This is a genomic window from Pseudomonas sp. 37 R 15 (assembly GCF_900004865.1).
GTDB lineage: Bacteria > Pseudomonadota > Gammaproteobacteria > Pseudomonadales > Pseudomonadaceae > Aquipseudomonas > Aquipseudomonas fluorescens_AM.
In genome coordinates this window covers 398-56,867 of the sequence record NZ_CVTV01000051.1, presented here as the reverse complement: position 1 = coordinate 56,867, position 56,470 = coordinate 398, and the positions used below count along the sequence as shown (strand labels likewise).

Genomic DNA, 56,470 nt, shown 5'->3' with positions numbered 1-56,470 from the left:
GGCCCTGGAGTACAAATCCAAGCTGCGCAAATTGCGCGCCGCAGTGCCAGGCATCTGCATCAGCTCGGACTTTATCGTCGGTTTCCCTGGCGAAACCGAGAAAGACTTCGAGCAGACCATGAAGCTGATCGAGGACGTCGGCTTCGACTTCTCCTACTCGTTCGTCTACAGCCAGCGCCCGGGCACCCCAGCGGCCGACCTGCCAGACGACACCCCGGAAGCCTTGAAAAAAGAACGCTTGAATGCGCTGCAACATCGGCTGAATCAGCAGGGTTTCGAGATCAGCCGACAAATGGTCGGTTCGATCCAGCGCATCCTGGTGACCGATTACTCGAAAAAGGACCCCGGCGAATTGCAGGGTCGCACCGAGAACAACCGCATCGTCAACTTCCGCTGCGACAACCCGACCTTGATCGGCCAGTTTGCCGATGTACACATCGATGCGGCGCAACCGCACTCGTTGCGCGGTTCGCTGATCAACTGACGACCCCGGCTGCCAAGGCAAGTGCAGAACTGGTGTGGGAGGGGCTTGCCCCCGATTGGGGTGTCTGAGTACCAAATGTGCCGGCTGACACTCCGCCATCGGGGGCAAGCCCCCTCCCACATTGAATCCATGCAACATTCCGATGACGTAAGTGCTTTCGTACCCGCGCCACTGGCGTTATTCTCTGTTTCACCTCAACAGCCAAAGGGCGGCTAAAAGCGACCTTGAACGCACCTACAGTAGAACCCCATCGTTTTCTCCTCGAGCCGTTTGAGGCTCGCCGTTTCGCCAACCTGTGCGGACAGTTCGACGAGCACCTGCGCCTGATCGAACAACGCCTGAGCATCGAGATCCGCAACCGCGGCAATCAGTTCGAGCTTATTGGTGAACCCCAACACACCACGTCTGCGGAAAACCTGCTGCGTCGCCTCTACCGCGAAACCAAGGGCAGTGAGCTGTCGCCGGAAACGGTGCACCTGTACCTGCAGGAATCCGCCGTGCAAGACCTGGCCAACAACCCGGTGGCCGAAGCCAGCGTGGCCTTGCGTACCAAAAAAGGCATGATTCGCCCGCGCGGCTTGAATCAGCAGAAGTACGTCAAGGAAATCCTCGGCAACGACATCAACTTCGGCATCGGCCCGGCCGGTACCGGCAAGACCTACCTGGCCGTGGCCTGCGCGGTGGATGCCCTGGAGCGCGAACAGGTTCGCCGCATCCTGCTGGTGCGCCCGGCGGTCGAAGCGGGTGAAAAACTCGGCTTCCTGCCCGGCGACCTGGCCCAGAAGATCGACCCGTACCTGCGCCCGCTCTACGACGCGCTGTACGAGATGCTCGGCTTTGAATACGTGGCCAAGCTGATCGAGCGTCAGGTGATCGAAATCGCCCCGTTGGCCTACATGCGCGGTCGCACCTTGAACAACAGCTTCATCATCCTCGACGAAAGCCAGAACACCACGGTCGAGCAGATGAAGATGTTCCTCACCCGTATCGGTTTCGGCTCCACGGCCGTGATTACCGGTGACGTCACCCAGGTCGACCTGCCCAAGGGCACCAAGTCGGGGCTGGCGCAGGTGATCGAGGTGCTCAAGGATGTACCGGGCATCAGCTTCACGCACTTCATGCCCAAGGACGTGGTGCGCCATCCACTGGTGCAGCGCATCGTAGAAGCCTACGAGCGTTTCGACCACAAGGACGACGTACCGACCCAGGACACGCGCCGCGATGCTTGAGCTTGACCTGCAACTGGCCAGCGAAGCGCCCGCCCCCAACGAAGCACAGTTTCGTCAATGGTGCGCCCTGGCCCTGCGCCAGCGCACTGCCGACTCGGAACTGACCATCCGTCTGGTGGATGAGCCGGAAGGTCGAGCACTGAACCACACCTGGCGTCAAAAGGACTACGCGACCAACGTGTTGTCCTTCCCCGCCGACGTACCCGACGAATTCCTGGATATCCCGCTGCTGGGCGACCTGGTGATCTGCGTCGACGTGGTGGAACGCGAAGCGCGCGAACAAGGCAAGGAACTTGAGGCCCACTGGGCCCATCTAGTCATCCACGGCTGCTTGCATCTCTTGGGTTACGACCATATAGACGATGACGAAGCCGAGGAAATGGAAGCACTGGAACGAACGTTGCTTGCGGAACTGGGGCATCGCGACCCGTACGCAGACGACGAAAACTGATCAACACTCAACTGTCATATCAAAGGATTTAGAGTAATCGCTATGAGCGAAGACCGATCGAGCAACGGGCAAAAGTCATGGCTGGGTAAACTGACCCAGGCTTTTGCCCACGAGCCGAAAAACCGCCAGGAGCTGCTGGAGCTGCTGCGCGAGGCCCACCAGAACAAGTTGCTGGACAGCGAAGCGCTGGCCATCGTCGAAGGCGCCATCCAGGTGGCTGACCTGCAAGTACGCGACATCATGGTGCCGCGCTCGCAGATGATCAGCATCAAGGCGACCCAGACCCCACGGGAATTCCTCCCAGCCGTGATCGACTCGGCGCACTCGCGCTACCCGGTGATCGGCGAAAGCCATGACGACGTCATGGGCGTCCTGTTGGCCAAGGACCTGTTGCCGCTGATCCTCAAGGAGAACGGCGACAACTTCAACATCAAGGACCTGCTGCGCCCGGCCACCTTCGTGCCTGAATCCAAGCGCCTGAATGTGCTGCTGCGTGAATTTCGCGCCAACCACAATCACATGGCCATTGTGATCGACGAATACGGCGGCGTGGCCGGCCTGGTGACCATCGAAGACGTACTGGAGCAGATCGTCGGCGACATCGAAGACGAGCACGACGTCGAAGAAGACAGCTACATCAAGCCACTGCCCAGCGGCGACTTCCTGATCAAGGCATTGACGCCCATCGAGAACTTCAATGAGTTCTTCGACAGCGAATTTTCCGACGATGAGTTCGACACCGTCGGCGGCCTGGTGATGAGTGCGTTCGGGCATCTGCCCAAGCGTAACGAGACCACTGAGATCGGCGCCTATCGCTTCCGCATTTTGAATGCCGATAGCCGCCGGATTCACTTGATTCGCCTGACACCTGTTTCCCGCTAAGGATTGATATGCGCCGTCTGACCCGCCCCGGCTGGCCCGGTAATTTGCTGGCCGTGGTGGCCGGCGCCATCACTACCCTGGCGCTGGCGCCGTTCGATATATGGCCGCTGGCGCTGGTAGCGGTCGGTCTGTTCTATATCGGCCTGCGTGAGCTCACACCCCGGCAGGCCCTGGGCCGCGGCTGGTGTTTCGGTTTCGGCCTGTTTGGCGCCGGCACCAGCTGGATCTACTACAGCATCCACCACTTCGGCGGCGCTTCGGTGCTGCTGGCGGGGTTCCTGATGCTGCTGTTCACCGCCGCCATCGCCTGGTTCTTCGCCCTGCCCGCCTGGTTGTGGGCGCGCTGGCTGCGCCGCAATGAAGCGCCATTGGCCGATGCACTGACGTTCGCGGCCTTGTGGGTCGGCCAGGAAGCCTTTCGCGGTTGGTTCCTCACCGGTTTCCCGTGGCTGTATTCGGGCTACAGTCAACTCGATGGCCCGCTGACCGGCCTCGCGCCATTGGGCGGAATGTGGCTGATTTCGTTCGCACTGGCGTTGACCGCCGCCCTGCTGTGCAACCTGCCGCGCCTGCTGGCGGGCCAGCGCAACAGCTTTATCGCGGCCGGCCTGGTGCTGCTCGTCGCGCCGTGGGCCATCGGCCTGGCGCTCAAGCATCACGCCTGGACCTCGCCCTCCGGCCCGCCCCTGAGCGTGGCCGCCATTCAGGGCAACGTCGAACAAAGCATGAAGTGGGACCCCGAGCAGCTCAACGCGCAACTGGCGCTGTACCGCGACATGAGTTTGAGCTCCAAACGCGTCGATCTGCTGGTGTGGCCGGAAACCGCCGTACCGGTACTCAAGGAGTCGGTCGAAGGCTACCTGGGCATGATGGGCAAGTTTGCCTCCGAGCGTAATACCGCACTGATCACCGGGGTACCGATTCGCGAGGAGGTGCGCCACGAGAAGCGCTACTTCAACGGCATCACGGTGGTCGGCGAAGGTGACGGCACCTACCTCAAGCAGAAGCTGGTGCCTTTCGGTGAGTACGTGCCGCTGCAGGATATGCTGCGCGGGTTGATCGCCTTCTTCGACCTGCCGATGTCGGACTTCGCCCGCGGCCCATCCGACCAACCCATGCTCCAGGCCAAGGGTTATCAGATTGCGCCGTTCATCTGCTATGAAGTGGTGTACCCGGAGTTCGCTGCCGGCCTGTCGGCCCAGAGCGACCTGCTGCTGACGATCAGCAACGATACCTGGTTCGGCCGCTCGATCGGCCCGCTGCAGCATCTGCAAATGGCGCAGATGCGTGCACTTGAAGCCGGACGCTGGATGATCCGCGCCACCAACAACGGCGTGACCGGCCTGATCAACCCGTTTGGGCAGATCACCGCCCAGATCCCGCAATTCGAGCGCGGCATTCTTTATGGGGAAGTGGTGCCGATGCACAACCTGACGCCTTACCTGCAATGGCGCTCGTGGCCGTTGATCATTGTGTGCCTGCTGCTGTTTGGCTGGGCGCTGCTGGCCGCCCGCATGGCCAAAACCGTCTGACGGCCAACACATAACCAATGTGGGAGGGGGCTTGCCCCGATTGCGGTGTATCAGTATCAAATGTACTGACTGACACACTGCTATCGGGGGCAAGCCCCCTCCCACATTTGTCCTGCGGTGTTATCTGTAGAACAACCTATACCCCACCTGCCCCACCGCCTCATTGATCAACTGCCCGCTCTGCCACACCGACTTGACCTCCGGCATCCACCCGCCAAGCGGTCGACCGTGATCCACGCCTAGAAACCCCACCGGCCCGGGCACCACGGTGAAGCCGGCCTTCTCAAAGCTCCACACCGAACGCGGCATGTGCCACGCCTGGGTCACCACCACCACGCGCTTGATGCCTTGAGGCAACAGAATCTCGGCGCTCATCTGCGCATTTTCCCAGGTGGTGCGGCTGCGCTCTTCCTTCCAGCGCACCGTGACGCCGAAGTCATCCTGCATCGACACCGCCATCAGCTCCGCCTCGCTGGGCGGTGTGCCGTAGTGCAGGCCGCCGGTGGTCAACACCGGCAACCCGGACGCCTTGGCCAGACGCGCCGCGTAACGCTCACGCTCCAGGCCGATACCGGTGGGCTGGTCAGAGCCCCACGCAAGGTCGCCGCGCTCACGACCGGAGCCCAGCACCACAATCGCATCGGCGCGCTGGGCCAGGTTTGCCCAGTCTTCGCGGGCCAACGGCGGCGCTGTCTCCAGGGCATGTGCGCCCCACTGCACCATCACCGGCAGGCTGATCAACCACATCCCGCCCAATCCCAAGGCAAAGCAACACCCGGCCAGGCGCGGGCGACTGCGGCGAAACCACCAGGCAAGCGCCAGCAACAGCAGGAAAATACCGGGCGGCAACAACAATTGTTTAATGAAATAACGAAAAGGCATCGGGCATCTCCAAAGATGCCCGAAGCCTAGATGCAACGGGGTTCAGCAACAATCCTTACGAGCATATTTTGTAAACATCAACGGATAACGCGGGGTCACTTGCACCGTATCGACCGGACATTTTCCGGGCTGCGACCGGCCGCCAGATCCTTCAGCCACACTACCTTGGCCGAACGAGGCGACTCGTGGGCCGGCGGGGATGCCGGCCCATGAGCGGCGCGCTGGTGGTGCAATTCCAGATAGCGCTTGATCAGTTCAAGCTCTGCCTGGCTCAAGCCTCGCAACTCCAGTTCCAGAGGCCGTTCATCACGCAATCGGCCTGCGGTTCTTGCGGCATCCAATGCCCGACCCAAACGGTCGATCAGTCCTTCATATAACTGCGGTTTCGTCAAAGTTCGCTGCGATTCAGCCATCCCCTCACCTCATTGAAGAAATACTTGCTCCCCAATAAACAGCGTAGCCCCCGTGGCTGCACCTGCCCGGTGCCGCGACAGACGGCCTGGCCTGCGCAATCAGGGTTTCCCTCGATAGAGTGGGGTCATGTATGCTACGGCGCTTCCTGTAACTCCACTTCCCGCAGGGTTTGGGCATGGACGCGCCGCTTTTGGTGTCGATCAACCCGAACGTTGCACCGAAGAGGATTAGGCCACCCCTATCCAGTTCAAAAGTAGCCATGCACGAACAATATCAGCCCCGCGAAATAGAAAATGCCGCACAAACCTTCTGGGACGAGCAAAAGTCCTTTGAAGTCAGCGAACAGCCAGGCAAGGAGACGTTCTATTGCCTATCGATGTTCCCTTACCCCAGCGGCAAGCTACACATGGGGCACGTGCGTAACTACACCATCGGCGACGTGATTTCCCGCTACCAGCGCATGCTCGGCAAGAACGTTCTGCAACCCATGGGTTGGGACGCTTTCGGCATGCCGGCGGAAAACGCCGCGATGAAAAACAACGTGGCGCCCGCCAAGTGGACCTACGAAAACATCGCCTACATGAAGACCCAGCTGCGCAGCCTGGGCCTGGCGGTGGACTGGTCCCGCGAAGTGACCACCTGTAAGCCGGACTACTACCGCTGGGAACAATGGCTGTTCACTCGCCTGTTCGAAAAAGGCGTGATCTACAAAAAAAGCGGCACCGTGAACTGGGACCCGATCGACCAGACCGTACTGGCCAACGAACAGGTCATCGACGGTCGCGGCTGGCGCTCCGGCGCGTTGATCGAAAAACGCGAAATCCCGATGTACTACTTCAAGATCACCGCTTACGCGGATGAACTCTTGTCGAGTCTGGACGACTTGCCGGGCTGGCCTGAACAGGTCAAGACCATGCAGCGCAACTGGATCGGCAAATCCAAGGGCATGGAAGTGCAGTTCCCGTACAACGTCGACTCGATCGGCGAAGCGGGCGCACTCAAGGTCTTCACGACCCGTCCGGACACCCTGATGGGCGCGACCTACGTTGCCGTGGCCGCCGAACACCCGCTGGCTACCCAGGCCGCACAGAACAACCCCGAGCTGCAGGCGTTCATCGCCGAATGCAAGGGCGGCAGCGTGGCCGAAGCCGACGTCGCCACCCAGGAGAAAAAAGGCCTGCCGACCGGGCTGTTCGTCGAGCACCCGCTGACGGGCGAGAAATTGCCGGTCTGGGTCGCCAACTACGTGCTCATGCATTACGGCGATGGCGCTGTAATGGCAGTCCCCGCTCACGACGAGCGCGACTTCGAATTCGCCACCAAGTACAGCCTGCCGATCAAGTCGGTGGTACGCACCAGCGCGGGCGACACCAGCCCGGCCCCGTGGCAGGACGCCTATGGCGAGCACGGTGAGCTGATCAACTCCGGCGAATTCGACGGCCTGGACTTCCAGGGCGCTTTCGACGCCATCGAAGTCGCCCTGATCAAGAAAAATCTCGGTGCCTCGCGCACCCAGTTCCGCCTGCGCGACTGGGGCATCAGCCGTCAACGGTACTGGGGCTGCCCGATCCCGATCATCCACTGCGAAAGCTGTGGCGACGTGCCAGTACCGGAAGACCAATTGCCGGTCGTCCTGCCCGAAGACGTCGTACCGGACGGCGCCGGTTCGCCATTGGCGCGCATGCCCGAGTTCTACGAATGCAGCTGCCCGAAATGCGGCCAGCCTGCCAAGCGTGAAACCGACACCATGGACACCTTCGTGGAGTCCTCGTGGTACTACGCCCGCTACGCCTCGCCGCACTATGAAGGTGGCCTGGTCGAGAAATCCGCAGCCGACCACTGGTTGCCGGTGGACCAGTACATCGGCGGTATCGAACACGCCATCCTGCACCTGCTGTACGCACGTTTCTTCCACAAGCTGATGCGTGACGAAGGCCTGGTCAGCTCCGACGAGCCGTTCAAGAACCTGCTGACCCAAGGCATGGTGATCGCCGAGACCTACTACCGCCGCGAAGCCAATGGCGCCTACACCTGGTTCAACCCGGCGGACGTCGAGCTCGAGCGTGACAGCAAAGCCAAGGTCATCAGCGCCAAGCTCAAATCCGACGGCCTGCCGGTGGAAATCGGCGGCACCGAAAAGATGGCCAAGTCGAAAAACAACGGCGTCGACCCGCAATCGATGATCGATCAGTTCGGCGCCGACACTTGCCGCCTGTTCATGATGTTCGCCTCGCCGCCCGACATGAGCGCCGAATGGTCCGACTCCGGCGTCGAGGGCTCGCACCGCTTCCTCAAGCGCGTCTGGCGTCTGGCCCATGCCCACGTCAGCCAGGGCTTGCCGGGCAAGCTGGACGTCGCGACCTTGAATGATGAACAGAAAGCCATTCGTCGCAGCACCCACCTGGCTATCCGCCAGGCCAGTCAGGACGTAGGGCAGAACCACAAGTTCAACACCGCCATCGCCCAAGTGATGACGCTGATGAACGTGCTGGAAAAAGCCCCGCAGGCCACGGCACAGGATCGCGCATTGATCCAGGAAGGCCTGGAAACGGTTACCCTGCTGCTGGCGCCGATCACGCCGCACATCAGCCACGAACTGTGGAGCCGCCTGGGCCACAGCGGTGCCGTCATCGACGCCCGCTGGCCGGTGCAGGATGACAGCGCGCTGGTACAGGACACGCTGCAGTTGGTGATCCAGGTCAATGGCAAACTGCGCGGCCAGATCGACATGCCGGCCAGCGCCAGCCGTGAAGAAGTCGAAGCGGCTGCACGCTGCAACGAGAACGTGCTGCGCTTTACCGAAGGCCTGACGATCCGCAAAGTGATCGTAGTGCCCGGAAAACTGGTCAATATCGTCGCCAGCTAAATCGGATCGGGCGCAGGGCTTGAGCCCTGCGCCGAACTAAACCTTCAGGGCCTCGATAAGGCCCGCCTGGTTTCAAGGGGAGCAACAACATGATCAAACGCAATCTGCTGGTAATGGGCCTGGCCGTTCTGTTGAGCGCTTGCGGCTTCCAGCTGCGCGGCACCGGCACCAATGAATTGTCGCTCAAGGAACTCGACGTCAGCGCACGTAACGCCTATGGCGAAACCGTGACTCAGCTGCGCCAGAGCCTGGAAAACGCCGGCGTGCACGTCTATACCGGCGCTACCTACAAGCTGAACCTGGTCGATGAGCGCGAAACCCAGCGCAACATCAGCTACGCCAGTGCCGGCCGCGCGTCCGACATCGAGTTGGCCACCACCGTCAGCTTCGAAGTACAGGGCCGCGATAACTTGCCGCTGATGGGCGACAAGATCCAGGTGCAGAAAGTCGTGAGCCACGACGGCAACAACCTGGTGGGTTCGGATTCCGAGACACTCCAGGTCCGCAAGGAAATGCGTCGTGAGCTGGTTCAGCGCATGATGACTCGCCTGCAACTGCTCACCCCGGAAAAACTGGCGGAGTTGCAGCAGATCGCCGACAACAAGGCCAAGGCTGACGCCGATGCCCTGAAGGCTGCGCAAGAGTATGAAGACAACACGCCGAAACAGTCGCCTGTTGAAGTACCTGTCGAGTAAGCCAAACGGGGCGCTCCTGGCGCCCCGTTCGCCCTGCCTATGAAGCTCGCCCCCGCCCAACTCGCCAAACACCTGCAAGGTAGTCTCGCGCCTGTCTATATCGTCAGCGGCGATGACCCGTTGCTGTGTCAGGAAGCAGCCGACGCCATTCGCTCGGCGGCGCGCCAGCAAGGTTTCGATGAACGCCAGGTGTTCAGTGCCGACGCCAGTTTCGACTGGGGAACGCTGCTGCAAGCCGGCGCGAGCATGTCGCTGTTTGCCGAAAAACGCCTGCTGGAACTGCGCCTGCCCTCGGGCAAGCCGGGCGATAAAGGCGCGGCAGCGTTGATCGAATATTGCTCGCGCCCTGCTGAAGATACGGTGTTGCTGATCAGCCTGCCCAAGCTGGATGGCAGTGCGCAGAAAACCAAATGGGGCAAGGCGCTGGTGGAAGGCCCGCAGACCCAGTTCGTTCAGATCTGGCCGGTGGACAGCAGCCAGCTGCCGCAGTGGATTCGCCAACGCTTGTCACAGGCGGGGATGGCGGCCACGCAAGAGGCCGTCGAGCTGATCGCCGCCAGGGTCGAAGGCAACCTGCTTGCCGCCGCCCAGGAGATCGAAAAGCTCAAGCTGATGGCCGAAGAGGGGCAGATCACCGTCGAAACCGTGCAGGGCGCGGTGGCTGACAGTGCGCGCTTTGATGTTTTCGGGCTGGTGGACGCGATACTCAACGGTGAACCCGCTCACGCCCTGCGCATGCTCGAGGGGCTGCGTGGCGAGGGTGTGGAACCTCCGGTGATTCTCTGGGCCCTGGCCCGGGAACTGCGGGTACTGGCCAACATTGCCTTGCAATACAGCCAGGGCACGCCGCTGGACAAATGCTTCAGCCAGGCGCGGCCGCCGGTGTGGGACAAGCGCAAGCCCCTGATGAGCAAGGCCCTGCAACGGCACTCGGCGCAACGCTGGGCGCAACTGTTGCTGGAAGCGCAGCGCATCGATGCACAGATCAAGGGCCAGGCGGCCGGTTCGCCCTGGATGAGCTTGAGCCGCTTGTCGCTGCTGATGGCCGGCCAGCGCCTGGCGTTGCCTGCCGAGTAACCTGTCCATCAGCAACACCGCGCAACAATGTGGGAGGGGGCTTGCCCCCGATAGCGGTGGACCAGTCAATTCATCAGGTGACTGACACACCGCAATCGGGGGCAAGCCCCCTCCCACATTTTGATTGCGTTTACAATTTTCGGGCTTTACAGCATCGCTACTTAGGCAGATTATTTTCCCCGCTCCATCCATCCAGCGAGAGACCGACCATGAGCAAAAAGCCATCCAAGCATGGCCCGAACAAGGCCAAATCCATCATCGCCCAGCCACTGTTCCGCAGCCGTCAGGAACGCGCCGGCAAGGGCAAAGGCAGCTACCGCCGCGAAGCCTTCCAGTCTGACAGCTGGGAGGCTTCTTACTTTGTGGCTGCCTGAAGGCAAGCGCCCCTCTGGCATGATAAGGTCTGCACTGGATTTGTAACCCCCTGGACCTGTGCATGCCCTCTAGTCTTTCCCGTCGCTGGCACCTTCGCCAGTTGATTGCTGCCTCCAGCCTCATTCTGCTTGTCGCCTGCGCGGAAAAACCCACCGCCGCGGACGCTCAACCCCTGCCCGCGCTCAAGACCGCACCGACCGTCGCGCCTGCCGTCGTGGCGCCGCTGGCGGTGGACAACCTGAACATCCAACCGACCCAGACCTTCGCCGAATGGCAGGCCGGGTTCCGTGCACAGGCCCTGCAAGCCGGGATCACGGCGCAAGTCTTCGATAACGCCTTCGCCGGCGTCAGCCCGGACATGGCCGTGATTCGCGCCGACCGCAGCCAGCCGGAGTTTTCCCGTCCGGTGTGGGAATACATCGATGGCGCGCTGTCGCCGCTGCGCGTGCGCAACGGCCAGGCGTTGCTGGTCAAGTACGCCGATATCCTGCAGCGCATCGAGGAGCGTTACGGCGTTGATCGCCAGGCACTGGTCTCGGTGTGGGGCATGGAAAGCAACTTCGGTCAGTTCCAGGGCAATAACTCGGTGATCCGCTCCCTCGCGACCCTGGCCTATGAAGGCCGCCGCCCGGCGTTTGCACAGGCGCAACTGCTGGCGGCGTTGCAGATCATCCAGCACGGCGATATCCCGGCCGACCAGATGAAAGGTTCCTGGGCCGGTGCGATGGGCCAGACCCAATTCATCCCCACCACCTACAACACCCACGCGGTGGATTTCGACGGTGACGGTCGCCGCGATATCTGGAACAGCCCGGGTGACGCCCTCGCCTCCACCGCCCATTACCTGCAAAGCTCCGGGTGGCAGAAAGGCCAGCCGTGGGGCGTCGAGGTGCAGCAACTGCCCTCGGGCTTCGACTATTCCCTGGCCGATGGTGGCATTCGCAAGACCGTCGCCGAATGGCTCAAACTGGGCATCCAACTGCCGCCCGGCGTGAGCCTGCCGGCCAACGTCGAGCAGCTGTCCGCCGCCCTGCTGCTGCCGGCCGGCTACCGTGGCCCGGCATTCCTGGTGCTGGATAACTTCCGTGCGATCCTCAAGTACAACAACTCGTCGTCCTATGCGCTGGCCGTTGGCCTGCTGTCGGAGCGCTTTGGTGGCGGTGGGGTGATTCGCGGGAGCTGGCCAAAGGATGAGCTGCCGCTGAGCCGCTCGCAACGTATCGACCTGCAGACGGCGCTCAGCGCCAAAGGCTATGACGCGGGCAATGCCGACGGGATCATCGGCGCCAACACACGCAAGGCGATTCGGGCGGCGCAGCAAGCGTTGGGCTGGCCGGCGGATGGGTATCCGACGGTGAAGTTGCTGGAGGCGGTGCAGGGCCTATAGATTGGCGTATGGCGACTACCGTCATCGGGGGCAAGCCCCCTCCCACATTTGACTGCATTCCAAAGGGTGTACAGGGTCCAATTGTGGGAGGGGGCTTGCCCCCGATTGCGGTTTAGCAGTCGACGATTATTTCAAGGGTTGAACACCACATCCTGCTCCAACACCACCCACTGTTCCCCCGCATCCAACCGCACCAGCGCGCCCATCGGCAGCGTCAGGTTCGGGTCGCAATGCCCGCTGCGCCAACCAGCCAGCACCGGAACGCACAGCGGTTCTAAGGTCTGTTTCAACAGTCGTTCAAGCGCCACCTGATCCACACCGGCCACATCCCCCACCAACACTCCCGCAATCTGATCCAGTTTGCCCGCCAGGCGCAGATGCGTCAGCAAGCGGTCGATGCGATAGAGCGGCTCGTTGACGTCCTCGATAAACAGGATGATGCCTTCAGCGTCAATTTCATAAGCGGTGCCCATCACCGCCGCAATCATCGATAAGTTACCGCCCAGCAAGCGCCCGCAGGCGATGCCTGGCTCGATCGTGGTCAAAGGGTAGGCCACCGGGTGCGCGAGCACACTGCCGGCGCCCAACTGGCCGCGCAACAGGCTGAACAGCGAGGACTCGGTAGGGGGTTGCTTGTCACCGAGCAGGTCTGCATTGAGCATCGGCCCGTGGAATGTGACGAAGCCGGCATAGCGGTTGATGGCCAGGTGCAAGGCGGTGATATCGCTGTAGCCGACGAAAGGCTTGGGGTTGGCGCGCAGCAGGTCGAAGTCCAGTGCATCAAGTAAACGTGGCGAACCGTAGCCGCCGCGCAGGCAGAAGATGGCATCGATTTCGGGGTCGGCGAAGGCGGCGTGAAGGTCGTTCAGACGCACTTGATCGCTGCCGGCCAGGTAGCCGTCGCGTTCATACACACCGGGGAAAATTCGCAGTTCATAGCCACGGGTGCGCATCCATTGCCCGGCTTTTTCGACGTCCAGCGCAGCAGGACCGGCGGGGGCGATCAGGCCAATGGTGCCTTCGAGGCGCAATGCAGGTACGGCAGCAGTCATGCACAATTCTCCCTAATATGACGCATAACGAAATGTGGGAGGGGGCTTGCCCCCGATGGCGATGTATCAGTCACTCATGTATTGACTGTCACACCGCAATCGGGGGCAAGCCCCCTCCCACATCGGACCTGCGGTGTTGCACAGGCCTGTGTTACGAAACCAGGCTCGCCTTGACCAGCTTGGCCTGCTCATCGGCGTGATACGAAGACCGTACCAGCGGGCCCGATGCGACGTTCTTGAAGCCCATCTTGTAACCTTCCTCGGCGAACCAGGCGAAGGTGTCCGGGTGCACGAAACGTTGCACCGGCAAGTGGCTGCGGGACGGTTGCAGGTATTGGCCCAGGGTCAGCATGTCAATGTCATGCTCGCGCATGCGCTTCATGACTTCGATGACTTCTTCGTCGGTTTCGCCCAGGCCCAGCATCAGGCCGGACTTGGTCGGAATGTGCGGCATCATCTGCTTGAACTTCTGCAGCAGGGTCAGCGACCACTGGTAATCCGAACCCGGACGCGCAGCCTTGTACAGGCGCGGCACGGTTTCCAGGTTGTGGTTGAACACATCTGGCGGCTCGGCGGCGGTGATTTCCAGCGCCACGTCCATGCGACCGCGGTAGTCGGGCACCAGGGTTTCGAGCATCACGTTGGGCGACAGCTTGCGGATTTCGCGAATGCAGTCGGCAAAGTGCTGGGCGCCGCCGTCACGCAAGTCGTCACGGTCGACCGAGGTGATCACCACGTATTTGAGTTTCAGGTCGGCGATGGCGATGGCCAGGCTTTGCGGCTCGTTGACGTCCAGCGGCTTCGGCCGGCCGTGGCCCACGTCGCAGAACGGGCAACGACGGGTGCAGATGTCACCCATGATCATGAAGGTGGCAGTACCGCCGGAGAAGCATTCACCCAGGTTCGGGCACGACGCTTCTTCGCACACGCTGTGCAGCTTGTGTTTGCGCAGCAGCGCCTTGATACGGTCGACTTCCGGCGAGACCGGGATACGCACGCGAATCCAGTCAGGCTTTTTCGGCAGTTCGGTGGTCGGAATGATCTTCACCGGGATGCGTGCAACCTTCTCGGCGCCGCGCAGCTTGACGCCGGCTTCCACCTTGGCACGCGGGGCCGGGGCTGGACGCTCGGTGATGTCCAGCGTCGGGATCATGGTTTGCACAACATCAGTAGTCATATCAATCGATTCCGCCCGTCAGGGTCGTCTGCTCAGCATAGTCGAGGTGTTTGACGAGCTGCGCGCGCAGCCGGGCACTTACCTCGGCAAATTCTATGGGTGTTGCATGGTCGCTCAACTGGGTCATCGCCAGCCCCGCATAACCGCACGGGTTGATCCGTCGGAACGGGGCCAGGTCCATGTCCACATTCAGGGCCAGGCCATGAAAGGAACAACCGTGCCGGATACGCAATCCGAGGGAGGCGATTTTCGCGCCATCCACATACACACCTGGTGCATCGGGCTTGGCCGCGGCGGTCACGCCGTAACTGGCCAGCAGCTCGATCAGGCAAGCCTCCATGCGGCTGACCAGATCACGTACACCAAACCCCAACTTGCGCACATCCAGCAACAGGTAGGCAACCAGTTGGCCAGGCCCATGGTAAGTCACTTGACCCCCTCGGTCGACCTGCACCACCGGAATATCACCCGGCAGCAGCAGATGCTCAGCCTTGCCGGCCTGGCCCTGGGTGAACACCGGCGGGTGCTCGACCAGCCAGATTTCATCCGCTGCCGCGCTGCCGCGCTCGTTGGTGAAGCGCTGCATGGCGTGCCAGACGGGCTCGTAGTCCATCCGGCCGAGTTCGCGAACGCCCAGGACGTGCGACATCACAGCACCATGTGCACGAAGCCGGTAGCCCGCAGTTCGCTGTTGATGTTGTAGAGCTGGTCCTGATCCGTCGCAACGATGTGCAACTGGATCGTCGTGTACTTACCCGTGGAGCTGGAACGTTCGTCCACACGGTTGTCGTTGATCGTCGCGTGTTTGCGCACAATCTCAAGAATTGTGTCTTTGCGACCTACGCCGGTATCGCTGATCACCTTGATGGGATAATCCGTCACCGGGAATTCGATCTTTGGCGCCTTTACTTCTTTATCGGTCATGGCAGAACGGCCTCGTAAGCGGTAAGCCGTGGCGACGGCAAAGCCCCGCGTCGGATCAACGCGGGGCTTTGCAGGTGCACACAATCAGTTGAACAAGCCGTAGAAGAATAGACGGATGCTATCCCACACGCGGCGGAAGATACCACCTTCGTCGACGGCGTCCAGTGCGATCAGGTCGGCGCTGTGCACCACCTTGTCGTCCAGCTTGACTTCAACCTTACCGATCACATCACCCTTGGCGATTGGCGCAACCAGTTGCGGGTTCAGGGTCATGCTGGCAGCGAGCTTTTTCAGCTGGCCTTTAGGCATGGTCAGGGTCAGGTCATCGGCCAGGCCGGCCTTGACCTGGGAGGTCGCGCCCTTCCATACCGGTGCGGTCGCAAGCTCGGTGCCCTTCTGGTAGAAGGTCTGGGTTTCGAAGAAGCGGAAGCCGTAGGTCAGCAGTTTTTGCGTCTCGGCCGCACGGGCCTGCTCGCTGTTGGTGCCGAAGACCACGGCGATCAGGCGCTGGCCATCACGTACGGCGGACGACACCATGCAGTAGCCGGCTTCGTCGGTGTGACCGGTTTTCAGGCCGTCGACGGTCTTGTCGCGCCACAGCAACAGGTTGCGGTTAGGCTGCTTGATGTTGTTCCAGAAGAACTCCTTCTGGGAGTAGATCGCGTAGTGCACCGGGTCGACACGGATGATCGCGCGGGCCAGGATTGCCATGTCGTGAGCCGACGAATAATGCTCCGGGTTCGGCAGGCCGGTCGGGTTCATGAAGTGGCTGTTGGTCATGCCCAGGTCGCCGGCCGTCTTGTTCATCATGTCGGCGAACGCATCTTCGCTGCCGGCGATGTGTTCGGCCAGGGCTACGCTGGCGTCGTTGCCGGACTGGATGATGATGCCGTGCAGCAGGTCGCTGACCGTGACTTGCGAGCCGACCTTGATGAACATCCGCGAACCACCGGTACGCCAGGCGTTTTCGCTGACGGTCACCGGATCGTTCTCGCCGATCTGGCCGCGACGGATTTCCAGGGTCGCGATGTAGGCGGTCATCAGCTTGGTCAGGCTGGCAGGCGGCAGACGCACGTCACCACCGTTTTCGACCAGCACGTTGCCACTGGCGGCATCCATGAGGACCCAGGCCTTGGCGGCCAGTTGCGGGGAAGCCGGCACCATCTCAACCGCCCAGGCGGCCGGGGTGATGATCAGCGAGATAAGCAGGCACGTACGTTTGGCTAAGGTGGTGATGTTCATCCGTCTCTCGAAATTGCTTATGGAAACTTGCCCTCGCGGGCAAAACTATTCAGACAGCCCGCTTCCAGACTGTCACGTGTTCGGTTGCCCGCTCACCCCTTGCCCCTGGGTTTTTATTGTTCAACGAGCCAACAACCAGGGCCCGGGCACGCGCACGCGCCTGAACCTTCAATCCTGTATTGCCTTATTCCGCGGTCACTACGCTGGGTTGCCCCAGGTTAGCCAGGCGCACGCTGTTCTGCACTTGCGCAACTTCGCTCGGCGAGCCGATCGGCCCCATGCGCACACGGTGCAGGGTCTGCTGGTTACGCACGATGGAGCTGATGAACACCGGCGCGCTGACCATGCCGCTGAGCTTGGACCTTAACAGTTCTGCCGCATCCGGGTTGGCGAAAGCGCCCACCTGCAGGTACTGCCCGCCCACCTTGGAGGCACCGGGCGCCGCATGGGGCACGACCACGGTGTCCGGAGCATGCTGCGCCGGCGGCGGTGTCCATTGTTCGATCTTGCCGGTCGACGCCGTCACTTGCGGTTGCGGGGTTTGCGGCTCGTTGAGCATCAACGGCGCCGGCTTGCCACGCTGGGCCCAGTACTGCGCCGGGTCGATGCCTTCGACTTTCACCCGTGCGGTACCGATTTCGGCGTAACCGAGTTTCTTCGCAGCGGCATAGGAGAGGTCGATGATCCGGTCCGAATAGAACGGCCCACGGTCGTTGACCCGCAGGATCACGGTGCGGTTGTTGTCCAGGTTGGTCACGCGCACGTAGCTGGGCAGCGGCAGGGTCTTGTGCGCCGCACTCATGCCGTACAGGTCATACACTTCGCCGTTGGCGGTGTTCTGGCCGTGGAACTTGGTGCCGTACCAGGACGCCGTGCCCGACTGCACGTAGGTCCTGGATTCCTGCAGCGGGAAGTAATTCTTGCCCAGCACGGTATAGGGGTTGGCCTTGTAGGGGCCGGAGTGCAGGGTGGGCGTGGCATCCGGGATCTTGGACACATCCACATCCCACCACGGCGCGCCGTCTTTGTGCGCACGGTTGATGTCCAGGCCCGGCTGGGCGCGAACCACCGCGCCGCCGGCCTTCTTGGCTGGCGCTCGATTCGGCGTCGTGGAGCAACTGGCGACCAGCAGGGACAACGCGGCGAACGCCACCAGCTTGAGCGGTTTTTTGAACGGCGATACCCGCATTACTTGTTGCCCCGTGCTTGAACCAGCTCGTCTGACAGCTGATGCACGGCCATGGCGTACATCACACTGCGGTTATAACGCGTGATTGCGTAGAAATTCTTCAGGCCCATCCAGTATTCCGGGCCATTTTCACCTTCGAGGCGGAACGCCGTCACCGGCATATCATCGCGTGGCGCATTCTGACTCGACCAGCCCAGCGCTCGCAACTCCCCGACGGTCTTCACCGGGTCGATACCCTGGGTCAGGCCTTCATCGGCGCGCTCGCCCGTCACATCGGCGCGGACCACCACCGGTTCTCCGCCCACCCAGCCGTGACGCTTGAAGTAGCTGGCCACGCTGCCGATGGCATCGTCGGGGTTGCTCCAGATATTGATATGCCCGTCGCCGTCGAAATCCACCGCATAGGCGCGAAAGCTGCTCGGCATGAACTGCGGCAAGCCCATCGCTCCGGCGTACGAGCCCTTGAGGGTCATCGGGTCGACCTGTTCTTCGCGGGCCAGCAGCAGGAATTCGCGCAGCTCCTTGCGGAAGAACTCGGCGCGCGGCGGGTAATCGAAGCCCAGGGTCGACAACGCGTCGATCACACGGTAACTGCCGGTGTTGCGCCCGTAGAAGGTTTCAATGCCGATGATCGCGACGATGACCTGGGCCGGCACGCCGTATTCCTGCTCGGCGCGGGCCAATACCGCCTCGTGCTGGCGCCAGAAGTCCACGCCCCGGGCCACGCGGGCGTCGGTGAGGAACATCGGGCGATATTCCTTCCACTGCTTGACCCGCTCGGCAGGGCGCGAGATGGCGTCGAGGATCGCCTGCTTCTTGCGGGCTTCGCGAAACACGCCCATCAGCTGTTCACCGGCGAAACCGTAGTCGCGGGTCATCTCACCGACGAATTCGGCGACCTGAGGTGAGCCATCGTAGTCACCGGCCTGGGCCTCCTGCGTGGCGCCCAGCAGCCCAATCAGGCCCATCCAGGACGCATGCCGAGTGGCCCAGCCGCGCATTACTTGCATTGACATCTTCACCTTATTCAAACCTGAGCGATCCATTTGCGATGCGTATGAATCGACATCAAAACCCCAAACGCTGACAGCAATGTCACCAGCGAAGTTCCGCCGTAGCTAATGAATGGCAACGGCACCCCAACCACCGGCAGCAGGCCACTGACCATACCGATGTTGACGAAAACATAAACAAAAAACGTCATGGTCAGACTGCCGGCCAGCAACTTGCCGAACAGCGTCTGCGCCTGTGCGGTAATCACCAGCCCGCGCCCGATCAACAGCAAATAGATCAGCAGCAGCGCACAAATGCCTACCAGGCCGAACTCTTCGCCCATCACCGCGATAATGAAGTCGGTGTGGCTTTCGGGCAAAAAGTCCAGGTGCGATTGGGTACCCAGCAGCCAGCCCTTGCCGAACACGCCGCCGGAGCCGATGGCGGCCTTGGACTGGATGATGTTCCAGCCCGTACCCAGCGGGTCGCTTTCGGGGTCGAGGAACGTCAGGATCCGCTGCTTCTGGTAGTCGTGCATAAAGAAGAACCACATGGCCACCGCCACCGGCACGGCAGCGGCCAGCACGCTGAGAATCCAGCGCCAGCGCAGGCCGCCCATGAACAGCACGAACGCGCCGCCCGCCAGGATCAGCAACGAAGTGCCGAGGTCCGGCTGGCGCACGATAAGAATGAACGGCACGCCGATCAGGACCAGGCTGATCCCCACATGCTTGAGCTGTGGCGGCAAGGTGCGCTTGGACAGGTACCAGGCGATGGTGGCCGGCATCAGGATCTTCATGAATTCCGACGGCTGGAAGCGAATCACCCCCGGAATGTTGATCCAGCGGGTCGCGCCCATGGCGTTGTGACCCATCACGTCCACCACCACCAGCAGCAGCACTCCGGCGACATAACCCAGCGGCACCCAGCGCGCCATGAAACGCGGCTCGAGCTGGGCGATCACCACCATCGACAACAGGCCCAGGCCGAATGACGACGCTTGCTTGATCAGCAGGTCCCAGTTCTTGCCGCTGGCCGAATACAGCACGAACAGACTGCCAGCCGCCAGTATCAGCAGCAGCACCAGCAACGGGCCATCAATGTGCATGCGTTGCAGCAACGTCGCACGGCGACGCATCACATCTTCACTGGAGAGGATGCGGTCAAAATTACTCTTCACGGGCCGTAACCTCGGGGCTTGAAGGGGGGCCGCCATATTCGGGCTTGAGCTTGCCGTCGGGGGCCAGCAGCCAGGCATCCATGATCTGGCGCACCACAGGCGCGGCCACACCGGAGCCGGACTCGCCGTTCTCCACCATCACCGCCACCACGATTTTCGGGTCATCGGCAGGGGCAAAGCCGACAAACAAGGCGTGGTCGCGGTGGCGCTCCTGCACCTTGGAGCGGTCATATTTTTCACCCTGCTTGATCGCGACCACCTGAGCGGTACCGCTCTTGCCGGCGATGCGGTATTGCGCGCCGAGCGCCGCCTTGCGTGCGGTGCCGCGAGCGCCATGCATCACCTGCTGCATGCCGTGATTGACCTTGGCCCAGTCGGACGGGTCGCGCAGCACGATGTCGGGGATCGGGTTCTCATCCACCGGTTTCTCACCTTCGATGGTCCTGGCCAGGTGCGGCCGGTTCCACACGCCCTTGTTCGCCACCAGCGCCGTTGCCTGGGCCAGTTGCAGCGGGGTGGCCTGCATATAGCCCTGGCCGATGCCGAGGATCAGGGTTTCGCCGGGGAACCACGCCTGGCGGCGCGTCGCGCGCTTCCATTCGCGCGACGGCATCAGGCCGGGAGACTCTTCGAACATGTCCAGGGAGACCTTCTGACCGAGGCCGAACTTGCCCATGTAGGCCGCCAGGCGATCGATCCCCAGCTTGTGGGCCAGGTCATAAAAGTAGGTGTCGTTGGAGCGCATGATGGCGGTATCCAGGTCGACATAGCCGTCACCGGAGCGGTTCCAGTTACGGTATTTGTGATCGTAGTTGGGCAGCATGTAATAGCCGGGGTCATAGACCCGGCTCGACGCGGTGACCACCCCTGAATCCAGGCCGGCAATCGCCACCGCCGGCTTGATGGTCGACCCCGGTGGATACAGGCCGCGCAGCACCCGGTTGAACAGCGGCCGGTCGATGGAGTCGCGCAACTCGGCGTAGGCCTTGAAGCTGATACCGGTCACGAACAGGTTGGGGTCGAAACTCGGCTGGCTGACCATGGCCAGGACTTCGCCAGTCTTCGGGTCCAGCGCCACCACCGCACCGCGACGACCGCCCAGCGCCATTTCGGCGGCTTCCTGCAACTTGATGTCCAGGCTCAGCACGATGTCCTTGCCCGGCAATGGGTCAGTGCGCTTGAGCACGCGCAGCACGCGGCCACGGGCGTTGGTCTCGACCTCTTCGTAACCCACCTGGCCGTGCAGTTCGGGCTCGTAGAAACGCTCGATGCCGGTTTTGCCGATGTGATGGGTGCCGCTGTAATTGACCGGATCGAGGCTTTTCAGCTCTTTCTCGTTGATGCGCCCCATATAGCCGACCGAGTGGGCAAAGTGCGGCCCCTGCGGGTAATGCCGCACCAACTGCGCCACCACTTCCACGCCGGGCAGGCGGAACTGGTTCACTGCGATCCGCGCGATCTGCTCTTCGTTGAGCTCGAACAGGATCGGCACCGGCTCGAAAGGCCGGCGCCCCTGCTTCATGCGCTTCTCGAAAATCCCCCGGTCTTCCGGCGTCAGCTGCAGCACTTCGACAATCACATCAAGCACTTGCTGCCAGTCGCCGGAACGCTCGCGGGTCATGCTCAGGCTGAAGCTGGGCCGGTTATCCGCCACCACCACGCCATTGCGGTCGAAAATCAGCCCACGGGTCGGCGGGATCGGCTGCACATGCACCCGATTGTTTTCCGACAAGGTGGAGTGATACTCGTACTGTATCACCTGCAGGTAATACAGACGGGCGATCAGCACACCAATCAATGCCACCACCATGATCGCGCCAAACACCACGCGCGCGCGTACAAGACGTGCGTCCTTCTCGTGGTCCTTGATGCGGATTGGCTGGGTCATCGACAATGGCGCAGATTATTTGTGATAAGGGTGCCCGGACAGAACTGTCCAGGCGCGATACAGCTGTTCACCGATCAGGATCCTTACCAACGGGTGCGGCAGCGTGAGCGCCGACAGCGACCAGCGCTGATCGGCCCGCGCACAGACTTCCGGCGCCAGCCCCTCGGGACCGCCGACCATGAAGTTGACGGTGCGCGAATCCAGGCGCCAGCGGTCCAGTTCCACCGCCAACTGCTCGGTGCTCCAGGGCTTGCCGTGCACTTCAAGAGTGACGATGCGCTCGTTGGGGCCGACCTTGGCCAACATGGCTTCGCCTTCCTGACGGATAAAGCGCGCCACGTCGGCGTTCTTGCCCCGGGTATTGAGCGGTATTTCCACCAGCTCAAGCGAAAGCTCGGCAGGCAGGCGCTTGGCATACTCGTGCCAGCCCTCTTCCACCCACTTGGGCATGCGTGAACCGACAGCGATCAGACGCAGGCGCACAGCCGTTCCTTATTCCTGGTCTTTGTTGAGCTTGTCGAAGTGCGCATGGCCCACTTCCGGGCTGTGGTGCTTGCCATCGGCGGCACGGCTCTGCTCGGCGCCTTTCCACAGACGCTCCAGGTCGTAGAACTGACGGGCGTTGGAGGTCATCATGTGCACGATCACGTCGTCCATGTCCAGCAGCACCCAGTCGCTGTCGCCCTTGCCTTCTTCACCCAGCGGCTTCACGCCCTGGGCTTTGACGGCTTCGCGCACCTTGTCCAGCATCGCGCCGATCTGGCGGTTGGAGGTACCGGTGGCGATGATCATGTAGTCGGTGATGCTCTGCTTGTCGCGTACGTCCAGCACCTGGATGTCCTGGGCTTTCACGTCTTCCAGGGCCGCCACGGCGACTTTTACCAGCTCTTCGCCAGCCAGTTCCGGGCCAACGTGGGCTTCTACCGGCAGCGGTGCGCTTTTGAAGGTGCCTTTGCGCTTAACTTTGCTTACGTCTTTGTTCGTCATATAAAACTCGTTTTGCTCGTATGTTCGGGCGCTCGCTGCACGATGGTGCGTAGCGACAAGCGCGCCTTTTCAGTTCGACGCACGGTAAAGCCCGTGCGCATCGATGTAGGCCAGGACCGCGTCAGGCACCAGGAAACGTACCGACTTACCGCTGGCCAGCAGTTGACGGATCTGGGTGGCGGACACCGCAAGCGGGGTCTGCCAGACGAATGCAATATTCCCGTTCGGCCCGGTCAGGGCCAAGGGGTCACTTACCGACCGCGCAGCCAGCAGGTTGCGCAAGGCATCCGGCGGTTCGCTGTCGGCATCCGGGCGTTGCAGAACCAGGATGTGGCAATGCTGGAGGAGTTCCTCCCAGCGGTGCCAAGAGGGCAGGCCGCAAAATGCGTCCCAGCCCAAAAGCAGAAACAACTGGTCATCGGCGGCCAACTCGGCGCGCATCAGCTCCAGGGTATCGACAGTGTAGGACGGTTTATCGCGCTTGAGCTCGCGATCATCCATCACCAGTGGTGCTATGCCCTCCACCGCAACGCGCACCATTTCCAGGCGCTGCTGCGCGGACACCTGCGGCGTATCGCGGTGGGGCGGCCGGAAATTGGGCATCAGGCGCAATTCATCCAACGCCAGGGCATCCGCGACTTCCAGGGCACTGCGCAAATGGCCGATGTGCACGGGGTCGAAAGTACCGCCGAGCAGCCCGATGCGTTTAGCCATCAAGTGCGCACGTGACCGTCGCCGAACACCACGTACTTCTCGCTGGTCAGGCCTTCCAGGCCGACCGGGCCGCGTGCGTGGAGCTTGTCGGTGGAAATGCCGATTTCCGCCCCCAGGCCGTACTCGAAACCATCGGCAAAGCGCGTCGAGGCATTGATCATCACCGAAGCGGAATCCACTTCATTGAGGAAACGCCGGGCATCGCTGAAATGCTCGGAGACGATGGCGTCGGTGTGCTTGGAGCCGTAGGTATTGATGTGTTCGATGGCCTGGTCCAGGTCGTCGACAATGCGGATCGACAGGATCGGCGCCGTGTATTCGGTGTACCAGTCCTGCTCGGTTGCCTCGATCACGTCCGCGCCCAGCAGCGCACGGGTACGCTCGCAACCGCGCAACTCCACGCCCTTGTCGCGGTAGATGGCGGCCAGCGGCGGCAGCACGCGCTCGGCAATGCCGGCGTGCACCAGCAGGGTTTCCATGGTGTTGCACGGCGCGTAGCGATGGGTCTTGGCGTTGTCGGCGATGCGGATCGCCTTGTCGAGGTCGGCGGCGATGTCGATAAAGACGTGGCACACGCCGTCCAGGTGCTTGATCACCGGCACCTTGGCGTCGCGGCTGACGCGCTCGATCAGGCTCTTGCCACCACGGGGCACGATCACGTCAACGAACTCGGGCATGGTAATCAGCGCGCCAACCGCTGCGCGGTCGGTGGTTTCCACCACTTGCACCACCTCGGCGGGCAACTCGGCCACGGCCAGGCCCTGCTGGATGCAGGCCGCGATGGCACGGTTGGAATGGATCGCCTCGGAACCGCCGCGCAGGATGGTGGCGTTGCCCGACTTCAGACACAGGCTCGCGGCGTCGATGGTCACGTTCGGACGCGACTCGTAGATGATGCCGATCACGCCCAGGGGGACGCGCATCTTGCCGACCTGAATGCCGGACGGCAGGTAACGCATATCGCGAATTTCACCGATGGGGTCAGGCAACTTGGCCACCTGACGCAAGCCTTCGATCATGTCGTCGATACGCGCCGGGGTCAGTGCCAGACGATCCAGCAGGGCCGGTTCCAGGCCATTGGCGCGGCCGTTGGCCAGGTCCTGGTCGTTGGCGGCGGCCAACTCGGAGCGCGCAGCATCCAGAGCATCGGCGGCGGCCAGCAGGGCACGGTTCTTCTGCGCAGTGCTCGCACGGGCGATCAACCGCGAGGCCTGACGGGCAGCGCGACCCAGGCGGGTCATGTAGTCAAGAACGGACTCAGTCATGGGTCAGGAAGTCTTGGCAAAGAGGAAAGCGGCAGATTATAGCTGTGACGCCGCCTGACTGACAGCGGTGAGGGGCGGATGGTCGAAATGAACTGTAAAAACCTGGGGTTCAGCGGTAATTAAGGTGAGAGTTGTTATGATTCCGTCACATTTAGCCGTAATAACCCTGAACGTTATGCCCACAATGACGCCCGAACGCCCCACCCGCGCCCTCCCCGACAGCTTCTTCGACCGTGACGCCCAGTTGCTCGCGCAAGAACTGCTGGGAAAAGTCATTCGCCATCGTGTCGGCGAAACCTGGCTTTGCGCGCGCATTATCGAAACCGAAGCCTATTACGTGGCCGAAAAAGGCAGTCACGCTTCACTCGGCTACACAGAAAAGCGTAAGGCTTTGTTTCTGGATGGTGGGCATATCTACATGTACTACGCCCGTGGCGGTGATTCGCTGAACTTCAGCGCCCATGGCCCGGGCAATGCCGTGCTGATCAAATCGGCCTATCCCTGGGTCGATGAGGTGTCCGGGCCGGCGAGCCTGGCGCAAATGCTGTTGAACAACCCCAACCCCGACGGTAGCCCGCGCTCCTCGCAGAAACTCTGTGCGGGCCAGACGCTGCTGTGCAAGGCGCTGGGCCTGAAGGTGCCGATGTGGGATGCCAAGCGCTTCGATCAGGAACAGTTGTATGTCGAGGACGTGGGCCAGGTGCCCACGCAGATTATCCAGACCACACGGCTGGGCATTCCCAGTGGACGCGATGAGCATTTGATGTACCGCTTCGTCGATGCTGGCTATGCGCCTTATTGCACACGGAACCCGCTGCGGCGCGGGCAGGTCGAAGGCCGCGATTATTTTTTGATCTGAACAGACTGAACCGGCTGGAATCGATACCTGTCGTACAGAGATTTTAATGTGGGAGGGGGCAAGCGCCCCCTCCCACACTTGATGGAGTGGATTGTATGGGCCAATGGCTCGATAGCATTACCGGCTGGCTGACCCTCAACCCACAATGGCTGGCGGCGGCGGTGTTTATCGTCGCGTGCGTGGAATGCCTGGCCATCGCCGGGCTGATCGTGCCGGGCACGGTGCTGCTGTTTGCGATTGCCGCGCTCGCCGGCAGCGGCGCGCTGTCGTTGAGTGACACCCTGCTGCTGGGCTTCCTTGGCGGTTTATTGGGCGACGGGGTTTCCTACTACCTGGGCCGACATTTCCATCAGAATATCCGGCGTCTGCCCGGCCTGCGTCACCATCCGGAGTGGATGGATGGCGCGCAAACCTACTTCCATAAGTACGGCATCGCCAGCCTGCTGGTCGGGCGTTTCATCGGCCCGTTGCGCCCCATGCTGCCAATGGTCGCCGGCATGTGCGACATGCCGTTCCCGCGCTTCGCGATCGTGAGCGTTATCGCGGCGGCGGGTTGGTCAGTGGCTTATCTGTTGCCGGGCTGGGCTGCCGGTGCTGCGTTCCGCCTGCCCCTGCCCGAAGGTTTCTGGCCGGAAGCGGCGATTGTCGCGGCCTGCCTGGCAGCACTGCTGGGGCTGAGCTTGAACAGCAGCTTGCGCGGCCATCGTCGAGCCACCCTGTGGACCGGCTGCGCCAGCCTGACGTTGCTGGTCGCGCTGTTTATCGGCTACCCGCATCTCAACGATTTCGACCAGGGCCTGAGCGCATTGGTGCAGGAGCATCGCAGCCCGTGGCTCGACGAGGTGATGGTGCGGATCACCCAGTTGGGCGAATTCAAGAAAATGTTCGTCGCCAGCGCGGTGTTTACCGGCCTGTTGTTGCTGGCGCGACAGTGGCGTCATGCCATATTCGTCGGCGCCACGCTGGCGGGCGCCGCCGTGATCAATACCGGCACCAAGCTCTTCTTCGCACGCGGGCGCCCGGAGATCCTGACCGACCCCCTTACCAGTTTCAGCATGCCCAGCGGCCATGCCTCCGGCGCGTTTGCGTTATTCCTGGCCCTGGCGGTACTGGCCGGCCGAGGCCAACCCACGCGACTGCGCCTGACCTGGCTGCTGCTGGGCTGCATACCTGCCGCGTTCATCGCGTTGTCGCGGGTCTACCTGGGCGCTCACTGGCCTACGGATATCCTGGCCGGTACGCTCTTGGCCATGAGCGTGTGCGCATTGAGCCTCACCCTTATTCAATACCGCAGCCCGTTGCCGCCGATGACGCAAAAAGCCTGGTGGCTGGTCTTGCCCGTGGTGGTGGCGGTGCTCGGCTTTATCGCGTTTACCGGCACGTCCCACGCGCTGCTCAGGTACGCCTACTGACCTTTGGCCGGGCCAATCCAGTCCACCGACGCGCTGCGACGTTCAACACAACGCTCGCGTCGTTCCAGCAGCATTTCATCGGCAATGTCGGCGGCGTGCTCGGCGATGTATTGCGCGCCCCGCGTGGGATCGTGCTGGAGCAGGTGGGTGGTCACGCTGACAAAATACGCGTCCCAGGCGACTTGTTCCGAGGGTGTCAGCTGAAGCATGGTCATCTCCGATCATTGGGGTGTGATCGGAAAATAGTGCGGGTCGGGGGCCCAGGAAGCGACCAAACAAAGTCTGAAAACCCGCCAGGAAAGTCCGAAGTTCAGGTGAACAATTCACCTTGCAATTCATCCAGCAACATCTGGATCGCATCCAGCCGCTGCTGCGGATCGTCGAGTTGCAACAGGTCGACTTTATCCGCCTCGGTGAACGGCAGCAGATACGCCAACTGATGACTCAGGGCCTGCTGGCCCTCGGCATGGGCGTCCATATCCAGCGCAGCGACCATCGGGTGCTCGGCCAATGCCTGCAGCAGCGCCAGCAGGTCGGCATCTTCTTCTTCCAGCGGCTGGTCCGGCAGCTCTTCCAGCCATTGCACCTCGGCCACCAGCAACTGGTCCTTCTGCACCTGGGCATCGCGCACGCGAAAACGCCGCCCGCCCTCGACGCGAATCCCCAGCAGGCCGTTATCCTGTTGTTTAAAGTCGCGGATCAGCGCTTCGCAGCCGATCAGCGCATAGCCATCCGGGGCCAGGCCGACTTCCTTGCCATCGAGAATGCACACCACACCGAAGCTTTCGCCCTTTTTCATGCAGCGACTGATCATGTCCAGGTAACGCGCCTCGAACAGTTGCAAATCGAGGGTGCAACCAGGGAACAGCACGGTGTTGAGTGGAAACAGCGCCAGACTCATAAAGGTTTCCTTAAACCCGGTTTAAACGATCACCGACACAGCCAGCGGCAGAAACACTGCCGTGGCCACGCCCATCAAACTCATGGCCAGCGCCGCAAAGGCGCCGCATTCTTCGCTTTCCTGCAGGGCCACCGAGGTGCCGACAGCGTGGGCCGTCATGCCCAGGGCCATGCCGCGCGCCTCGGGGCTGTAGACACCCAGGCGCGACAGGAACGCCGGGCCGATCATCGCGCCGGCCACCCCGGTGATCAGCACGAACACGGCGGCCAATGCCGCCACCCCACCGATCTGCTCGGCCACCAACATCGCAATCGGCGACGTCACCGACTTGGGCGCCATGGTCATCAGCACCCTGTGCTCGGCACCGAACCACCAGCCCAACAACACGCACAGGCCGGTGGCCAACACCCCGCCTATCACCAGCGTAGTAAAAATCGGCCAGAACAATTGGCGAATCCGTCGCAGGTTCAGGTAAAGCGGCACCGCCAGGGCCACCGTCGCCGGCCCCAGCAGAACGCCCATGATCTCGGTGCTCTTGCGGTATTCGGCGTAGCTCAGGCCGCAGATCAGCAGCACGCCAATTACCAGCAACATGGAGACCAGCACCGGCTGCAGGAAAATCCAGCGGGTTTTCTCGAAAGCCGCCAGTACCAGCTGATAGGCGCCCAGGGTAATGCCGATACCGAACAACGGGTGATGAATGACGGCCACCCAGGCGCCCTGCCAGTCGAACATCATTGATTCTTCTCCTTGCGCCGGACCATCTGTTCCATCAGCACGCCGACAACCCCCATCGCGATGACCAGCGACAGCACCAGCGCGCCGACGATGGCCCAGAAGTCGGCAACGATGTCCTTGGCATACACCATCACGCCCACGGCCGGCGGCACCAGCAGCAACGGCAAATACCGCAGCAGGCTGCCGGCCGCCAGGCTCAGCGGCTCGCTGACTTCGCCGCGCCAGATCAGGAAGCCGAGCATCAGCAGCAGGCCGATGATCGGCCCCGGCAATACCGGCAACAGCAGATGATTGAGCGCAGTGCCAATCAATTGAAACAGCACCAGCCAGGTCAGGCCACGTAACAGCATCCTCTCTGCCCCCTCAAAGTTCGTGCGCATTATAAGCACGCCCGCCCTATGCTCCGGCATTCGCCAAAAGCATGTTGGGTTGACCGGGCCGATTGCCCATGATGATCTACATTGGTTCTCTGTACCCCATAGAAACCCCTCGTCAGCGGGGATAAAAATGATGAACCCGGGAGAAACGCAATGCCCTGTGTACCTGTAGCGCAGCTCAAAGATTATGTCGGCAAGGAACTGGGACGTTCCGAATGGCTCACCATCGACCAGGCCCGCATCAACCTGTTCGCAGAGGCCACCGGCGATCATCAGTTTATCCACGTAGACCCGGTCAAGGCGGCGCAAACCCCGTTCGGCAGCACCATCGCCCATGGGTTCCTGTCGCTGTCGCTGATGCCCAAGCTGATGGAGGACATCCTGATCATGCCCGAGGGCCTGAAAATGGCAATCAACTATGGCCTGGACAGCGTGCGCTTCATACAGCCGGTGAAGGTCGACTCCAAGGTGCGCCTGAACGTCACCCTCACCGACGTCCACGAGAAAAAACCTGGCCAGTGGCTGTTCAAGGCCACCGCCACCCTGGAAATCGAAGGTCAGGAAAAACCGGCTTACATCGCTGAGTCATTGTCACTCTGCTTCGTGTAGGACGTTGCCTGTGGCGAGGCCACAAACCTTGCCACAGTGTATGTAAATTTATGTATGAAACGCGCAGCTGCGGCATACTCGGCGCTCAATTATCCGGATCCCGCTATGCGCCCACTCGCTCCCCTTGCCCTTGCCCTGTTGCTCACCGCTTGCGGAGATGGCGAATCGCTGTTGCCGCCCGATGCGCGCCTGCCCGATGGCGGCCGCTACCGGGGCGATGTGGTCAACGGCTTGCTGCAAGGCCAGGGGCGCGTCGACTACCCCAACGGCAGTTGGTACGCCGGCGAGTTCGATAACGGCCAGTGGCACGGGCAGGGCGAATGGCATGGCAGCAACGGCGAAGTCTACAAGGGCCAATTCAAGCAAGGCCTGTTTGACGGCCAGGGCAGCCTGACCACGGCGGGCAGCAGCTACGTGGGCGGCTTCAAGAACGGTCGACGCAACGGCGAAGGCACCCTCAAAGAAGGGCAGATGACCTATCGCGGCGAGTTCAAGGACGACCAGTATTCCGGCCTCGGGCGCCTGGAGCTGGCCGACGGCAGCCAATACCAGGGCCAATTCGCCCACGGCAAACCCAATGGCGAAGGCCAGCGCAACGACGACAGCGGCAATCAGTTCAGCGGTCACTTCGTCGATGGCCAGCTGGAAGGCAATGGCACGTTCAACAGCGCGGATGGCGATATCTACGTCGGCCAGTTCAAACAGAACCAGCTCAACGGCAAGGGACGCTATGAAAACGCCGATGGCGACGTCTGGATCGGCCAGTTCAAGGAAGGCGCGCTGAGCGGCAAAGGCGAACTGATCGGCGTCGATGGCAGCCATTACGTCGGCCAGTTCAGCGACTGGCGCTTCAGCGGTGAAGGTCGCCTGAACCTTACCGATGGCAGCTTCTATATCGGCGGTTTTGACAGCGACAGCTACCAGGGCCGCGGCACACTGGTGCTGACCGACGGTACGGTACAGGCCGGCACCTGGGTCAACGGCATGCGCGTGCGCGACGCCGAAGGCAAGCTGCTGCCCGACCCACTGGAAATCGGCGTATTGGCCCAGGGCCACTTGCTGGCCGAGGCCCTCGCCGCCGTCCCCGCGTCCACGCCTGCCGTCGAGCTTTACACCCTGGCGCTGGCCGGCGACGGCAAGCAAAGCGTGTTCCTGCGCGAAGCCGATTACGTCAGCAACATGCTCGCCACCCGCTTCGGTGCCCATGGGCAGATTCGCCTGGTCAACCACCGCGACCATATTGCCGACCGGCCAATGGCCACCCGCGAAAACCTGCGCCGGGCCGTACAAACCCTGGCCGAACGCAGCGGGCCGGAAGACCTGGTGTTCATCTATATGACCAGCCACGGCACCCACGAACACGAACTGGTGCTCGACCAGCCGCGCATGGAACTGGCCGACCTGCCGGCCGATGAGCTGGCCGCCGTGCTCGCGCCACTGAAAAACCGCGACAAGATCATCGTGATTTCCGCCTGCTACTCCGGCGGCTTCATCCCGGCATTGAAAGATGAGCGCACGTTGATCATGACCGCCTCGCGCGCTGATCGCGTGTCGTTCGGCTGTTCGGAAGAGGCGGACTTTACCTACTTCGGCGATGCCCTTTTCGCACAGGCTTTCAACCAAACGGACGATTTGCAACAGGCCTTCAAACTGGCACAACTGCACGTGGCCGAGCGCGAACAGGCGGACAACTTCGAAGCCTCCGAACCGCAGATCTGGGCCCCCAAGGGCGTGATCGCCCACTGGCAATTATTACGTAAACAGCAGGCACGAAAGGCGCTCGAAAGCGTCTCAATGAATAGCAAGGAAGCCAAAGGCAACTAAGCTGTAACGTGTAACAAGGGGGAAACACCATGTACCTGACACCGCAGCATATCTTACTGGCCGGCGCTTCCGGCCTCACTGGCGAACACTTGCTGGACCGCCTGCTCAACGAACCCACCGTAACCCGCGTGCTGGCACCGAGCCGCAAATCACTGGCCGAACACCCACGCTTGGAAAACCCGGTAGGCGACCCGGCAGTGTTGCTGCCCCAGTTGAGCGGCCAGGTGGATATCGCCTTCTGCTGTTTGGGTACCACAATCAAGAAGGCCGGTTCCGAAGCGGCGTTCCGTGCGGTCGACCTGGACATGGTGGTGGCCTTCGCCAGGCGCGCTCGGGAACTGGGCGCACGGCACCTGATCGTGATCAGTGCGATTGGCGCCGACCCGAAATCCTCGGTGTTCTACAACCGCGTCAAAGGGGAAATGGAACAGGCATTGAGAGCCCAGGATTGGCCGCAACTGACCATCGTGCGGCCATCATTATTGTTGGGGGAACGACTCGAACCTCGGCTGGCCGAACAACTGGCCGGGCCGCTGTCTCGGTTGATTCCGGGCAAGTACCACGGTATCGAAGTGTGCGAACTGGCCCGCGCCATGTGGCGTCTGGCGCTGGAAGAGCAGGATGGCGTGCGGGTGGTGGAGTCGGATGAGCTGCGCAAGCTCGGTAAATAAATAAAGGCGAACACTGAACCCAATGTGGGAGGGGGCTTGCTCCCGATGGCGGTAGTCCAGTCAATCTCTTCAGTGACTGACACTCCGCTATCGGGGGCAAGCCCCCTCCCACATGAGTTTGTGGTGCTGTTGAGGTTTGCGTCACAGGCCGCCGGTGGCGTTGAAGCCGACACCCAGCACGGTCAACAATGACAGTGGCAACAGCAGCGTATCGAGCAACGCGCTGGCGGGCAGGTCGATATGGGGATAGGTGGGGGCCTCGGCGCCGAACCTGTCCCTGGCGCAGCAGCCGCCGTCAATCGCGTACATATCCAGCCGGGTCCCGGCGTACACCACTGGCGCGCCCGGTTGCGCCGCATCCAGCGTGCGCGCGGTGGCGCAGCCTGTCAGCTGCAGCACCAGCACAACCCACAGCGCCTTATTCATCGCCACTCAAGTGATGCTCGCCCCAACGCGGCAGCATGTCCTGGGGGATGTTCAGCAGGTTGAGAATACGCGCCACCACAAAGTCCACCAGGTCATCAATGGTTTGCGGCTGGTGATAGAAGCCTGGCGACGCCGGCAAAATGGTCACGCCCATGTTCGACAACTTGAGCATGTGCTCCAGGTGAATGCTGGAATAAGGCGCCTCGCGTGGCACCAGAATCAACTGGCGCCGCTCTTTCAAGGTGACGTCCGCCGCGCGCTCGATCAAGTTATTGCACGCTCCGGTGGCAATCGCCGACAGGGTGCCGGTGGAGCACGGCACTACCACCATCGCCGCCGGCGCGCCGGAGCCGGACGCCACTGGCGACATCCAGTCCTCTTTGCCATACACCTTGATCTGCCCCGCCGCCGCACCGGTGTATTCGGTGAGAAACGCTTGCATCATCTGCACTTTGGCCGGCAGCTCCACGTCGGTCTCGGTCGCCAACACCAACTGCGCCGCCTTGGAGATCAGGAAGTGCACTTCACGGTCTTCACGCACCAGACAATCCAGCAGGCGCAGACCATACGGCGCACCGGACGCGCCGGTCATCGCCAGCGTGATACGTTCCGGGCCGCTCACTGGAGTGCCTCAGCCAGCTTGCCGTGCAAGCCGCCAAAGCCACCATTGCTCATGATCACCACGTGGGTGCCCGGCTTGGCCAGGTGTTTGACGTGCTCGATGATGCCCTCCAATGAGTCACGTACTGTCGAGGGCACGCTGCACAGCGCGGCGATGGCCGGCAGGTCCCAGCCGAGGTTGGCGGGCGCGTACCACACCACTTGGTCGGCATCATTCACGCTTTCGGGCAGGCCATCGCGGTGCGCCCCCAGCTTCATGGAATTGGAGCGCGGCTCGACGATCGCAATAATCTGCGCATCGCCCACGCGTTTGCGCAGGCCATCCAACGTGGTGGCAATCGCCGTGGGGTGGTGGGCAAAGTCGTCGTAGATAGTAATACCCTTCACGTCGGCAACCTTTTCCATCCGCCGCTTCACGCTCTTGAACGCGCTCAATGCGGCGACGCCCACGGCGGGCGTCACGCCCACGTGTCGCGCAGCCGCCAGGGTCACCAAGGCATTGGCGACGTTATGCTGGCCGGTCATGCCCCAATCGACGATGCCTTGAGCTTCGCCTTCGAACAGTACCTCAAATCGGGAACCGTCTTCGCTGAGCAGCTTGACCTGCCACTGTCCGCCTGCGCCGGTGGTTTGAACCGGGGTCCAGCAGCCCATGTCGATCACACGCTGCAACGCCGGCTCAGTCGTCGGATGGATCACCAGGCCCTCACTTGGGATGGTACGCACCAAGTGATGGAATTGCCGCTCGATGGCCGGCAGATCGGGAAAGATGTCAGCGTGATCGAACTCCAGGTTGTTCAGGATCGCCGTGCGTGGGCGGTAGTGGACGAACTTGGAACGCTTGTCGAAAAAGGCGCTGTCGTATTCATCGGCCTCAATCACGAAAAACGGCGTATCCCCCAGACGCGCCGACACCGAGAAATTCTGCGGAACGCCGCCGATCAGAAAGCCCGGGCTCATACCTGCGTGCTCCAGCACCCAGGCCAGCATGCTGCTGGTGGTGGTCTTGCCGTGGGTGCCGGCGACGGACAATACCCAGCGGCCTTGCAGCACGTGATCAGCCAGCCACTGGGGACCTGAAACATAAGGCAAGCCTTTATTCAGCACGTATTCGACCGCCGGGTTGCCGCGCGACATCGCATTGCCAATCACCACCAGGTCCGGCACCGGGTTGAATTGCGAAGGATCGTAACCTTGGGTCAGTTCAATCCCTTGCGCCTGCAGTTGCGTGCTCATCGGTGGATAAACGTTGGCATCGGAGCCCGTCACGTGATGGCCCAGCTCTTTGGCCAGAACCGCCATCGAACCCATGAACGTGCCGCAGATACCCAGAATATGAATGTGCATAGTTGACCTCGTAAACATCGAGGCAGGTTAGCGTAGGGTGGGAAAGTTCGCACGCTTTAGCTGAGGGCGAAACGCCCGTCGCTGGGATACGACGGGCGCGTAGGCAGGGTTAACGCGGCGCCAACCCTGCAAGGCTATTGGATGGCCACCAGCCGCTGCGAAGCGTTCCCTATCGGCGAAACCAGCGTATTGGACTTGGGCGCGGGTGTGATGCTAATGGCCCCCAGCAACGCTGAAAGAGCTGCCATCCGGCTCTCCAAATCGATCACACGCGCCTTGATGGCGTCTTTTTCAGGCCCCGTGGACGCCGGCTGAAAATCAATGTTCTGGGCCTTGGCCTCTTTACCCAGCTCCCGCTCGACATAGCCAATCATGGCCTCCAGCGAGTCAAGGCGCTCCTCTCTGGTTTGCATCATCCAGCTCAGGTTCGGCTCGACAAGCTGCTCTCCACGCAGTTTCGACAAGGTATTGACCAACAGAAAAGTAGTGTTTTGCGCATAATCGACGAGCCGCCCTTCTTCGATGCTTTCTGGTGTCACGGGTGCAGGCGGCGGATTGATCAGCGGCTTGAGCGCTTCGTTGACACTCCCGACCACGACCAGGCCGATCGACGTCACAGGTACGCTGATCGCCGTCGTGATCGCTGCGGTCTTGAGCAGGGTCGTGTTAGTCGGCGGCAGCGCGGTCTCCTTCGCCTTGACCGCCGTCTTGGCATTCTCTTCAAGGGTTCGCGCCGAAAAAGGTTCGACATCCTGCCCATTGACGCGCCCCGGACTGGGCTGACCGAACAACTGATCGCGGATTTGCACATCCCTCGCGGCTTGCCAGGCTCTTCGCTGGCTTTCTACATACGCGGCCATTTCGGGCGTTTGCCCGGCGCCTGACGCAGCGTCTCCCGCCTGCCGCGTACCACTGGCGTGACCTGGGCCGTCGAAGCCATTGACTCTTGAGTCCACGAACCCTTGATCGAACGTTCGGTGGCCTGTATCCACGCTACTGCGTGTGGTACCTCCGACATTGGGCGCGTCAACCCGTGTCGGGCTCGGCAAACTCTCTCTGGAACCGCCCCTCAGCAGGCCGCCAATGGCATCGCCTATTCTTGAACACTGTATCGTACGATACGAATTTTTATGATGGATACGGCCCTTGACTACAATCGAAGTGCGGACAGGACGTAACGCCGTTGTTATTGTTGTTGAACGCTTCATCGTCATTTACCTTATTCAGGACAGATACAAACCATTCACATTCCCTGTCGAATGAATATTAAATAATGAAAAATCCGGTTATCTGAACACGTCCGTGTATCAGCGTTGCAATGAACTCACCGCACCAAACTGTGCCAACTGAACACCAAACGGCGTTTTAGTGACAACGTTATAGGCATACCAGGCACCTTTCTTGAAGACCGCCACGGCAGGTCGCCATACAGTGTCCTCAGCGGCGTAAAAAAACCCTTTTACAACATCGCCCTCCTGATAGATCTTAGTAACATCGTAACTTCCATAATGCCCTCTCAAACGCGACAAAACATCATGCCCCTTTTCAGCCAAGAACTTCGCATCCTTATAACCGGCGCGCGCGCCCTTATTTAAGTTCTTCGCAATATCGACTGAGTCGGTATAGCCTACGGACGCACCAATACCCGCAACGACACCGCTTTTAATTGTATTCAGAACACCTCTGCCCGCTTTGGCGGCTTTGCGCGCGGCATTCGCGCCGGGAATGACAAAGCCGAGAATGTCGAACCCGAGATTGAATACCGCCCCGCCTATGTCACCTTTGATAGCGTCTTTGACACCGTCATAAAAAGGCACGAGGCTCAGAAAGAATCCCTTCAGCTTTTCGTCGTAAGCCCGTCCTTTTTCAATCTCGGTGACGCCCGCCGCCTCCTTCTGCAAGGGGCCGTAGTCCTTGGTGAAATAACCACCCGCCATTTGTGCGAGCGCACCCGATTTATCAGCAAAAAAGTAGTCACCTTGTTTTTTCCCGTCCGGCGCAGGCGGATCGCGCGTTTTATCCGTGACCCCATATTGCGCGTAGGTATGCGGTAAACCCGGGATATAACCTTCGCTCTCCCCGCCAAAATAGGCACGATCGTCCAGGTCGATTCGCCCGCCCGGAAAGCCGTCTTCCTTGACGATCTTGCCTTCGGCGGGAAAGTAACTGTAGGCGCTGACACTGCCACCAGGCTCCACCACTTTCATCAGCAACCCGTGCCTGCCCTTCAGCGCTTCAAGCTCCTGCGCAGTAGGCGTCGGAGGCAGGCACTCCCTGGGGGTGAACAACCCTGAGGTACAAGGGCCGTTCTTGATATAGGCGCGGGACACCTCATAAAAACTGACGTCCGATTGGCTGATACGTACCCTGTCCGCCATGGGCAGCAGTGAAAGCTGATATTTGAACTGGATAGCCCAGGCACTTTCCTGAACCTTGCGATATTCCTGAAACTTCGCTGTAAACACTTTATTAATGTCAGGTGCCAGCTCAGACAGGCGCGACTTCAAACACTTATAGGGAAAACGCTGCTCATCCTTGGATATCCAATAGTCCGGTTGGATCGGCCCCGTCATGTAAATATCCAACAGCGACATTGGCTTATGTTTGATGGAGGCCTGCTGCATCACCTCAAGCGTCGGGTCCACCTGGGGAAATACCCGTTTCAACTCTGCCAGCGCCAATTCCCGGCGCGTCGTCGGCGGTGTCTTCATGGCATTACTCGCCCAGCGAAGTTCTTTTTGCTGCTTGTTGAGTGCCTGTTGCGCCTGCTCGGCCTGCGCATCCGAATAAGTCTGCGTCGGGCTGGTGTCGATAACACGGTTGGCAATGCCCCAGGCAATGATCGGGTCGCGCGCGGCGACGTTCAGTTGATCCTCACCCTCGATGGACACCGGCGGCGTATTACCGAAACCCATCACCTGGCTGAAGGTCATGTTTGCCGCCGCGCCAGGCACTTGCAGCTCTATGCGCGACACCTCTATACAAAAATTCGTCCAGGTGTGGGAGCCGTATAGCAAATTGGGCGGGATGTCTTTGACCAGAAACTCAGGGGCTGCCGCCGATAATAAAAGATGGGCGGCGACGGCTGCGCCCTCGTTGCCGACCCTGCCGGCGAGGTGTGCCGTAAAGCGTTTGACGATCGTTGCCGAAGAAACGCCTGCATTGTCAGCGCTATACAGGTTGTAGCCCGCCAGGTTGAACCGCGACTTGCCCAAGCCAGGATCGAGTTCCTGGACCAGGGCTACGCCAAGACTTTCAATCGCGCTCGTGGGTGTGTCGATAACCTTGAGCACCTCCTGGATCAACTTACCCAGCCGCTGCGCCTCGGGTGTGCGCAGGAGCTGGTCAAGGGCAATTGACGGATAATCAGCCATGGCCTTTCTCAGGTTGGCTGGAAGATGATCGATCAACCGACTCAAGAGGCTGCCCGTTCCAGGCGCGCTCGTCGTGCCTGGCGCGATCTGCGCCTTTACGAGCTTTCCCATCTTGCGCAGTGAAGTAGACGACAGGCCCTGACCGATGTGCCTTACGCCACCTGAGTCGACGCCCGGCGCCCTGTGCGCCAGGTCGAAGGAGAGTGCCGAGGCCAACGCATGGGCCTGAGCACTGTTGGCGGGCACCTTGTAGCCTTCCAGCTTGAGCATCTGGGCAAGGCTCGGCGTTTTGCTCGGCGCTCGCTCAAACAGCGCAGAGCGAGGATCGATGGGCACGTTGATCGGCTCCAGATCAACACGCCCGTCAGCATCGTCGACCAAAGCGTTCAATGCGCTCATCAGGCTGTGCCGATTGGCCTCATCGCCCAGCGCCTGCCGATGCGCCGCCAACGCCGCGTCGGAGTGGGTCGACAGGGGGCGCTCATGCAGATTAAAGCCGGGATTATCCGTGAACTGTTTGCGGCGAACGCTGGCTTGGTCGCCCTCAAAAAGATCAGGCGCCTTGTAGAATTGCGCGACCAGCGTCATCGATACGCCGCCCTGCCCGCTCCCTGGGTATCGCACCGCTTGACCGTGTTCGGGGGCGAATACCTTGCCAAGGGCCAAGAGCGTGCGGGAAACATCAGACCAGCCTGAATCGTCTGACAGATAAAAGGTTTTGCGCCGGCCGTCTACATAGCCTTTTATTTCCCCGCGTGCGGGAATCAACGTCAGATAACGCGTGTCCAGCCCCTGCTTTTTAGCCCAGGCTGAAAACCCTTCGCTTTTAAATGCACTGTCCAGTTGGGCATACCAGAGCGCTACCGTCGAGCGGGGCGGGACCTGCATATCAGGTGGCCGGATTGAAGTTCTATAACTGCCGTCGAGCAATAATGCGGCGAATGAGCTGGCAACTTCAGCATCGGCCTCGGCGCGACGTGTTGAAGGCGCTTTACGTGTTTCAGTTGCAGGGTGGGCGTTATCAATCGCGATGGAAACCTTGTGATCTGCATAGACTTCGCCTCGTTCAGCAAGTGAGCTGAAGGACACTGTGATTGGGGACGCATACGCCGTTGGAATACTCATAATCCACCCTGAATACCGTGATCAAGCTGCTAAACAACCGAAGCTTCAATGTACTCAATGAGTGGGACAAACATTCAAAATAAGCGACATTTAAAATTGACATAATATTACTGAACTCAACAACTTACACACCCCAAACTACTTATTAACCAAGGCACCTGTAAAACTTCAAAAAGACTGTAGGCTAAACTACCGAACCGCGTGAAATTTCATACTTCCTCAACTTGCGGTACAACGTGTTACGGCTGACGCCCAAATGCGTTGCCGCATGGCTCATATGCCAGTGCTGTTGCTCCAGAGCAGCCAGCAGGGTTGACCGTTCGGCCTCTTCAAAGGGCGACAGCGAAGAAACACTTGATTGAGCGTCATGGGTAGGAGCGTGACGAATCATCGGCGGTAAATTCTCCGGACCGACCTTCCCGTCTTCGCACAGCGCGACCAGCGTGCGCAATACCGTACGCAACTGTCGGACGTTGCCCGGCCAGGCAAACGCCAACAACGCGTCGCGCGCAGCCGGCTCCAGATCTACCGCTTGGTCACCGGCTTCCTGAGCCAGCAGCAGGTCCAGCAACTGTGATTTGTCACTGCGTTGACGCAACGCCGGCAGCGCAACTTCCAGGCCATTGAGCCGATAATACAAATCCTCGCGAAAGCCGCCGTCCTTTACCCGGGCCAGCAGATTGCGGTGGGTAGCGCTGATAATTCTGACGTTTACGGCGCGGGGCTCACCACCGATAGGCACCACCAGGCGATCTTCCAACACTCTGAGCAGCCGAGTCTGCAAGGCCAGGGGCATGTCGCCGATCTCGTCAAGGAACAGGGTGCCGCCATCGGCTTGCTGCAGCTTGCCTTGCATGCCTTCTTTGCGTGCGCCGGTAAAACTGCCGCCGCGATAGCCGAACAATTCGCTCTCGATCAGGTTTTCCGGGATAGCGGCGCAATTGAGGGCAACGAAGGGTTTGTCGGCACGCTGGCTGGCCAGATGTACCGCCTTGGCAAACGCTTCCTTGCCCGAGCCGGTTTCGCCATTAACCAGCAGCGGCACGTCACGCTCGAACACCCGCACAGACTGGCTGAAAGCCTGCCGCAGCGCCGGGTCATCCAGGCAGACGCCGGGCAAGCGCGAACGGCCGGGAACAGTCGGTTTGGCGCTGGGCGCCGGGGCCGGACGCCCCTGCCCGCGTAACGCTGCGAACAACGGGCGGCCATCGCGGGTAAGTAGCGGCCAGCCGGCCGTGGCGTTGGCGCTGGCGCGCCCCAGCAACTGATCCAGGGAACAGTCGAAAACCGCTTCCACCGGCTGACCCAACACGCTGCCACGAAGCTGCCCCAACAGGTTCAGTGCGCTCTGGTTGAGCGCACAGATGCGCCCTTCGCCATCAAAGGCCAACAGCCCTTCACTGAACAACCCGACCGACTCCGCCTGCAGGTGAAAGCGCAGCAACCAGTGCTGTTCGAAGTGGCGCAAAAAGTAGCAGCTTTCAATCATCTTGGCCGACAGGTTGACCAACGCCATGGTGTGGAACTGACTCTGGCGCGACACGGCTTCGCGGGCCGACGACACGTCCAGCACCGCCAGCAACTCGCCGTGGGGGTCGAACACCGGGCTCGCCGAACAGGTCAGCCCGGTATGGCGACCGCGGAAATGCTCGTCACGGTGGATGGTCAGGGATTGGCGCTCGACCAGACAGGTGCCGATGCCATTGGTGCCTTCACAGGCTTCGCTCCAATCAGCGCCCAACCACAGCCCGGCGCGTTCGAAAATCCTGCGCTCGGACGGCGCGGTGACGCAGTTGAGGATCACCCCACGCGCATCGGTGAGCAGCACCGCGTGGCCCGCGCCCGAGAGCTGCTGGTGCAGGCTGTTCATCTCGGCGCCGGCGATGTGCAAGACCTGGCGCAGGCGTTCGCGGCTTTCCAGCAGGCGGCCATGCTCAAGCACGGTGGGGGCGACGGTCAGCGCAGGATCGAGGTGGTAGTCCTCCAGGCAACGCAACCAGGAGCGGGCAATGGACGGGTCGCTGCCCGGCCCGTGAGGCGGCTCTTGCCCACGGGTGACGGTGAGCACCTGCTGGGCATGGCGACTAAAATGATCGTTGTGCATGTTCTTATTATTCTCCCTGCGTGAGAACGCCCAGCATCCCCCAGGCATCCGGCCATTGCAATCCCGCGCCGACCCATCGGTCACAGGCTGTACCGTTTATGGCACACAGTGTCACCCACCTGTATCGATCCGGCCACAGTCACGCCTTGTAAACAAAACCAAGCCCTTGATTTACCTGGCCCGCACGCAGTGGCCCGACCTTTGCTCTACGCTTTATAACGCGCTTGCCGCGCTGTACTCCGATAAACATAAAAGCAGGAGATGCCCACCATGCGTTATGCACACCCCGGTACTGAAGGCGCCATCGTTTCGTTCAAGGCCAAGTACGGCAACTACATCGGTGGCGAATTCGTTGCGCCGATCGATGGCAATTACTTCACCAATACCTCGCCGGTCAACGGCAAGCCTATCGCTGACTTCCCGCGCTCCACCGCCAAAGACATCGACAAGGCGCTGGACGCCGCCCACGCCGCCGCTGACGCCTGGGGCAAGACCTCGGCCCAGGACCGCGCGCGGGTCCTGCTGAAAATCGCCGATCGCATCGAACAGAACCTCGAACTGCTGGCCGTCACCGAGACCTGGGACAACGGCAAGGCCGTGCGCGAAACCCTCAACGCCGACATCCCGCTGGCCGCCGACCACTTCCGCTACTTCGCCGGCTGCATCCGTGCCCAGGAAGGCAGCAGCGCCGAAATCAACGAACTCACCGCTGCCTATCACTTCCACGAGCCGCTGGGCGTGGTCGGCCAGATCATTCCGTGGAACTTCCCCTTGCTGATGGCCGCCTGGAAACTTGCCCCGGCCCTGGCCGCCGGTAACTGCGTGGTGCTCAAGCCGGCCGAGCAGACACCGCTGGGCATCAACGTGCTGATGGAACTGATCGGCGACCTGCTGCCGCCCGGCGTACTCAACGTCGTGCACGGCTTCGGTAAAGAAGCCGGCGAAGCGCTGGCTACCAGCAAGCGCATCGCCAAGATCGCTTTCACCGGCTCCACGCCGGTGGGTTCGCACATCATGCATGCGGCGGCCGAGAACATCATTCCGTCCACGGTTGAGCTGGGCGGCAAGTCGCCGAACATCTTCTTCGCCGACATCATGAACGCCGAACCGCAATTCATCGAAAAAGCCGCCGAAGGCCTGGTGCTGGCATTCTTCAACCAGGGCGAAGTGTGTACCTGCCCGTCCCGCGCGCTGGTGGAAGAATCGATCTACGACGACTTCATGAAAGTGGTGATGAAGAAAGTCGAGTCGATCAAACGTGGCGACCCGCTGGACACCGACACCATGGTTGGCGCCCAGGCGTCCGAGCAGCAGTTCGACAAGATCCTGTCCTACCTGGAAATCGCCAAGGGCGAAGGCGCGCAACTGCTCAGCGGCGGCAAGGTGGAGAAACTCAGCGGTGACCTGGCCACCGGCTATTACATCCAGCCGACCCTGCTCAAGGGCACCAACGAAATGCGTGTGTTCCAGGAAGAAATCTTCGGCCCGGTGGTGAGCATCACCACCTTCAAGGACGAAGCCGAAGCTCTGGCAATTGCCAACGACACCGAGTTCGGCCTGGGCGCCGGTTTGTGGACCCGCGACATCAACCGCGCCTACCGCATGGGCCGCGCGATCAAGGCCGGCCGCGTGTGGACCAACTGCTACCACCTGTACCCGGCTCATGCCGCGTTTGGCGGTTACAAGAAGTCCGGTGTGGGGCGCGAGACGCACAAGATGATGTTGGATCACTACCAGCAGACCAAAAACCTGCTGGTGAGCTACGACATTAATCCGCAGGGCTTCTTCTAACTAACCTGCCCTCCCACATTTAAAATGCACTCAAGTGTGGGAGGGGGCTTGCCCCCTCCCACAGTTTTAGATCTTCATAAGCACTTGCGATGCGCATTCGGCACACAGAGGCCGAGTTAAAACAATAAGAATGGAAGGTACTTCCCATGCCCAGCGAACCCACCAGTTCTTCCGTCGACTTCGAAAAAGTCGACTCCCAATACTTCCAACAACGCGAACTTAAAAAAGGCGCCGCCGGCTGGGTGTTATTAGTTGGCCTGGGCGTTGCCTATGTCATCTCCGGCGACTATGCCGGCTGGAACTTCGGCCTGGCCCAGGGCGGTTGGGGCGGGATGTTTCTCGCCACACTGCTGATGGCCACCATGTACCTGTGCATGTGCTTTTCCCTGGCCGAACTGTCTTCAATGATCCCCACCGCCGGAGGTGGCTACGGCTTTGCCCGCAGCGCGTTCGGCCCCTGGGGCGGGTTCCTGACGGGCACGGCGATCCTGATCGAATACGCCATCGCTCCCGCCGCCATCGCGGTGTTTATCGGCGCGTATTGCGAGTCGCTGTTCGGTATTGGCGGTTGGATGATCTATCTGGCGTTCTACATCATCTTTATCGGCATCCACATCTTTGGCGTCGGTGAAGCGTTGAAGTTGATGTTCGTGATTACCGCCATCGCGGCCATCGCGCTGGGTGTGTTCCTGGTATCGATGGTGCCGCACTTCAACGTCGCCAACCTGCTGGATATCCCGCTGACCGACGCCAAGGGCGCCAGCAGCTTCCTGCCATTCGGCTACGTCGGCGTGTGGGCGGCGATTCCCTACGCGATCTGGTTTTTCCTCGCGGTAGAGGGCGTGCCACTGGCTGCGGAAGAAACCAAGAATCCCAAGCGCGACCTGCCACGCGGGCTGATCGGCGCGATTGTGGTGCTGACCAGTTTTGCCCTGTTGATCCTGGTGATCGCGCCCGGCGGCGCCGGCACTTACGCGCTGATCAAATCCGGCAACCCGCTGGTGGAAGCCCTGGCATTGGCCTACGGCGGTTCGACCTGGATGGGCAGCTTCGTCAACCTGGTGGGCCTGGCCGGCTTGATCGCCAGCTTTTTCTCGATCATCTATGCCTATTCGCGGCAGATATTCGCCTTGTCCCGCGCCGGCTACCTGCCGCGCAAACTGTCCGAGACCAACAAGAGCAAGGCGCCGGTACTGGCGTTGGTGATTCCCGGGATTATCGGTTTTGGCCTGTCGCTGACCGGCCAGGGCGATCTGCTGATTCTGGTGGCGGTGTTCGGCGCGACCATTTCCTACGTGTTGATGATGGCCGCCCACATCACCCTGCGCATCCGTCGCCCCAAAATGGATCGCCCGTACCGCACGCCAGGCGGCATCTTCACCTCGGGCGTGGCGCTGGTACTGGCCTGCGTGGCCGTGGTGGCGGGCTTTCTGGTGGATCCACGGGTGGTGATTGGCGCCGCGATCATCTATGGAGTATTAATTGCTTACTTTGCTTTCTACAGCCGGCATCACTTGGTAGCAGGCACGCCGGAAGAAGAATTTGCGGCGATCCAGGCCGCAGAGGCCGCCTTGCACTGATTGCCGAAAACCTCGACGCGGGCGGCTTTTCCACGCTTGCCCGCGTCATTCAGGAGACACTGTATGGCAAGCTTTTCCCACGCGGTGGGTGCACACACCTACCGCTTCGACAGCCTCAAGGATGTGCTGGCCAAGGCCAGCCCGGCGCGTTCCGGGGATTTCCTCGCCGGTGTTGCCGCGCAGAATGACGGCGAGCGGGTGGCAGCGCAGATGGCGCTGGCGAATATTCCACTCAAGCACTTTCTGCAGGAGGCGCTGATTCCCTACGAGAGCGATGAAGTCACCCGACTGATCATCGACACCCACGATAAACAGGCGTTTACACCGGTCAGCCACCTCACCGTCGGCGGCCTGCGCGACTGGCTGCTCAGTGATGCGGCAGACGAACAGTCCCTGCGTTTATTGGCACCGGGGCTGACACCGGAAATGGCCGCCGCCGTGTCCAAAATCATGCGCGTGCAGGACCTGGTGCTGGTGGCGCAGAAGATCCGCGTCGTCACCCAGTTTCGCGGCACCCTGGGCCTGCGCGGGCGTCTGTCCACGCGCCTGCAGCCCAACCACCCCACCGACGAACCGGCGGGCATCGCCGCCAGCATTCTCGACGGCCTGCTCTACGGCAACGGCGACGCCATGATCGGCATCAACCCGGCCACTGACAGCATCGCCTCGATCTGCGCCATGCTCGAGATGCTCGATGCGATCATCCAGCGATACGAAATCCCCACCCAGGCCTGCGTGCTGACCCACGTCACCACTTCCATCGAGGCGGTCAACCGGGGCGTGCCGCTGGACCTGGTGTTCCAGTCGATCGCCGGCACCGAAGCGGCCAACGCCAGCTTCGGCATCAGCCTGAGCCTGCTGCAGGAAGGTTACGATGCCGGCCTGAGCCTCAATCGCGGCACCCTGGGCCAGAACCTGATGTATTTCGAAACCGGCCAGGGCAGCGCCTTGTCAGCCAACGCGCATTCTGGCGTCGACCAGCAAACCTGTGAGACCCGCGCCTATGCGGTGGCCCGGCATTTCAAACCGTTTCTGGTCAACACCGTGGTCGGTTTTATCGGCCCCGAGTACCTGTACAACGGCAAGCAGATCATCCGCGCCGGTCTAGAAGACCACTTCTGCGGCAAGTTGCTCGGCGTGCCGATGGGTTGCGACATCTGCTACACCAACCACGCCGAAGCCGACCAGGACGACATGGACACCCTGCTGACCCTGCTCGGCGTGGCCGGGATCAATTTCATCATGGGCATCCCCGGCTCTGACGACATCATGCTCAATTACCAGACCACCTCATTCCACGACGCGCTGTACGCGCGCCAGGCACTGGGGTTGAAGCCGGCGCCGGAGTTCGAGCAATGGCTGGCGAAAATGGGCATTTTTACACAAGAAGGTGGCAAGGTACGCTTTGGTAACAGCCTGCCACCGGCGTTTCGCCACGCGTTGGCGCAATTGGGATGAAGGAGCCGCCTGTGCAACTCGACCTGCCTGACAATCCATGGTTGCAACTGCGCCGCCTGACCCCGGCGCGCATTGCCCTGGGCCGCACCGGCACCAGCATCCCGACCAACGCTCAACTGGATTTCCAGTTCGCCCACGCCCAGGCGCGGGACGCGGTGCACCTGCCCTTCGATCATGAAGGGCTGAGCCGTCAATTCGCCGAACGCGGCCGCGACAGCCTGTTGCTGCACAGCGCCGCACCCGACCGGCATACCTACCTGCAACGCCCGGATCTTGGACGCCGATTGAGTGATGAATCGGCCCAGACCTTGCGCGATTACGCGGCAGCGCATCCGAATGGGGTGGACCTGGCGATCGTAGTGGCCGATGGCCTGTCGGCGCTGGCCGTGCATAAACACACCGCGCCTTTTCTGACACGCCTGGAAGAACAGACCCACGCTGAAGGCTGGTCTTTGTCACCGGTAATCCTGGTAGAACAGGGCCGCGTCGCAGTGGCCGACGAGATCGGGCAACTGCTCGGCGCCAAAATGGTCGTGATCCTGATCGGCGAACGGCCGGGGCTCAGCTCGCCGGACAGCCTGGGGCTGTATTTCACCTACAACCCCAAGGTCGGCCTCACCGACGCCTACCGCAATTGCATCTCCAATGTACGCCTGGAAGGCCTGAGTTACGGCATGGCGGCCCATCGCCTGCTGTACCTGATGCGCGAGGCCTGCCGCCGGCAGTTGTCCGGGGTCAACCTCAAGGACGAGGCGCAGTTGCAGACGATTGAATCAGATGATCCGGGCTTGATGAAAAGCAACTTCCTGCTCAGCCCACCCATAGACTGATCGCCGCACGATTGCGCTTTTTCATGGCTTTAGGCAGCATCAAGCGAAGACCGCGCGCGTGGTCGTACCCATTTGGAAGTTGAGGCCTGGCATGCGGATTACTCAAGCGACCCTGGAACACCTGGACCTGCTCACTCCGCTGTTCGTCAAATACCGCGAATTCTATGGCGCCTTGCCGTTCCCGGACTCGTCGCGGGCCTTCCTGGAAAAGCGCCTGCGCCGCAAGGAATCGGTGATCTACCTGGCGCTGGCCGATGATGATGACAAGCGGCTGCTGGGGTTCTGCCAGCTGTATCCGAGCTTCTCTTCGCTGTCGCTCAAACGTGTGTGGATCCTCAATGACATCTATGTGGCAGAGGACGCGCGTCGACAACTGGTCGCCGACAACCTGATGCGCGCGGCGAAGAAGATGGCCAAGGAGACCCACGCGGTGCGGCTGCGGGTATCGACCAGCAGCGATAATGACGTGGCGCAGAAGACCTATGAGTCCATCGGTTTTCGCGAAGACACCGAATTCAAGAACTACGTGCTGCCGATCAGCGAAGACTGACCTCCAACCACCGCAAATCCCCTGTGGGAGGGGGCTTGCCCCGATGGCGGCGTGTCAGTTAACGAATCTGTCCCTGACCCACCGCCATCGGAGGCAAGCCCCTCCCACATTTTTAAACCAAGCCCCACCGCTTCACACTTTCACGACACTCCCCGCTACAAAAGCCACACGCTTTTCACCATTCAATCCGTATAATGCGCACCTCTCAGGGTTGTAAGAATCTCGACATACACGTGTAGTCTTATTACCCGTCGTTCCCGCACTGGCCTGCTGAGCCGGGCCATTGACACAGGTGCCATCCATGGATTTCAACCCGCTTGACCTTATCCTGCATCTCGACGTTTACCTCGACATGCTGGTAACCAACTACGGTCCGTGGATCTACGCCATTCTGTTCCTGGTGATTTTTTGCGAGACCGGCCTGGTGGTCATGCCGTTCCTGCCGGGTGATTCGTTGCTGTTCATCGCCGGCGCCGTTGCCGCAGGCGGCGGCATGGACCCGGTGTTGCTGGCCGGCCTGCTGATGCTGGCGGCCATCCTCGGCGACAGCACCAACTACGTGATAGGGCGAACGGTGGGCGAACGCTTGTTCAGCAACCCGAATTCGAAAATTTTCCGTCGCGACTACCTGCAAAAAACCCACGACTTCTACGACAAACACGGCGGCAAAACCGTGACCCTGGCGCGCTTCCTGCCGATCCTGCGCACCTTCGCGCCGTTCGTCGCCGGCATCGCGAAAATGCCCTACCCGCGCTTCTTCGGTTTCAGCGTGCTGGGCACCATCCTCTGGGTCGGCGGCCTGGTAACCCTGGGCTACTTCTTCGGCAACGTGCCGTTCATCAAGAAGAACCTGTCGTTGCTCGTCGTGTTCATCATCCTGCTGTCCCTGGTGCCGATGATCATCGGCGTGGTGCGCAGCCGCTTTGGCCGCACCTCCTCCGAAGCCAAACCGCACTGATCGCCCATGTGGTCCCTCAGCGCCTGGCGTCGCCGGCGCCTGCTGGCCAAGCACCCGATTGCCGATGACACCTGGCAGCGGGTGCGCCACCACCTGACCTTCCTCGACGGCATCACGGCCGAGCAAGACCAATGGCTGCGCGAAGCCTGTGTGCTGTTCCTCGCCGAAAAACACCTCACCGCCTTGCCCGGCGTCGAACTGCACCAGCAACAACGCCTGCTGCTCGCCGCCCAGGCGCAACTGCCGCTGATGAACCTCGGCGACCTGGATTGGTATCAGGGTTTCCATGAAATCGTGCTGTACCCCGACGACTTTCTCAGCCCGCAGCGCCATCGCGATGCCAGCGGCGTGGAACACGAGTGGGACGGCGAACACAGCGGCGAAGCCTGGCAGCAGGGCCCGGTGATCCTCGCCTGGCCCGGGGTACTGGCCAGCGGCCAATGGGAAGGCTACAACCTGGTCATCCACGAGCTGGCGCACAAACTGGACATGCTCAACGGCGACGCCAACGGCCTGCCACCGCTGCACAACGACATGCGTGTGCAGGACTGGGCCAGCGTGATGCAAAGCGCCTTTGACGACCTCAATCGCCAACTGGACGCCGACCCGGACGCTGAAACCGAGATCGACCCCTACGCCGCCGAAAACCCGGCGGAATTCTTCGCCGTCACCAGCGAGTATTTCTTCAGTGCCCCGGATTTGCTGGCCAACAGTTATCCACAGGTGTACGCCCAACTCAGCCGCTTCTACCGCCAGGATCCCCTGGCCCGCCTGAATCAACTGCAAGCCCGCGACCCGCGTTACCAGCCGCAGGGCGAATGACCGTACGACGCTTGGCGCATGGCATCGGCGTCAGAATATGCCTATAATCGCCGCCACTTTTAGGCCAATCCGGCCATGTCATATGGCCAACTAACGGGGGCAACGCCCAATGAGCTACAGCAAGATTCCGGCTGGCAAAGACCTGCCGAACGACATCTACGTCGCCATCGAAATTCCGGCCAACCACGCGCCGATCAAATACGAAATCGACAAAGACAGCGACTGCCTGTTCGTTGACCGTTTCATGGCCACCCCGATGTTCTACCCGGCCAACTACGGTTTTATCCCCAACACCCTGGCTGACGACGGTGACCCCCTCGACGTGCTGGTCGTGACCCCTTACCCGGTCACCCCAGGCTCGGTCATCCGCGCCCGTCCGGTCGGCATCCTGAACATGACCGACGACGGAGGCGGCGACGCCAAAGTCATCGCAGTGCCACACGACAAGCTGTCCCAGCTGTACGTCGACGTGAAGGAATACACCGACCTGCCGCCCCTGCTGCTGGAACAGATCAAGCACTTCTTCGAGAACTACAAAGACCTCGAAAAAGGCAAATGGGTGAAGATCGACGGTTGGGGCGACGCAGAAGCCGCCCGCGCCGAGATCATGAAGTCGGTTGCCGCCTACAAAGGCTGATACCCGCGCCTCATTGCCACGGCAATGAAAAGCCCCGATTATTCGGGGCTTTTTTTTGGGTAAAATTAAACATCGAGTTCAGCGCTTAAGTTCAGGCGTTCAACTAACCAGCCACCCTGAAGAATCAGGCTACAACTAAGCAAAAACCTACACGCGCAAATCAACGCATGGTTTATTTGAATGGTTTTCCCGGCCAGTAAACTCTGCGTTCATGAATACATCAGGTGATCGTTTAAAAGCGCTACTACGGGAAGTTCATCTTTCCGCCTCCGACTTCGCCAAGAACCGCGGCGTCACGCCTCAACACGTGAACAACTGGTTCAAACGCGGCGTCCCCATGGGCCGACTCAACGAGATCGCGGAACTGCTGTGCGTCTCAAGTCGCTGGTTAAGCGACGGCCGTGGCCCCAAACACCCACCGGCCAACTACCTGCTGGACGGCCCCACTGCAAGGATTGCATCCACCCGCGAAGACATCGGCAAATACCTCACAGGCCCCGCCTGCCGCCCGGAAAACAACGACGTGGAGATCCCCCTCCACCCCACATTCACCTCAACCGAACGCATCCGCGTCACCCAACACACCCTCCAGACCCTCAACGTAAACCCCGACCGCGCCGTGGGCGCCTACATGGTCGACAACAGCATGATCGACATCATCCAGCAAGGCGCCACCCTCGCCATCGACCGAGGCCGCACCCAAATCATCGATGGCGAAATCTACGCCGTCGAACACGACGGCATGCTGCGCATCAAATACCTCTACAACCGCCCCGGCGGAGGCCTGCGCATGCGCAGCCACAACGCCAGCGAACACCCGGACGAATACCTCACCTACGACGAACGCTTCGAGCAGAACTTCCAGATCGTCGGCTGGGTATTCTGGTGGTCCACCCTCAACAACCGCCGCCCACCCGTCCCACTGGATGACCACCTGCTGGGCTGGGAAGGCGCTGAACCGGAACCGGAGGTGGGCAACTGAGGTGAATGTGGGTATCATGCGCCGCACATTTGGCAGGGGATGGTTTCAAGCTATTACCCTGCCAGGCGATGCGGAGGAGTTCCCGCGGATGCCCCTACTATTCAGCCCGACGCAATGTGGGCTGAGCGATTTGAAGGCTGGTGAGGCTTGTCAAAAACAAGCTGAGGCAGTCACAGAGAAGCCGGCCATAAGCCGGCTTTTTAATGCCTGCCGATCTCGGCTCAATTGTCCAACAGCTGTTGGACAATTGAATGATCAAAAGAGGCCGCTTAGCGACTTGCCAGCCTTGCGCGTCATGAGGTCTGCAAACACTCCACAGCCCGATCGGCCACCATCTTGGCCATCTCTACCAAATGCATCACCGCTCTCTGCGGCGCGGCTACTGGCTCGCCGAGCACCTGTGACGTAGCCACCGCGCAGTGCAGCCACTCAGCCACCTGCACCCAGGCGTCCTCGAAGCTCAGTTCGTCATTAACGGTAAACGGGTTGGTCACAGCTGATGACGGCGAATCCGAACAAACGTTGTCCATAGCAAAACTCCTAGCAGTAAGTGGATACCACCGTTCTTTCGCGACTAAACGAGTAGAGGTGGCGGCTGTACGCAGGTTAGTCGACCGGCCGCTAGGCACCGGCGCACCCGAAGGTGCCCTGCGCACAGCCACCATAAAGTGCAGGCGAGAAGACACCTGTCTTTGAGATGGCGCGTGCGCCTAGCGAAGTCCGGGCGACTAAACCCGATCACTGAATGTGCAGTGACAATCCGCAGCCTAGTCACCCATTCCCGCTGGCGCAATGCGGTTGGGATTCTCTCGGAAACGTCCTGCAAATGAAAGGGATAGGACCTGCTGGCCATTCAAAGTCAAATCCCCTCCTCGCTCTTCACACTGATGTTGTGCACAGGCTGCTGCACTAACCATCGTCGCTTTCAAGTTGACAGTAAGACTCATCACAGCCGATTTATCCCTTACTGCCCACCCATTAATCTATGCCCATGTTGAACACAACGCCCAACCAACCTAAATAAAAAAGGATTCAACCATGAGCACTCCCACCTACAACCGCCTCAACAAAGACGACGCCATCGTGCTGCTGGTCGACCACCAGACCGGCCTGATCTCCCTGGTGCAGGACTTCTCCCCCAACGAGTTCAAGAACAATGTGCTGGCCCTGGCCGACCTGGCCAAGTTCTTCAACCTGCCGACCATCCTCACCACCAGTTTCGAACAGGGCCCCAATGGCCCGCTGGTGCCGGAGCTGAAGGAGATGTTCCCGGACGCGCCGTATATCGCCCGCCCTGGTCAGATCAATGCGTGGGACAACGAAGACTTCGTCAAGGCGATCAAGGCCACCGGGCGTAAGCAGATCATCATTGCCGGTGTAGTAACGGACGTGTGCGTGGCGTTCCCGACCTTGTCGGCGCTGGCGGAAGGGTTTGAGGTGTTTGTGGTGACGGATGCGTCGGGCACGTTCAATACCACGGTGCAGCAGGCGGCGTGGAGCCGGATGACCCAGGCCGGTGCGCAGTTGATGAACTGGTTCTCGGTGGCGTGTGAGTTGCACCGCGACTGGCGCAACGATATCGAAGGGCTGGGGAATCTGTTATCTCAGCGCATTCCCAACTATCGCAATTTGATGAATGGGTATGCGGCGCTGACGGCGCAGCAGAAATAAGCAAACCCAGCGTTAAGACAAGCCTGCTATGAAAAGCAGGCTTTCTTGCCATGGCCGGGACGGCCTCAGACCTTGAACTCTTCCAACATGGTGCGCTGGTAAACGTCATACATCGGAGAGCTTTTCATGGGTTTAACAGCCCAATGGAAGCGGGTTCCACTGCCAATCATGATGGCCTTGCGAATCTCATTGGTCGGCCCGTACGTATGCTTGGCTTTCTGGAACTCCATTTGTTTGTTCCGTAGCGGCGCCGCCCCATACGTATCTCGAAACTCATGTATCAGATTAGCCTCGAAATCCGAGTAAACCTGCGATGCGTTTCTGGCCCTGGGAAAGCAATACGCAATAAGAAATTGGTAATTGCCTTGCAGGTCGGCAAGCTCAAGCAGCCAGTTTTTATGCTGCGTGATCCGTTGTTCAAAGTTGCCCTCTCCAATGTAGAGAGTCGGAGAAATACCTTTCGGGTACTCAATGGCAATAAAACCGTTCAGTCTGATCACATACACGCAGCGCTCCAGATCCTGCAGTTTAACGCCCCTGCTTTGCAGCTCTGGCCAAACATCCCTTCCCCACGTTTGCTCGCAGGTCCAGTGCAGCCAGTTCCATTTGATATTGACGTTCGCCACCTACGCGATTCCCTTAACGAAGTTTTATTAATTCCAGCCGTGCCTCAGCAAGCGCTGCACCGGGTATCTACCGAATTCGATTCACGTTCCCTGGCGGGGCTTCAACCGTGATCAATACCGAATGTCCGTTTGGCCAATATCATAAAAAGCCAGACACCTTTTTCTCGGCGAATCAGCATCAATTTCAGCCATCATAGCCATTAGCCATGCATCAGCCAAACGGGCAATTGTGCAAGCCCTGCTTGCACAAACTCATAACCATTGAATCTCCCCTGCACGCCAGCCCCCACCCTTCACCACGGTTATACCCAACCGCTGGAGCCTGACCTGCTCAGGATTCAGTCCGACATCCGCTGGGCCACTCACGTGATATTGACGCGCGCGTTAGCCGCGCAAATCGCCGAGTTGCAGCGGATGTAAGCCGGTCTGAATGCGTTTGAAACCCAGCTGAAAGGCGCTCAAGGGCACTGTTCGTCAATCAGCAGCGTCGCTGTCTGAAGTGAGCCGGGGGCACAAGTCGACACCGAAAATTGCCCGCCTTTTGTAAGCGCAATCTGATTTTTCAAACCGCTCATCCAGCCGCCTTTCGCTGCGGCAGACTCCGACGCCTTGCTTTCTGCCGAGACGTCATGGATGACCCACGCTGCCCACATCACCTCGATCGAATATGAGCTGGATACTTTCCATCAGAGCCTGATGATTTATCGCCAGCAAATGGGTGCCTGGTATTCCCGGGCACTGGATTCGGTGAGCCATGCTGCGGATATGCCGTCGCTGCTGGGGATGGACCGGGTGTTGCGGGCCGGGGATTCGCAGCAGTCGGTGAGCCTTACCGACGCGGATTTCTCTACCGTGGCTCGTTGCCCGGTGGGTGGCGTGCTTAAGATCCAGAGCAGGTTCGAGTCGCTGTATGACGTGCCGATTGGCGACATCCCCGTTGAGGTAACACGCCTGGATGACGGTAGTTCAGCAGTGATCATGCTCGATGAGCATGGCGAGGGTTCGCACTATTGCGCCGCCGGCGGGCGCTATCAAGTTCGGGTTCAAGGCGGTGTTTCACCGCAGCAAGTGGATGCCTTGTTTGCCTCTTATGCCGGGCTGACAGCAGATCTGGAGCAATGGCTGCGCGATCAGTGGAAGGACTTCAAGCCCCATTGGCAGCAATCCACGGCCAGTGCAATTGGCAGCGGCATGCTGGCGGGCAGTTGGGCGGCGATCCGTGATGTGTGGGACAGCATAAAGCTGGTGCAGTCGATCCTTGAAGACCCGTTGCAGTACGCAGAGCACTTGGGAGCCCAAGCAGCCAAGTTGGCGCAAATCGCCAGCGATGCACCCAAAATCATGGAACACGCGATGTTGCTGGCCAGTGATGAGGCGGCGCTGTTTCTTCTGGTGCGCACCGCGTTGGTCTGGTTGGACGCATTGCCGCCGGGCCAGATCGCGCAAGTGACTGCAGGGTTGATAGTGTCGCTGCTGATTGATCTGGTGATTGGCGCGGTGCTGACCATCGCCTTGCCGGCGGCGGGTGTGGCGTATTTGAGCCTGCGGCTGGTCAAGTATGGCGCTCGGATTGTTGAGGCCGCAATTGGCTTCGTACAGAGCATGCTGGCAATTCTGACTAAGTTTATGCAGGCGGTGGATCGCTACAAAGCGGTGGCGATTCGAGGGGTGGTCGGTGGGCTGAAGCAGGGCACTCTGCAGATGCGCTGGAAGGCTCGGCAGAACGCGGTGCTGCTGCACAAAGACCATGTAGATGATGTGCCTGCCTCGGCTAAAAATCCGGCTGGGGATACTGCTGCGTCTGTGGACAAGACGCTTACTAACGGTTGCCCGGTGTCGATGGTCACCGGCGAGGAACTGCTGACCCTGACCGACGGCGCGCTGGATGGGATCTTGCCGTTCGCGTGGACGCGCTTGTATCGCACCAGTGCGGTCGACGTGGATTGCGGGTTGGGGTTTGGCTGGAGTCATGCGCTGGCGCACAGGCTTTCTGTGTCGGGCGAATCAGTGGTGTGGACCGACCATGAGAACCGCTCGACCACCCTGCCCTTGCCGACGGTGGCTCGACCGGCGATTACCAACAGCCTGGCGGAAGCGGCGATCTACTTGGGGTCTGCGCCTGATGAACTGGTGCTGGCCCAGTCCTCTCGGTTTTATCACTTTTGCGACGGCGTGCTGACGGCGATCAGCGATGCGTATGACAACCGATTGCGCATTTTCCGGGATCGGTTGGGGCGTATTGAGCGACTGGATAACGGTGCAGGGCGTTCTTTGCTCTTGCGCTACGAGTTGGGTCGGATTGTGGCGGTGGACTACCAGGTTCATCGCGCCAAAGGCCACGAACCCTTCGTTTGGGTGACCGAGCAAAACGTCGTTTCCTACGCCTATGACGACGCCGGACGACTGGTGTCGGCGACCAATGCCGTCGGTGAGCGCGAGGTTTATCGGTACGACGAACAGCACGTCATTCTTGAGCGGCAATTGGCCGGTGGGGCGAGTTTCTTTTGGGCGTGGGAAAGGTCTGGTAAAGCCGCGCGCTGTGTCCGGCACTGGGCCAGTTTTGCGCAGATGGACACGCGCTATGCATGGGGCGATGACGGCAGCGTCAGCGTGCACAACGCCGATGGCAGCCAGGAAGTGTATGTCCACGATGACCGGGCGCGACTGGTGCAACGCATCGATCCGGACGGCGCCCGGCATTTCAAATCCTATGACGACAAGGGCCGACTGGCCGTCGAGCAGGACCCGCTGGGCGCGGTGACGGCGTATCAGTACGACGCCGCCGGACGCTTGGTGGCGCTGTTTCCAGGGGAGGATGAGCCGACATCCTACGAGCATGACAATGGTTTCGTACGGGTCGTGCGGCGTGGTGAGGCGGTTTGGAAATACGAGCGTAATGAGCAAGGCGATGTCATCCGCAGGATTGATCCGGAGGGCAACGCGACGGATTACAGCTACGACAAGCAGGGGCAACTAATCGGGATCTGGTATCCCGACCATAGCTGTCATCGGTTGGTGTGGAATGAACGTGGGCAGTTGCTAGAGGAGCAACTTCCGAATGGCGGGATCAAGCGCTATCGCTACGACGATCTGGGGCGGCAGGTTACGCGGGAGGATGAGCATGGCGCGCTGACCCAATACCAATGGGACGCTGTAGGACGGCTGCTGAGACTGACCCAGCCCGATGGGACTCATCGGGAATTCAGCTACAACCCCTACGGAAAAATCATCGCCGAGCGCGATGAACTCGGCCACGTCACCCGCTACGAATACGCCGACGGCCTGCACCTGA

General features: G+C 60.8%; 53 protein-coding genes and 1 pseudogene (1 of these 54 only partly in view). 27 read left to right on the top strand and 27 right to left on the bottom strand.

What is annotated here, in order from left to right; translation table 11 throughout:
• From miaB to lnt, 5 genes are all read left to right on the top strand, one after another.
• Positions 1-484 carry the 3' portion of a tRNA (N6-isopentenyl adenosine(37)-C2)-methylthiotransferase MiaB gene (gene miaB, locus BFQ04_RS18655; protein ID WP_065952073.1) on the top strand. 845 nt of this gene lie to the left of the window's left edge, so 484 of the gene's 1,329 nt are visible here — the last part of the coding sequence; its start codon lies beyond the left edge, outside the window; the stop codon is at positions 482-484.
• A gap of 224 nt (positions 485-708) precedes the next feature.
• Complete coding sequence (locus BFQ04_RS18650) at positions 709-1,713, top strand: PhoH family protein (RefSeq protein ID WP_065952072.1); 1,005 nt, start codon at positions 709-711, stop codon at positions 1,711-1,713.
• Positions 1,706-2,164 (top strand): rRNA maturation RNase YbeY, encoded by a 459-nt coding sequence (gene ybeY, locus BFQ04_RS18645; protein WP_065952071.1) that lies wholly within the window; start codon positions 1,706-1,708, stop codon positions 2,162-2,164. The genes BFQ04_RS18650 and ybeY overlap by 8 nt, the downstream gene beginning before the upstream one ends.
• 42 nt (positions 2,165-2,206) lie before the next feature.
• Positions 2,207-3,046: an HlyC/CorC family transporter gene (locus BFQ04_RS18640; protein WP_065952070.1), complete on the top strand. Its 840-nt coding sequence runs from the start codon at positions 2,207-2,209 to the stop codon at positions 3,044-3,046.
• 8 nt (positions 3,047-3,054) lie between these two features.
• On the top strand, positions 3,055-4,578 hold the full coding sequence (gene lnt / locus BFQ04_RS18635; protein WP_065952069.1) for an apolipoprotein N-acyltransferase: 1,524 nt from the start codon (positions 3,055-3,057) through the stop codon (positions 4,576-4,578).
• A gap of 120 nt (positions 4,579-4,698) precedes the next feature.
• On the opposite strand, the gene BFQ04_RS18630 is transcribed toward lnt, so the two are convergent.
• On the bottom strand, positions 4,699-5,460 hold the full coding sequence (locus BFQ04_RS18630) for a YdcF family protein (RefSeq protein WP_065952068.1): 762 nt from the start codon (positions 5,458-5,460) through the stop codon (positions 4,699-4,701).
• 95 nt (positions 5,461-5,555) lie between these two features.
• A complete protein-coding gene (locus tag BFQ04_RS18625) occupies positions 5,556-5,873 on the bottom strand; it encodes a hypothetical protein (protein ID WP_065952067.1) in 318 nt (105 codons plus the stop codon).
• A 260-nt stretch (positions 5,874-6,133) separates the two neighbouring features.
• On the opposite strand from BFQ04_RS18625, the gene leuS reads away from it, so the two are divergent.
• From leuS to BFQ04_RS18600, 5 genes are all read left to right on the top strand, one after another.
• Positions 6,134-8,740 carry a leucine--tRNA ligase gene (gene leuS / locus BFQ04_RS18620; protein ID WP_065952066.1) on the top strand — a complete coding sequence of 869 codons (2,607 nt, stop codon included), beginning with the start codon at positions 6,134-6,136 and terminating at the stop codon, positions 8,738-8,740.
• A gap of 89 nt (positions 8,741-8,829) precedes the next feature.
• Positions 8,830-9,435 carry an LPS-assembly lipoprotein LptE gene (lptE, locus tag BFQ04_RS18615; protein WP_065952065.1) on the top strand — a complete coding sequence of 202 codons (606 nt, stop codon included), beginning with the start codon at positions 8,830-8,832 and terminating at the stop codon, positions 9,433-9,435.
• A gap of 39 nt (positions 9,436-9,474) precedes the next feature.
• On the top strand, positions 9,475-10,512 hold the full coding sequence (holA, locus tag BFQ04_RS18610) for a DNA polymerase III subunit delta (protein WP_065952064.1): 1,038 nt from the start codon (positions 9,475-9,477) through the stop codon (positions 10,510-10,512).
• Positions 10,513-10,721: 209 nt separating this feature from the next.
• Positions 10,722-10,886: an alternative ribosome rescue factor ArfA gene (gene arfA, locus BFQ04_RS18605; protein ID WP_065952063.1), complete on the top strand. Its 165-nt coding sequence runs from the start codon at positions 10,722-10,724 to the stop codon at positions 10,884-10,886.
• 62 nt (positions 10,887-10,948) lie between these two features.
• Positions 10,949-12,274 carry a lytic murein transglycosylase gene (locus BFQ04_RS18600; RefSeq protein WP_065952062.1) on the top strand — a complete coding sequence of 442 codons (1,326 nt, stop codon included), beginning with the start codon at positions 10,949-10,951 and terminating at the stop codon, positions 12,272-12,274.
• A 131-nt stretch (positions 12,275-12,405) separates the two neighbouring features.
• Here BFQ04_RS18600 and BFQ04_RS18595 read toward each other — a convergent pair whose 3' ends face one another.
• The 13 genes from BFQ04_RS18595 to BFQ04_RS18535 form a co-directional block, all read right to left on the bottom strand.
• Positions 12,406-13,326, bottom strand: coding sequence for a S66 peptidase family protein (locus BFQ04_RS18595; RefSeq protein WP_065952061.1), 921 nt, complete (start codon positions 13,324-13,326; stop codon positions 12,406-12,408).
• Between the two features lie 151 nt (positions 13,327-13,477).
• Positions 13,478-14,479 (bottom strand): lipoyl synthase, encoded by a 1,002-nt coding sequence (lipA, locus tag BFQ04_RS18590; RefSeq protein WP_162276339.1) that lies wholly within the window; start codon positions 14,477-14,479, stop codon positions 13,478-13,480.
• Between the two features lie 25 nt (positions 14,480-14,504).
• Positions 14,505-15,152: a lipoyl(octanoyl) transferase LipB gene (lipB, locus tag BFQ04_RS18585; protein ID WP_065952060.1), complete on the bottom strand. Its 648-nt coding sequence runs from the start codon at positions 15,150-15,152 to the stop codon at positions 14,505-14,507.
• Positions 15,152-15,427, bottom strand: coding sequence for a DUF493 domain-containing protein (locus BFQ04_RS18580; RefSeq protein ID WP_065886843.1), 276 nt, complete (start codon positions 15,425-15,427; stop codon positions 15,152-15,154). The genes lipB and BFQ04_RS18580 overlap by 1 nt, the downstream gene beginning before the upstream one ends.
• 84 nt (positions 15,428-15,511) lie before the next feature.
• Positions 15,512-16,669 carry a D-alanyl-D-alanine carboxypeptidase family protein gene (locus tag BFQ04_RS18575; RefSeq protein ID WP_065952059.1) on the bottom strand — a complete coding sequence of 386 codons (1,158 nt, stop codon included), beginning with the start codon at positions 16,667-16,669 and terminating at the stop codon, positions 15,512-15,514.
• 184 nt (positions 16,670-16,853) lie between these two features.
• Positions 16,854-17,858 (bottom strand): septal ring lytic transglycosylase RlpA family protein, encoded by a 1,005-nt coding sequence (locus tag BFQ04_RS18570; RefSeq protein ID WP_065952058.1) that lies wholly within the window; start codon positions 17,856-17,858, stop codon positions 16,854-16,856.
• The gene (gene mltB, locus BFQ04_RS18565) at positions 17,858-18,868 is read right to left on the bottom strand and encodes a lytic murein transglycosylase B (protein WP_065952057.1); all 1,011 of its coding nucleotides are present in this window, start codon (positions 18,866-18,868) and stop codon (positions 17,858-17,860) included. The genes BFQ04_RS18570 and mltB overlap by 1 nt, the downstream gene beginning before the upstream one ends.
• A gap of 17 nt (positions 18,869-18,885) precedes the next feature.
• Complete coding sequence (gene rodA, locus BFQ04_RS18560) at positions 18,886-19,989, bottom strand: rod shape-determining protein RodA (RefSeq protein WP_065952056.1); 1,104 nt, start codon at positions 19,987-19,989, stop codon at positions 18,886-18,888.
• Positions 19,990-20,020: 31 nt separating this feature from the next.
• Positions 20,021-21,919: a penicillin-binding protein 2 gene (gene mrdA, locus BFQ04_RS18555; protein WP_065952055.1), complete on the bottom strand. Its 1,899-nt coding sequence runs from the start codon at positions 21,917-21,919 to the stop codon at positions 20,021-20,023.
• 15 nt (positions 21,920-21,934) lie between these two features.
• Entirely contained in the window at positions 21,935-22,402 is a 468-nt protein-coding gene (gene rlmH / locus BFQ04_RS18550) for a 23S rRNA (pseudouridine(1915)-N(3))-methyltransferase RlmH (RefSeq protein ID WP_003176297.1), read from the bottom strand.
• Between the two features lie 9 nt (positions 22,403-22,411).
• Positions 22,412-22,906 carry a ribosome silencing factor gene (rsfS, locus tag BFQ04_RS18545; RefSeq protein ID WP_003237041.1) on the bottom strand — a complete coding sequence of 165 codons (495 nt, stop codon included), beginning with the start codon at positions 22,904-22,906 and terminating at the stop codon, positions 22,412-22,414.
• Between the two features lie 69 nt (positions 22,907-22,975).
• Positions 22,976-23,620 carry a nicotinate-nucleotide adenylyltransferase gene (nadD, locus tag BFQ04_RS18540; RefSeq protein WP_065952054.1) on the bottom strand — a complete coding sequence of 215 codons (645 nt, stop codon included), beginning with the start codon at positions 23,618-23,620 and terminating at the stop codon, positions 22,976-22,978.
• The gene (locus tag BFQ04_RS18535; RefSeq protein WP_065952053.1) at positions 23,620-24,885 is read right to left on the bottom strand and encodes a glutamate-5-semialdehyde dehydrogenase; all 1,266 of its coding nucleotides are present in this window, start codon (positions 24,883-24,885) and stop codon (positions 23,620-23,622) included. The genes nadD and BFQ04_RS18535 overlap by 1 nt, the downstream gene beginning before the upstream one ends.
• Before the next feature lie 175 nt (positions 24,886-25,060).
• On the opposite strand from BFQ04_RS18535, the gene BFQ04_RS18530 reads away from it, so the two are divergent.
• Complete coding sequence (locus BFQ04_RS18530; RefSeq protein WP_065952052.1) at positions 25,061-25,744, top strand: DNA-3-methyladenine glycosylase; 684 nt, start codon at positions 25,061-25,063, stop codon at positions 25,742-25,744.
• Positions 25,745-25,839: 95 nt separating this feature from the next.
• Positions 25,840-27,156: a bifunctional DedA family/phosphatase PAP2 family protein gene (locus BFQ04_RS18525; protein WP_065952051.1), complete on the top strand. Its 1,317-nt coding sequence runs from the start codon at positions 25,840-25,842 to the stop codon at positions 27,154-27,156.
• On the opposite strand, the gene BFQ04_RS18520 is transcribed toward BFQ04_RS18525, so the two are convergent.
• From BFQ04_RS18520 to BFQ04_RS18505, 4 genes are all read right to left on the bottom strand, one after another.
• Complete coding sequence (locus BFQ04_RS18520; protein WP_065952214.1) at positions 27,150-27,365, bottom strand: hypothetical protein; 216 nt, start codon at positions 27,363-27,365, stop codon at positions 27,150-27,152. The two genes, BFQ04_RS18525 and BFQ04_RS18520, sit on opposite strands and share 7 nt — an antisense overlap.
• A gap of 101 nt (positions 27,366-27,466) precedes the next feature.
• A complete protein-coding gene (locus tag BFQ04_RS18515; protein WP_065952050.1) occupies positions 27,467-28,057 on the bottom strand; it encodes an LON peptidase substrate-binding domain-containing protein in 591 nt (196 codons plus the stop codon).
• Positions 28,058-28,078: 21 nt separating this feature from the next.
• Positions 28,079-28,795 carry an LrgB family protein gene (locus BFQ04_RS18510; RefSeq protein WP_065952049.1) on the bottom strand — a complete coding sequence of 239 codons (717 nt, stop codon included), beginning with the start codon at positions 28,793-28,795 and terminating at the stop codon, positions 28,079-28,081.
• Positions 28,792-29,145, bottom strand: a complete 354-nt coding sequence (locus BFQ04_RS18505) for a CidA/LrgA family protein (protein ID WP_065952048.1) — start codon at positions 29,143-29,145, stop codon at positions 28,792-28,794. The genes BFQ04_RS18510 and BFQ04_RS18505 overlap by 4 nt, the downstream gene beginning before the upstream one ends.
• A 180-nt stretch (positions 29,146-29,325) precedes the next feature.
• On the opposite strand from BFQ04_RS18505, the gene BFQ04_RS18500 reads away from it, so the two are divergent.
• The 3 genes from BFQ04_RS18500 to BFQ04_RS18490 all read left to right on the top strand — a co-directional run bounded on the left by BFQ04_RS18500 (position 29,326) and on the right by BFQ04_RS18490 (position 32,276).
• Positions 29,326-29,781: a MaoC family dehydratase gene (locus BFQ04_RS18500; protein WP_065952047.1), complete on the top strand. Its 456-nt coding sequence runs from the start codon at positions 29,326-29,328 to the stop codon at positions 29,779-29,781.
• A gap of 105 nt (positions 29,782-29,886) precedes the next feature.
• Positions 29,887-31,605: a C13 family peptidase gene (locus BFQ04_RS18495; RefSeq protein WP_065952046.1), complete on the top strand. Its 1,719-nt coding sequence runs from the start codon at positions 29,887-29,889 to the stop codon at positions 31,603-31,605.
• Positions 31,606-31,634: 29 nt separating this feature from the next.
• Entirely contained in the window at positions 31,635-32,276 is a 642-nt protein-coding gene (locus BFQ04_RS18490; protein ID WP_065952045.1) for an oxidoreductase, read from the top strand.
• 141 nt (positions 32,277-32,417) lie between these two features.
• On the opposite strand, the gene BFQ04_RS18485 is transcribed toward BFQ04_RS18490, so the two are convergent.
• From BFQ04_RS18485 to BFQ04_RS18460, 6 genes are all read right to left on the bottom strand, one after another.
• Positions 32,418-32,702 (bottom strand): YceK/YidQ family lipoprotein, encoded by a 285-nt coding sequence (locus BFQ04_RS18485; protein WP_065952044.1) that lies wholly within the window; start codon positions 32,700-32,702, stop codon positions 32,418-32,420.
• Positions 32,695-33,324 carry a flavin prenyltransferase UbiX gene (ubiX, locus tag BFQ04_RS18480; protein ID WP_083208103.1) on the bottom strand — a complete coding sequence of 210 codons (630 nt, stop codon included), beginning with the start codon at positions 33,322-33,324 and terminating at the stop codon, positions 32,695-32,697. Before ubiX ends, BFQ04_RS18485 begins: the two co-directional genes overlap by 8 nt.
• Entirely contained in the window at positions 33,321-34,670 is a 1,350-nt protein-coding gene (gene mpl, locus BFQ04_RS18475) for a UDP-N-acetylmuramate:L-alanyl-gamma-D-glutamyl-meso-diaminopimelate ligase (protein WP_065952043.1), read from the bottom strand. Before mpl ends, ubiX begins: the two co-directional genes overlap by 4 nt.
• A gap of 134 nt (positions 34,671-34,804) precedes the next feature.
• Positions 34,805-35,530, bottom strand: a complete 726-nt coding sequence (locus BFQ04_RS18470) for a hypothetical protein (RefSeq protein ID WP_065952042.1) — start codon at positions 35,528-35,530, stop codon at positions 34,805-34,807.
• Between the two features lie 447 nt (positions 35,531-35,977).
• Positions 35,978-39,169 (bottom strand): hypothetical protein, encoded by a 3,192-nt coding sequence (locus BFQ04_RS18465; protein WP_139111943.1) that lies wholly within the window; start codon positions 39,167-39,169, stop codon positions 35,978-35,980.
• Between the two features lie 184 nt (positions 39,170-39,353).
• A complete protein-coding gene (locus BFQ04_RS18460) occupies positions 39,354-41,273 on the bottom strand; it encodes a sigma-54-dependent Fis family transcriptional regulator (protein WP_065952040.1) in 1,920 nt (639 codons plus the stop codon).
• Between the two features lie 270 nt (positions 41,274-41,543).
• Between BFQ04_RS18460 and BFQ04_RS18455 the strand changes: the two genes are divergently transcribed.
• From BFQ04_RS18455 to BFQ04_RS18415, 9 genes are all read left to right on the top strand, one after another.
• Positions 41,544-43,064 (top strand): acetaldehyde dehydrogenase ExaC, encoded by a 1,521-nt coding sequence (locus BFQ04_RS18455; protein WP_065952039.1) that lies wholly within the window; start codon positions 41,544-41,546, stop codon positions 43,062-43,064.
• A 146-nt stretch (positions 43,065-43,210) separates the two neighbouring features.
• Entirely contained in the window at positions 43,211-44,644 is a 1,434-nt protein-coding gene (gene eat / locus BFQ04_RS18450; protein WP_065952038.1) for an ethanolamine permease, read from the top strand.
• A 63-nt stretch (positions 44,645-44,707) separates the two neighbouring features.
• On the top strand, positions 44,708-46,102 hold the full coding sequence (locus BFQ04_RS18445) for an ethanolamine ammonia-lyase subunit EutB (RefSeq protein ID WP_065952037.1): 1,395 nt from the start codon (positions 44,708-44,710) through the stop codon (positions 46,100-46,102).
• Positions 46,099-46,932, top strand: a complete 834-nt coding sequence (eutC, locus tag BFQ04_RS18440; RefSeq protein WP_065952036.1) for an ethanolamine ammonia-lyase subunit EutC — start codon at positions 46,099-46,101, stop codon at positions 46,930-46,932. Before BFQ04_RS18445 ends, eutC begins: the two co-directional genes overlap by 4 nt.
• Before the next feature lie 91 nt (positions 46,933-47,023).
• On the top strand, positions 47,024-47,482 hold the full coding sequence (locus tag BFQ04_RS18435) for a GNAT family N-acetyltransferase (protein WP_065952035.1): 459 nt from the start codon (positions 47,024-47,026) through the stop codon (positions 47,480-47,482).
• A 301-nt stretch (positions 47,483-47,783) separates the two neighbouring features.
• Positions 47,784-48,440, top strand: coding sequence for a DedA family protein (locus BFQ04_RS18430; RefSeq protein WP_057724876.1), 657 nt, complete (start codon positions 47,784-47,786; stop codon positions 48,438-48,440).
• Positions 48,441-48,446: 6 nt separating this feature from the next.
• Positions 48,447-49,262, top strand: coding sequence for a M90 family metallopeptidase (locus tag BFQ04_RS18425; protein WP_065952034.1), 816 nt, complete (start codon positions 48,447-48,449; stop codon positions 49,260-49,262).
• A 109-nt stretch (positions 49,263-49,371) separates the two neighbouring features.
• Positions 49,372-49,899 carry an inorganic diphosphatase gene (gene ppa, locus BFQ04_RS18420; RefSeq protein ID WP_049711351.1) on the top strand — a complete coding sequence of 176 codons (528 nt, stop codon included), beginning with the start codon at positions 49,372-49,374 and terminating at the stop codon, positions 49,897-49,899.
• A 211-nt stretch (positions 49,900-50,110) separates the two neighbouring features.
• Positions 50,111-50,881, top strand: coding sequence for a LexA family transcriptional regulator (locus BFQ04_RS18415; RefSeq protein WP_065952033.1), 771 nt, complete (start codon positions 50,111-50,113; stop codon positions 50,879-50,881).
• Between the two features lie 293 nt (positions 50,882-51,174).
• Here BFQ04_RS18415 and BFQ04_RS18410 read toward each other — a convergent pair whose 3' ends face one another.
• Positions 51,175-51,411, bottom strand: a complete 237-nt coding sequence (locus tag BFQ04_RS18410; protein ID WP_065952032.1) for a hypothetical protein — start codon at positions 51,409-51,411, stop codon at positions 51,175-51,177.
• Between the two features lie 508 nt (positions 51,412-51,919).
• Here BFQ04_RS18410 and ycaC point away from each other — a divergent pair.
• Positions 51,920-52,552 (top strand): isochorismate family cysteine hydrolase YcaC, encoded by a 633-nt coding sequence (ycaC, locus tag BFQ04_RS18405; RefSeq protein ID WP_057724871.1) that lies wholly within the window; start codon positions 51,920-51,922, stop codon positions 52,550-52,552.
• Between the two features lie 65 nt (positions 52,553-52,617).
• Here ycaC and BFQ04_RS18400 read toward each other — a convergent pair whose 3' ends face one another.
• A complete protein-coding gene (locus tag BFQ04_RS18400) occupies positions 52,618-53,178 on the bottom strand; it encodes a hypothetical protein (protein ID WP_065952031.1) in 561 nt (186 codons plus the stop codon).
• Positions 53,179-53,463: 285 nt separating this feature from the next.
• Between BFQ04_RS18400 and BFQ04_RS30035 the strand changes: the two are divergent.
• Together BFQ04_RS30035 and BFQ04_RS18395 are read left to right on the top strand one after the other, a co-directional pair.
• A pseudogene (locus BFQ04_RS30035) lies at positions 53,464-53,547 on the top strand (flavodoxin family protein); the annotation flags it as partial.
• A gap of 264 nt (positions 53,548-53,811) precedes the next feature.
• Positions 53,812-56,470: DUF6531 domain-containing protein (locus BFQ04_RS18395; RefSeq protein WP_371914518.1), on the top strand; the 2,659-nt coding region annotated here is incomplete at its 3' end.

What these genes read in the sequence shown, in the direction of transcription:
- BFQ04_RS18485 (WP_065952044.1), bottom strand. Translation starts at nt 32,702, where the DNA reads ATGAATAAGGCGCTGTGGGTTGTGCTGGTGCTGCAGCTGACAGGCTGC.
- BFQ04_RS18625 (WP_065952067.1), bottom strand. Translation starts at nt 5,873, where the DNA reads ATGGCTGAATCGCAGCGAACTTTGACGAAACCGCAGTTATATGAAGGA.
- holA (WP_065952064.1), top strand. Translation starts at nt 9,475, where the DNA reads ATGAAGCTCGCCCCCGCCCAACTCGCCAAACACCTGCAAGGTAGTCTC.
- BFQ04_RS18460 (WP_065952040.1), bottom strand. Translation starts at nt 41,273, where the DNA reads ATGCACAACGATCATTTTAGTCGCCATGCCCAGCAGGTGCTCACCGTC.
- rodA (WP_065952056.1), bottom strand. Translation starts at nt 19,989, where the DNA reads ATGCGTCGCCGTGCGACGTTGCTGCAACGCATGCACATTGATGGCCCG.
- BFQ04_RS18640 (WP_065952070.1), top strand. Translation starts at nt 2,207, where the DNA reads ATGAGCGAAGACCGATCGAGCAACGGGCAAAAGTCATGGCTGGGTAAA.
- lipA (WP_162276339.1), bottom strand. Translation starts at nt 14,479, where the DNA reads ATGATCCCGACGCTGGACATCACCGAGCGTCCAGCCCCGGCCCCGCGT.
- mrdA (WP_065952055.1), bottom strand. Translation starts at nt 21,919, where the DNA reads ATGACCCAGCCAATCCGCATCAAGGACCACGAGAAGGACGCACGTCTT.
- BFQ04_RS18530 (WP_065952052.1), top strand. Translation starts at nt 25,061, where the DNA reads ATGCCCACAATGACGCCCGAACGCCCCACCCGCGCCCTCCCCGACAGC.
- BFQ04_RS18425 (WP_065952034.1), top strand. Translation starts at nt 48,447, where the DNA reads ATGTGGTCCCTCAGCGCCTGGCGTCGCCGGCGCCTGCTGGCCAAGCAC.
- BFQ04_RS18570 (WP_065952058.1), bottom strand. Translation starts at nt 17,858, where the DNA reads ATGCGGGTATCGCCGTTCAAAAAACCGCTCAAGCTGGTGGCGTTCGCC.
- lnt (WP_065952069.1), top strand. Translation starts at nt 3,055, where the DNA reads ATGCGCCGTCTGACCCGCCCCGGCTGGCCCGGTAATTTGCTGGCCGTG.
- eat (WP_065952038.1), top strand. Translation starts at nt 43,211, where the DNA reads ATGCCCAGCGAACCCACCAGTTCTTCCGTCGACTTCGAAAAAGTCGAC.
- BFQ04_RS18595 (WP_065952061.1), bottom strand. Translation starts at nt 13,326, where the DNA reads ATGACTGCTGCCGTACCTGCATTGCGCCTCGAAGGCACCATTGGCCTG.
- BFQ04_RS18500 (WP_065952047.1), top strand. Translation starts at nt 29,326, where the DNA reads ATGCCCTGTGTACCTGTAGCGCAGCTCAAAGATTATGTCGGCAAGGAA.
- BFQ04_RS18580 (WP_065886843.1), bottom strand. Translation starts at nt 15,427, where the DNA reads ATGACCGATAAAGAAGTAAAGGCGCCAAAGATCGAATTCCCGGTGACG.
- BFQ04_RS18535 (WP_065952053.1), bottom strand. Translation starts at nt 24,885, where the DNA reads ATGACTGAGTCCGTTCTTGACTACATGACCCGCCTGGGTCGCGCTGCC.
- ycaC (WP_057724871.1), top strand. Translation starts at nt 51,920, where the DNA reads ATGAGCACTCCCACCTACAACCGCCTCAACAAAGACGACGCCATCGTG.
- BFQ04_RS18465 (WP_139111943.1), bottom strand. Translation starts at nt 39,169, where the DNA reads ATGAGTATTCCAACGGCGTATGCGTCCCCAATCACAGTGTCCTTCAGC.
- BFQ04_RS18575 (WP_065952059.1), bottom strand. Translation starts at nt 16,669, where the DNA reads ATGAACATCACCACCTTAGCCAAACGTACGTGCCTGCTTATCTCGCTG.
- BFQ04_RS18410 (WP_065952032.1), bottom strand. Translation starts at nt 51,411, where the DNA reads ATGGACAACGTTTGTTCGGATTCGCCGTCATCAGCTGTGACCAACCCG.
- lptE (WP_065952065.1), top strand. Translation starts at nt 8,830, where the DNA reads ATGATCAAACGCAATCTGCTGGTAATGGGCCTGGCCGTTCTGTTGAGC.
- mpl (WP_065952043.1), bottom strand. Translation starts at nt 34,670, where the DNA reads ATGCACATTCATATTCTGGGTATCTGCGGCACGTTCATGGGTTCGATG.
- ppa (WP_049711351.1), top strand. Translation starts at nt 49,372, where the DNA reads ATGAGCTACAGCAAGATTCCGGCTGGCAAAGACCTGCCGAACGACATC.
- eutC (WP_065952036.1), top strand. Translation starts at nt 46,099, where the DNA reads ATGAAGGAGCCGCCTGTGCAACTCGACCTGCCTGACAATCCATGGTTG.
- arfA (WP_065952063.1), top strand. Translation starts at nt 10,722, where the DNA reads ATGAGCAAAAAGCCATCCAAGCATGGCCCGAACAAGGCCAAATCCATC.
- BFQ04_RS18630 (WP_065952068.1), bottom strand. Translation starts at nt 5,460, where the DNA reads ATGCCTTTTCGTTATTTCATTAAACAATTGTTGTTGCCGCCCGGTATT.
- BFQ04_RS18600 (WP_065952062.1), top strand. Translation starts at nt 10,949, where the DNA reads ATGCCCTCTAGTCTTTCCCGTCGCTGGCACCTTCGCCAGTTGATTGCT.
- BFQ04_RS18415 (WP_065952033.1), top strand. Translation starts at nt 50,111, where the DNA reads ATGAATACATCAGGTGATCGTTTAAAAGCGCTACTACGGGAAGTTCAT.
- nadD (WP_065952054.1), bottom strand. Translation starts at nt 23,620, where the DNA reads ATGGCTAAACGCATCGGGCTGCTCGGCGGTACTTTCGACCCCGTGCAC.
- BFQ04_RS18505 (WP_065952048.1), bottom strand. Translation starts at nt 29,145, where the DNA reads ATGCTGTTACGTGGCCTGACCTGGCTGGTGCTGTTTCAATTGATTGGC.
- BFQ04_RS18510 (WP_065952049.1), bottom strand. Translation starts at nt 28,795, where the DNA reads ATGATGTTCGACTGGCAGGGCGCCTGGGTGGCCGTCATTCATCACCCG.
- BFQ04_RS18515 (WP_065952050.1), bottom strand. Translation starts at nt 28,057, where the DNA reads ATGAGTCTGGCGCTGTTTCCACTCAACACCGTGCTGTTCCCTGGTTGC.
- BFQ04_RS18435 (WP_065952035.1), top strand. Translation starts at nt 47,024, where the DNA reads ATGCGGATTACTCAAGCGACCCTGGAACACCTGGACCTGCTCACTCCG.
- ybeY (WP_065952071.1), top strand. Translation starts at nt 1,706, where the DNA reads ATGCTTGAGCTTGACCTGCAACTGGCCAGCGAAGCGCCCGCCCCCAAC.
- BFQ04_RS18490 (WP_065952045.1), top strand. Translation starts at nt 31,635, where the DNA reads ATGTACCTGACACCGCAGCATATCTTACTGGCCGGCGCTTCCGGCCTC.
- BFQ04_RS18445 (WP_065952037.1), top strand. Translation starts at nt 44,708, where the DNA reads ATGGCAAGCTTTTCCCACGCGGTGGGTGCACACACCTACCGCTTCGAC.
- BFQ04_RS18520 (WP_065952214.1), bottom strand. Translation starts at nt 27,365, where the DNA reads ATGCTTCAGCTGACACCCTCGGAACAAGTCGCCTGGGACGCGTATTTT.
- mltB (WP_065952057.1), bottom strand. Translation starts at nt 18,868, where the DNA reads ATGCAAGTAATGCGCGGCTGGGCCACTCGGCATGCGTCCTGGATGGGC.
- BFQ04_RS18430 (WP_057724876.1), top strand. Translation starts at nt 47,784, where the DNA reads ATGGATTTCAACCCGCTTGACCTTATCCTGCATCTCGACGTTTACCTC.
- lipB (WP_065952060.1), bottom strand. Translation starts at nt 15,152, where the DNA reads ATGTCGCACGTCCTGGGCGTTCGCGAACTCGGCCGGATGGACTACGAG.
- BFQ04_RS18455 (WP_065952039.1), top strand. Translation starts at nt 41,544, where the DNA reads ATGCGTTATGCACACCCCGGTACTGAAGGCGCCATCGTTTCGTTCAAG.
- BFQ04_RS18495 (WP_065952046.1), top strand. Translation starts at nt 29,887, where the DNA reads ATGCGCCCACTCGCTCCCCTTGCCCTTGCCCTGTTGCTCACCGCTTGC.
- BFQ04_RS18470 (WP_065952042.1), bottom strand. Translation starts at nt 35,530, where the DNA reads ATGGCCGCGTATGTAGAAAGCCAGCGAAGAGCCTGGCAAGCCGCGAGG.
- BFQ04_RS18525 (WP_065952051.1), top strand. Translation starts at nt 25,840, where the DNA reads ATGGGCCAATGGCTCGATAGCATTACCGGCTGGCTGACCCTCAACCCA.
- rsfS (WP_003237041.1), bottom strand. Translation starts at nt 22,906, where the DNA reads ATGACGAACAAAGACGTAAGCAAAGTTAAGCGCAAAGGCACCTTCAAA.
- leuS (WP_065952066.1), top strand. Translation starts at nt 6,134, where the DNA reads ATGCACGAACAATATCAGCCCCGCGAAATAGAAAATGCCGCACAAACC.